Raw genomic sequence first — 57,671 nt, 5'->3', positions numbered from 1 at the left:
GGTCGTATTGCAGCTGGTAAACGGCGTATTTCTCGGCCTGTGCAATCTTGCCCGCACCGTTGTCCGTCGTATTGACGGGGTGAATGTCGTCGTTATCCGCGTCGATCTTCGAGGCCTTGTCGATCAGATTGATGGCCTCGTCACGGTCGCAGCCAAGGGCATCGGCAAGATCGTCGAGGCGCGCATAGAGGGCGTCCTTCTTGTCCTGAACCGTTGCGAGCGCGTCCTGCGCTGCAGTCAGGCTCTCGGCAGACGGAGCGCTGGTCGCAGCATTGGCCGCCGCCTGCGCGGCATCGACCGCGTCATCAAGCTCGTCATCCGCATCCTGGGCGGCAGCAAGCAGCGAACCGTCGACCGACTGCAGGCGCTCGAGCGCCGACCACTGCTCACGCTCCTCGGCGGTACCCTCAAGCTCCAACGGAGCCTTGAGCGTGTATTGATGCTCGGCGACCAAACTCGTCTCCAGGTTGTCCGCATAGTGCGTCATCGTTGGCAGGATCGCCAGACCAAAGAGCAGCAGCAGCGACGCAAACGCGATGCCCACAAAGAGCGTGGCGAAGTTGCCCAGGTTGCGCAGGAAGATGCGTAGGCGGAAGCGCGAGACAAAGCCCATGCGCTCCGGCAGCTGAAAACCGCGCTTGGTACCCGACTTGCCACCAGCCTCGTGACGGAGGAACTGCAGCGGGGTCTTTCCCATCTTGCGGAGCAGGCCCACCAAGGTAATGAGGATGAGTGCGAAGGCAGGAACCACGGCGCACTTTACAAAGATCTCCCAGCTCCAGTACACCTGGAAGGGCGGTAGGCTGTACGAGCCGTAATAGAGGCTGCGCATGGGCTCGGTAAAGAACGCAACGCCGAGCGCGGTGCCCAAAAGCGCCGCGAGCACGCCCACGATGGCGGGAAGCGCAAGGTAGTGCAGCACGATCTCGCGACGGCGATAGCCGCTGGCGAGCAGCGTCCCGATAATGGCGCTCTCCTCCTCGATGGTGGCGTCGGTGAGCACCACAAAGACAAACGCCATGATCACGATGATGATGTCGAGCAGCGTCGTCCACATCATGGAGTCGCCGTCCACATCGTCGCGCGCATAGCCAATGCCCTGGTTGGAATCGGCATCGGTCAGGTCATCCACGCGCGCATCGGCATCCACCAGCGCCTCGACCATATCCTGCTCGGCATCGATGCGATCCGCGGTGGAGAGGTCGCGGTCGTTAAAGGTAAAGGAGTAGGTGTAGGTGGGCGCGCCGCCGGCGTCCTCGAGCGCGGCAAATCCGGCGTCGGTGACCTCGGCCACGCCATAGGTGATGGTGTTCACCGTAAAGTCGGAGTTGTTGAGGAACAGCGCCTGGCTATCGGGCTGCGTCATGATGCCGCAGATGGTGTAGGTGCGGCCCTCGAGCTCGACCTTATCGCCCACGGCGAGATCGTTGTTGGTGGCGAAGACGCGGTCGATGGCCACCTCGTCGTCCGCGCGGGGCTGCTTGCCTTCGCAGTAGGACGCGATATCGACCTTGGTACGGTGAGCATAGGTGCGCAGGGTGCGCTTGGTGCCGTCGTCGCCGGACGCCTTTTTGATGATGGCGTCGATGGAGAAGTTCTTGTAGAGCGTGACGCCGCCGGTGTCGCTGGCCGCATTCTCGGCGGCTTTGAGCTGGTCGTCGGTGGCCTCGAACGCCGTGGTCAGGCGACCGTCCTCGATTGTGTACTCGTCGCGCATGCCGTCGATGAGGCAGCCGATGGAATGGGCCGCAAGCAAAAAGCCCGACGTGAGGGCGATACTTCCGCACATAAGCAGGAAGATTCCCAGGTACTTTCCGATATTGCGGCGCAGCTCGCGGGGGAGTCGTTTTGCGAGAGGTGACATGGCGCCGCCTACCAATCGAGCTCGGCGGCCGCGGCGGGCGACTCGTTGAGCTCGTCCTCGACGATGCGCCCATCGCGCAGGCGCAGCACGCGGTTGGCCATGCGGGCGATGGCGGCGTTGTGGGTGACGATGATGATGGTGCAGCCGTAGGTACGGTTGACGTCCTCCATGAGCTGCAGGATCTCCTTGGATGTCTTGTAATCGAGCGCGCCCGTGGGCTCGTCGCACAGCAGCAAGCCCGGATTTTTGACGAGCGCACGGCCGATGGCGCAGCGCTGCTGCTGACCGCCCGAGACCTGGCGCGGAAACTTGTTGCGGTGCTCGTAGAGGCCCAGCGAGCGCAGCAGGTCATCGACGTTGAGCGGGTTTTTGGACAGGTGCGCCGTGACCTCGATGTTTTCCTTGATGGTGAGGTCGGGCACCAAGTTGTAGAACTGGAAGACAAAGCCCAGCTCGCGGCGGCGGTACTCGCCCAGGTCGGCGGGCTTGAGCGTCGTCAGGTCGCAGCCGTCCACCATAATGGAGCCGCCGTCGGCGTCCTCCAGGCCACCGATGAGATTGAGGAACGTCGACTTGCCCGAACCCGAGGGCCCCAGCATGACGCAGATCTCGCCGCGGTTGATGGATGTGTCGATGCCGTCAAGCACCGTCAGGCGTGCATCGCCGTCGCCGTAGTGTTTCTTGAGGTCCTTAACCTGGACGTAGGCTTGCTTCGTCGCCATACTATCCCCCATTGTTAGCCTTCTGCTACTTTTCTAGGGTTATAGTAAACCCAGGCGAACTATTTTTGTGTGACATATGACATTTATTTCAAACTAGTCATTGGGGACGTTCTTAAACGACTAGTCACTAGGGACACTCTTTCGCTATCCGGCAGTTAGGGACGTTCCTTTCCTGCCGGCAGTTGGGGACAGTCCTTGCCAACCCAGCCGGCGAGGCGGCGAATCGGCAAAGACTGTCCCCGATAACTAGTCATTTAAGTCTGTCCCCAATGACCACTCTTGGTCGTTTAAGTCTGTCCCCAATGAGTACCCGATGGCTAGGCTCGGGCTTTGGTGTGGGTGAGGGCTAGGCCTACGGCGGCGATGGCGGCGGCGAAGAGCACGGTGACGCCCAGGTCGCAGGCGATGTCGCCCAGCACGGCAGACGTCAGGTCCGACGCGAGCGCCTTGCCGATCGCGTCGTTCACCCAATATGTCGGCACAAAGCGCGCCACGGTCTGCACGGCCGAGCCCATGAGCGACAGCGGCATCCAGGCGCCGCCCAAAAACGTCATGAGCATACCAAGCAGGTTGCCCACGCCGTTGAGCAGCTCCTCGCGCGCACCCAGGCTCGACAGCGTAAAGCCAACGGCCAGGGGCGTGCACGCTAGGGTAAACGTTGCCGCCAGCGCAAGGCACACGCGGCCCACGCCGACCTCGGCAACCGCGCCGGCAAAGCCCACGACGCCCATCATGCTCGACACAAACCAGATGCAGACGGTGAGCACCGCGGCGGCGGCAAACACAGCGAGCGAGCGCTGGCGCTCAGAGACCGGGCCGGCATCCATGCGGCGCACGCGCTCGGGCTCGTTCATGCCCGAGAACACCAGCCCCACCGACACGATGACCGACGAGATGATCGCGTACGCGCCAAAGTTGAAATACGACTCGAGCGTGGCGGCGGCAGTCGAATCGACCTTGACCTGCTCGATCTGGACCTCCGCGCGCTTTGCGGCCGCGTGCTCGGCGGCCCTTGCGACGTCACCGTTGGAGGCAGCGGGTTCAAGCGCCGCCGCAGCGCCCGCGAGCGAGATCCAGCGCGAGGCCTCGGCAGACGAAAGCGCCGCCGCCATGGTGCCGGAGCCGTACGTCACGTCGAGCATGGGCAGGGTCTCCCCCGCACGGGCGGCTGCAACAAGATCGTCCTCAAACCCCTCCGGGATAAAGAACACGCAATCGGCACTGCCCTTGGCGCTGTTGCTCTTGGCGAGCGCGTCCGCAAGGTCGTACGCGTCGTCGCCGATGCCCGTGACCAGGTCAAAGCGTGAGCCCAGGTGCTTGGTAAGCGCCCGCGAAAGGTCGCTATTGTCGCGGTCGACCACGATCACGTTGGTGTCGTAGGGCTTGTACTCGGTAAGCCGCGACGAGTTCCAGCTCACCGAAGCCGCGATGAATACGCCCATGAGCGAAATGAACACCGTATAGATGAGCAGGTAGAACGGGTGCGCCAGCGCCATGCGAAGCGCAGTCTTAAAGGTGCTCATAGCGGCTCCTTCCAAAGATCAGCGTGGCTGCGGCGACAAACACCAGGGCCATCAGGACAAGCGCGCCGGCGCGCACGGCAAAGGGACCCAGGTCCTCAAAGAAATACAGGCGGTTGAACATGTCACAGATGAGCTTGACGGGATTGAGCCAGCACTCGGCCGGGCAGGCGCGGGCGACGTCGTCGGCAAGCGCCATCGCCGGCTCGCCGTAAAGGCCGGCGAACAGGGCACACGTGGTGGCGAAGCCCGTGAGGATGCCCGACTTGGACGCCTTGCCGCCCTTAACGGGCAGCGTGCCCACAAAGAGCCCCAGGCCCGTCGCCGCAAGCGCGGATGCAGCCCCGCCCAGCAGGCACAACCCCTCGCGCCCGCCAAAGTCGACGCCCACGACCAGGCGCACGTAGCCGATCGCAACCGCCATCGATGCAAAGGAAACCAGCCACGAGCCGACAAAAATGCCGGCCAGCGACGCCGTCTTGGAGAGGCCGCCCACACAACGGCGGGCACCAAGGCCCGACAGATTGGGCTGCAAGTCGACGACGCTCAAGGCGGCAAACTCGGCAGACATCATCGCGACCAGGCCAAAGAGCGCGTAGTAGTAGATGACCGTGCCATCAGGCGTGGCACGAGTCAGGCTCACGCGGCGGGTTCCGCCCTCGAGCGACAGAGCGCGCGCAACTGCCTGCGGGTCGGCAAGCGCCGCCGGGTTGTCCTGGGCAATCTGTGCCATGAGCTCAGCATTTTGCGTATACGAGCTTGCCACCGTTTCAAGGATGCTGCGGTCGGTAAGCACCGACGAGGCGCGCGAGCTGTCGTAACTCGATAGCAGCGTGAGCCTGGGCGTGCCCGCGGCATCAACCGTATAGATGCCCGCGACCTCGCCGGCCTTGAGCGCTTTGCGCGCGGCAGCCAAGTCTTCGTACTCGCTCACATCGAGCAGCTGGTCGTCGCCTGCCTTGGCAAGCGAAGCTGCCACATCCTTAAAGGTCGAGGCATCCCAGGCCTCGTCCGCCACGACGGCAACCGGCACCGGGTCGACCGTGCCGTCGGAGCTGAGGTTCGCAAACATAAACATGAACATCGTGGAAAGCGCAATAGGAAAGAGAGCGCCCCAGACCCACGTGCTCGGCCGGCGCAGCAACGTCTTGACCGTGGTGATGATGGTGTTGAACATGGCCGCCCCCTAGTCGCGCAGCTCGCGGCCGGTGATCTCGAGGAACACGTCGTTGAGGGTCGGCGGCTCGGAGTAGATGCGGCCGAGCGGCACGTCGTACGAGCGCAGCGCGTCGAGGATGTCCGTCAGGTTGTGCGGGCTCGCTTCGCACGAAAACGTGAGCTGTCCCGCCGTTGCCGAAAGGTCCAGAACGTGCGGCAGGCTTGCGACGGCACCGAGCGCCGCACTCGGAACCTCGCCGGCCTCGATTACAATCTTCTCGCCCATCTGAATCATGCGCTTGAGCTCGTCGTTAGTGCCCTGCGCCAGCACGCGCCCACCGTCCATGATCATGATGCGGCTGCAGATCTGCTCGACTTCCTCCATGTAGTGGCTGGTATACACCACCGTGGCGCCTTCGTCGCGCAGGCGGCAGATGCCTTCCAGGATGGCATTGCGGCTTTGCGGGTCGACCGCCACCGTGGGCTCGTCAAAGAAGATGAGTTCGGGCTTGTGCGCGATGCCGCAGGCGATGTTAAGGCGACGCGCCAGGCCGCCCGAAAGCTTGCCGGGGCGGAACTTGGCAAAGTCGCCCAGGCCGACAAAGTCGATTGCCTCGTCCACCAGCGCGCGGCGGCGCTTACGGTCGTTGACGTAGAGGCTGCAGAAATAGTCGATGTTCTCGCGCACGGTGAGCTCGTCAAACACCGCCACCTGCTGCGGCACCACGCCAATACGGCGCTTGAGGTCGTAGCGGACGGGCGTCATGGGCTCGCCGAACAGCTCGATGGTGCCCTTGTCGTAGGCGAGCAGCTGCAGGATGCAGTTGATGGACGTGGTCTTGCCCGAGCCGTTGGGGCCGAGCAGGCCAAAGATCTCGCCAGGGGCGATGTTCAGGTTAAAGTGGTCGAGCGCGATAAGGTCGTCATAGCGCTTGACGAGGTTTTCGACGTGGACGATGTCTGTCATGAGGCGGCCTTTCCGTTGATTGCGGCCCGGTACGATTGCATCATCGCAGGAGCAGGCGGGCCGCACCAGTGAGCTTTGTCACGAGTGCGGCGCCAACAGAACCGGCATCGCCACAGGACAAAGCAATCAGATGTGTTTGTCCCAAATCTTAAGTAAGTGGGGCTTGCATTTCTGATCACTTTGACCCGCCCGCGCCGTAGCAATCACCAGCTAAAACAGCTCCACCTCATCCCGCAAGAACTGCTCAACCGAAACGTTACGATCGCCCACAATCATCGGCTTCGCCTGAGGGTTCTGCGCCAAAAACTCAGTCATACCACTCTTGGACACGCGGCCGCTTTTAACCTCGATCGCCGCAAGGGCGTCATCGCCGCGCTTCGCCACAAAGTCCACTTCGAGATTACCCTCACGCCACCAATACAGCTCAAAGCCTTCTGTTTGAGCACGCGCGATGAGCCGGGCGCCCACCGCAGTTTCGACCAAATGCCCTCGCAGGGCAGAATCAGCCAACAAGTCACCCGCCCCGCGCCACATCGAGAACATTAATGAGGGATCATGCACGAGCAGTCGCGGCGAGCTTGCCCTCGACCTCACCTGCTTGGCGTCGTATTTTTGCAACCCGCTCATCATGCCCGCCTTGGACAGCAGATCAAGATAATGGCGCACGGTATCAGTGTTTCCCTTATCGTCGAGCTGCCCCAGCAGTTTTCGATACGATATCTCCTGCGCCGAATACTGCGCACCCAGCTCAAAGAGGGCTCGCATGAGCGCAGGCTTGCGCACGTCTTCCATCTGCAATACGTCACGCGAAATCGTCGATTCCACGATTGAATCGCGCATATACTCGCGCCAGCGATCGACATCGTTCTTGAGAATAGCAGCACCCGGATACCCGCCAAACATCAGATAATCCTCGAAGCTATAGCCAAACGCCTCGGACATCTCAGATAGGCTCCAATGCGTCGAACGCAGTAGCTCAAATCGTCCCGCAAGCGATTCGGTCAGCCCACTGCCGAGAAGCAAGCTCGACGAACCGGACAGCACCACAAGAAGCTCGGTGTCGTTCCAAGAGTCTTCGTCCCACAGGGCCTTGACCGTCTCGGACCAACCCGTAACTTTTTGTATCTCGTCGAGCACAAGGATGGCACGCGAGCCATTACTTGTCAGCTGCCGAGCCTGGCGCCACTCAAGGTCGATCCAATCCCCCGCGAGTTCGCGCGACGAGTCAGCACTCGCCACGCGACACGGAAGCCCGCAAGCCTTGGCCGCCTGCTTGATAGCCGTGGTCTTGCCAGTTTGCCTGGGACCCATAACCACCTGAATAAAGGAACGCGGCCCCATGAGTCTTTGCTGTAACACGGTCGATATCTTGCGCCTATACACCTAGAGCCTCCTTTTGATAAATCTATCTAGCAAAAATAATAGCTATATCTAGCAAAAATGATAGATACAGCTATCAAAAATGTTCCGGTAAAATGATTGTCGGCGAGACATAGTCGCGGTCCCCCTTGCTGGGACAAATGTCACGGTTGCTCCAGGTGGCGTCTTCGCCGTGCGCGCCATCGCGTACAATACCCGTATGAACAGGCTATTCGACAAATCGATCGTGCTGGCGTGCTGTATCGCAGCCGCCTTAGGCCTTGCTGTGGACGCGCGCTTGGTCGCAGCGTTTTGCCTTGGCGTTATCATCACCGCCTTGGCCGAAGTCGCACAAGGCGAACGCGCCCGCCGCGCCAGTGAGGCCGGCAGCTACGTCTACGTCATCGTGGCCGTCTTTGTACCGTCGTTTATGCCGTTTGCGCCCCTCGCCTTCTATGACATCGCGCGACGCGTGCGCCGTGAGCACGCCTGGCCTGCGCTGGGCATTGGCATCATCTTTGCCTTCGCCCTCGTCGCGGACCTTCGCGCCGGCGCGCTCACCACCCGAACGCTCCTGCTGACCACCATCCTTTCGGCCGCCGCCACCTTGCTGTCACTGCGCACCGCACAGCTCGAGCGCGAGCAGGAGCGCATGCGCCGCATCCGCGACGGGCTGCAGGAACGAACTCTCGCGCTCGAGGCGCGCAACCGCGACCTCGCCGACCGTCAGGACTACGAGGTCGAGCTCGCGACACTTGCCGAGCGCGCCCGCATCGCGCGCGAGATCCACGACAATGTGGGCCACCAACTTACGCGCGCCTCGCTGCAAACCGAAGCCCTGCGCGTGGTCCACGCCAACGAACCCGGCGTCGCCGCCGACTTCGCCGACGTCAAGCGCACCGTTGACGAGGCGCTTCAGCTTGTGCGCGCCAGCGTCCACGCGCTCAACGACAACGCCGCCGACCTCTCCGTACAGCTTGAGCGCATTGTTGAGGACGTGCGCTCGGACGGCGGCCCGCAGATCGAGCTTGAGGTTTTGGCCGAGCATGCACCGGCCAACGTCGTCAACTGCTTTGCGGCGGTCCTGCGCGAAGCGCTCTCCAACACCATGCGCCACGCCCGCGCGCAGAACGTTACCGTGCGATGCATGGAGCATCCGTCGTTTTACCAGCTCATCGTTACCGACGATGGCGAGGGCGGAATCCGGGCGTGCAGTCGCGGCGTCGCGGAAGGCATGGGGCTCGGCTCCATGCGCGAGCGCGTCGAGGCGCTCGGCGGGACCTTCACCGCCGGCCCACGCGCCGGCGCCGCCGGCTGGCGCGTGTTTGCCACCGTTCCCAAACAGCAAGGAGATGAGGCCCGATGAGGCTCATTGTTGTCGACGACGACCGCTTGGTGGTCGATTCGCTCAAGATTATCCTGGGTGCCCAGCCGCAGATCGAAGTGGTTGGCACCGGCGCCAACGGCAACGACGCGGTCGCGCTCTATGCCGAGCACGCGCCCGACATCGCGCTGCTCGATATCCAGATGCCGAGGCGCGACGGGCTTTCGGCGGCACGCGAGATTCTTGAGCGCGACCCCGCAGCACGCGTGGTGTTCCTGACCACGTTTTCGGATGACGAGTACATCGTGTCGGCGCTCAAGCTGGGCGCCCGCGGTTACCTGATCAAGACCGATGTCGCCGCCATTCCGCCGGCATTGGCGCAGGTCATGGACGGCAAGCGCATGCTCGAGGGCAAGGCAATCGAGGATGTTGACTTTGACGGGATGGGCGACAAGACAGGCGCGTCCCGCCGGCCCGCAGCCTTTACCGGCCTGACCGACCGCGAATTCGAAGTTGCCGAGCTCATCGCCCGCGGCCTCGACAACAAGGAGATCGCCGCCACCGCCTATATGGGCGAAGGCACCGTACGCAACCACATCAGCTCGATCCTGGCCAAAATGGGTCTACGCAACCGCACCCAAATCGCCATCGCCTACCTGCGCGGATAACTCAAAGAATCGGCGACTCAGTTGCGGTGAAATACGGACTGCTGTGCCCCCTAGGGCCGCCAAACAGTCCGTATTTCACCGCAACTTATGAGCGGTCGCACAAAAGTGCCGCCACGGAGGAGGGAGATGCCTCCGTGGCGGCTGGGGGTGGGGTAGGGGCTATGTTTCTGGCTCCCCGCCGGCGGCCCGGGGCCTTTTGGCCCCAGGCTCCGTCGACGTGCCTAGCGCTTACGGATACCCCAGACCAGGGCTCCAACGCCAGCCATGGCGATGACAAATGCCACGAGCAGCGCGGCTGCCTGCTGGTCACCCGTGGTGGGCAGATAGCCCTTGACCGTCTTGACGATGTTCGTCACGGTCTTGGGCGTGCCGGGGTCGGGCGTCGGCACGGGCGTTTCGGGCTTCTTGTACGTGTTGTTGAACACGATGCCCTCGACGCTCTTGTCGCCCTTGGTATAGGCAACGCTCGCCTTGAGGTTGCCCTCGCCGTCATCAACCACGTTGACGGTCGCGGTAAAGACGGACTTGTCGTAGGTCATGCCGGCCTCGTCGCCCTTGATCTCGCTGATGGTGTAGACGTACGTTCCGGGCTCGCTGTACTCGAACTTGTCGAAGCCGATCTTGCCGTCGGCATCGTTGGTGACGGTGGACTCGACGTCCTCACCAGCGAGCTTAAAGCTAAACTCGTCCTTCTTGAGCTCGCGTCCCTCGAGCACCTTGATCGCGCCGATGGAGACCTGCGTGGGCATGGCGTGATACTTGTTGGTAAAGCCAGCGGACTCGGTGGTTCCCTCGAGCTTGTGCGTCGCGGTCAGTGTGCCGTCGCCGTTGTCGGAGACGGTGGTCACGACGGTGTAGGTCGCGCCGTCATAGGTGACGCCCTTGTACAGGCCGAGCGCGTTGGGGCAAGCCTCGCGCAGCATGTACGTGTGCGTGCCGGGCGCCTCGTAGCGGATCGGGCTCAGTGCGACGGTGCCGTTGGCGTCGTTGGTGCCGCTCGCGACAACCACGCCGTCCTCGAGCAGTTCAAACGTGAACTCGCCGGCTGCAAGGTCGCGTCCGATCAGACGCTTGACCGTCTTGACCTGATCGGTCACCACAGAATCGGTAGGCGCCACGCTGTAGGTGTTGGTGAACGTGAAGGCCGCGCCGTCGTCGCCCTCGCGCACGACGCTCAGATGTCCGGCGCCGTCGTCAGTCACGGTGTAGGAAACCTTGCGCGTGGCGTTGGCGTCGTTGGTCACGCCAGGGGCGCTACCGGACTCGGACACCGTATAGGTAAAGGTGTGCGAGCGCGGAGTAGCGGCGGCAGGCTCGTTCTCGTTCTCGGATTCATCAGCGATAACGTCAACGTCGGCCTCGTCGGTCTCTGCCTCGTCGGCATTTGCTTCATCGGCTTCGGCTTCATTGGCTTCGGTCTTGTCGGTCGCGTCGTCCGTCACGCCCAGGGCGCGGTTGAGGTCCTCGAGCGTAAAGTGGATCTTGCCAAAGTCCACGTTGCCGGCCGCGTCGTTGGTTGCGGTCGCGTGCTCGGGCATCGGGGCGCCCGCCTCGTCAGCGGCCACGGTAAAGGTGAACTTACCCGCGATGTCGGCCGGGGTCAGGCCTTCGGCGGCCTGGAGCTTCTTGGTGCCGGCGAGTGCGGCATCAACGGCATCGGTGCCGTAGACGTTCTCGAACAGGGGCTCAATGCCGTCGTAGACAGGCGTTGCCGTCAGGGTACCGTCGCCGTTATCGACGACAATAACCTTAAAGCTAAAGCTCGGCGTTGCGGCCGTGATGCCCTTGGCTGCGAGCTGCGGCGTGAACTCAAAGGCGGTGTAGCCGATGGTCCATGCAGGCTTGGCATCCTTATCGGTGCGGATAGCGCGCTTGGCGTTCACCAAGTCGGCGAGCATCTCGGTGGTGTAATGCAGGGAACCGAAGCTTACATGCCCATTAACGTTGGTAGTGCACGTGCCCTCGATGGCTTCCTTCTCACCTGCGTAGGCGATGCCAAAGTAGAACTCGCCGTCGGCCATCGGGCGACCGGTCAGGGTCTTGGCGGCAACGACCTGAGCAGCGGCGCCACCAGTCGTGTTGGTCGTAGCACTGTAGCTGTTGACGAACGGGACCACGGCGCTCTCGACCGCAGCGGCACCAGTCTTGTACTCGGTCACCAGCGTGCCCTCGGAACCGCCAGAAACAGTCGTCGTGGCGGTGAGCGTACCGGCGGTGTCGTCGGCGATAGCGATCGTCACGGTGCGGACAGCGTCGTCGTAGGTGTAGCCGGGCTGGTCGTCGTTCTTCTCGGCCACGGTGTATGTAAAGGTCTTACCGGCGTCAGCCTGCGTAAACTTGACCTCATGGCCAGCCAGGATGTCAATCAGGCCGACCGTTCCCTCTGCCGTCGCGGGGGACTTGAATTCGTTGGCGACGGGCAGTAGGCCAAGCGCGTTGGCCGAAGCCTCGTCGGCGGGCGTCACGGTAAAGGTGAACTGGCCCTCGGTCATGGGACGTCCGGAGAGGGTCTTGCTGAGCTTGAGGCCGCCGGCCGCGGTGTAGTTAAGCTCAGTGCGATACGTGTTGGTAAAGCGTCCGTTTTCCTTCTTGGTGACGTTGGCGGTCAGTTTGCCCTCGCCGTCCTCGGTCACGGTCACTTCGGCGGCCGCGACATGGGCGTCATACGTCATGCCGACCGTGCTGCCCGCGTTCTCGCGGATCTCGTACTTGTAGGTTCCGGCAGCCGTGTAGCGAATCTTGCCGAACTTGATGGCGGCGATGCCGTCCTTCGTGTCGCGCTTGCTCACGGTTACGGTTGCAGGATTGGGCAGCGGGGTGCCGTCGGGAGCGGTGATGGTAAAGCTGAACTCGTCCCCATCCGTCCACTCGCGACCGTCGATGGCCTTGCTCAGACCAAAGTCGAGGTCTGCATCGGTCGGGGTCACGCTGTAGGAGTTCTCGAAGGTCGCAGGTTTGTCGCCCTTCAGCTCGTGATTGGCGCTAAGCGTGCCATCGCCGTTGTCCGTGATGGTGGTCTCGATGGTGAACTTGGCGTCGCTGTAGGTGATGCCCTTGCTGATGGTTCCGCCGTTGACCTCGCGCAGCGTGTAGGTGTGCTTGCCGGGCTTGGTGTACTTCACGGCGCCCATCGTGATGTTGCCGGTAGCGTCATTGGTACCGGTGGCGACGACCTTGGCGTCCTCGCCCTCGCCCTCAACGAGCTCGAAGGAGAACTCGCCAGCCTTGAGGTCGCGCCCGGTCAGGACCTTGGTCGCCTTGACCATGTCGGTGACGCTGAACTCGTCGGGGTTCGGCTTATAGCTGTTGTTGAACTTCGCCTCGCCGGCTCCCTTCAGCTCATGCGTAGCGTTGAGCGTGCCGTCACCGTTGTCGGTGATGGTCGTCTCGATGGTGTAGGTCTTGCTGTCGTAAGTGATGCCATTGCCGGCGTCGCCCGGGACCTCGCGCAGCGTGTAGGCGTGCTTGCCGGCCTCGGTGTAGGTGATCTCGCCCATCGCAATGTTGCCGTCGGCGTCATTGGCACCGGTGGCGACCACGTCGTTGCCCTCGACGAGCTCGAAGGAGAACTCGCCGGCCTTGAGGTCGCGGCCGGCCAGGACCTTGGTCGCCGCGATCTTGTCGGTGACACTCGACTTGCCAGGATTCGGCTTGTAGGTGTTCTCGAAGATCGCCTTCTCGGCGTTCTGCAGCTTATGCTCGACGCTGAGGGTACCGTCGCCGTTGTCCGTAACCGTAGTCACGATGGTGTACTTGGCGGTGCTGTAGGTAACACCGTTCTCGATGGTACCGGCCTTGGACTCGCGCAGCGTGTAGGTGTGTTCGCCGACCTCGGTGTACGTGACGGGATCCATCATGATCTTGCCGTCGGCATTGTTGGTGCCGGTAGCGACAACAACGTTACCTTCGACGAGCTCAAAGCGGAACTCGCCGGCCGCGAGGCCAGACTCACGCCCGGTCAGGACCTTGGTCGCGGTAATCTTGTCGGTGACGCTGGAGTCCTTGGAACCAGGCTTGTAGGAGTTGGTGAACTTCGCCTCGTCGGCGCCCTTCAGTTCATGCTTCGCCTCGAGCGTACCGTCGCCCTTGTCGGCGATGGTGGTCACGATGGTGTACTCGGCGGTGCTGTAGGTAATGCCGCCGACGTTACCCTTGACCTCGCGCAGCGTGTAGGTGTGCGTTCCAGGCTTGTCGTAGGTGATCTTGCCCATCGCGATCTTGCCGTCGGCAGTGTTGGTGCCCTTGGCAACGACCTTGGCGTCCTTGCCCTCGCCCTCGACGAGCTCGAAGGAGAACTCGCCGTCCTTGAGGTCGCGCCCGTCCAGGACCTTCTTCGCGGTGATCTGGTAGGTGACGCTGGAGTCGACAGGCGTCACGCTATAGGTATTGGTGAACGTGAAGGCCGCGTTTCCGTCCGGCTTGCGGGACACGTTCAGATTGCCCTTGCCGTCATCGGTCACGGTGAAGGAAACCGTGCGCGAAGGCTTGGCGTCGTTAGTCACGCCAGCCACCTCGCCGGACTCGGTCACGGTGTAGGTAAAGGTGTGCTCGCGCTTCTCGGGCTTCTCGCCCAGAGCATTGTTAAGATCGTCGAGCGTAAAGTGGATCTCGCCAAAGTTGACCTTGCCCTTGGCGTCATTGGTCACGCTCGTGCTCGCAGGCATAGGCGCGCCCTCTTCACCGGTCACGATAAAGGTGAACTTGCCGGCGATGTCGGCCGGGATCAGGCCATCAGGAACCTGCAGATTCTTGATGCCCACAAGCGATGCCTCGGCATCATTCGTGGTGTAGACGTTCTTGAACTCGATGCTCTTGGCGTCCTTGGCGTCCTTGGCGTCCTTTAGCTCGTGCGTAGCCACAAGCTTGCCCTTGCCGTTGTCGGCAATGGTCGTCACGATGGTATATTCCGTTTCGTCGTAGGCAATACCGCCGGCGTCACCCTTGACCTCGCGCAGCTTGTAGGTGTGCTGGCCGACCTCTTTGTACTCGATGGCGCTGAACGTCACCTTACCGTCGGCGTCGTTTGTAACGGTCTCGACAGGCTTAACTTCCTTGTCCACGACTTCGCGCAGCTCAAAGCTGAACTCGCCGGCCGTAAGGTCACGCCCGGTCAGGGACTTGGTCACGTCAATCTTGTCGGTAACGCTGGACTCAACAGACTTCGCAGTGTAAACGTTCTTGAACTCGTCCTCGCCTGCTTCACTCCAAGTCACCTGCACGGCAGCGCTGAGCACGCCCTTCTTGTTGGGCGTCACCGTCACGGTGATCTCCGCGACGTTCTTGCTGTAGGCAATGCCGTCAACCGTGGTCCCGGCGTTCTTTTCGCTAACCTTGTAGACATACGTACCCGGCTCGGTGTATTCGATCATGCCGAAGTTAATGGCAGCCTTGCCCTTGTCATCCAGATCGCCCTTGGTCACGGGCACAGTCGCGAACTCGGGCATCGGGGCGTTGCCCTCGGACGTCAGACCAAACTCGAACCTGTCCGTATCCCTCCAGGCGCGGCCTTCGAGCACCTTGGTCAGGCCAAAGCCGGCCTTGGTGTTCACCGTCGTCGGCGTCATGTCGTACTTATAGCTGATCTTGCCGTTGTTGCCCAGGTAGGAGTTGACATGCGTCGCGGCCGCTTTGGCAGACACGTTGTTCCACTTGGGATTGAGCACATCGGAGGCGGTATGGGTGTTGTTGCCGCCCACGCTCTCCTTGGTGGTGTGAAGCTCATCGATAAAGGCCAGGCGTGCGGTTCCCACAGTAAACACCAAGTTACCGTTCTCATCGGGAACAATCGCGCCGTCGAACTTCGCGGCGTCGCCGCCGATAAATTCGATGACGGCGGTCGCGGGCTTAGCCTCGCCGTTCTCGCCCTGCTCCTCAAACTCATCCTTGTAGTAATAGGTGTCGTCATCAGCCAGCGAGCCCGTTGCCGGCTTCGTGCATTCCTTATCCGTGTAAATGTGCGTCTGCTTCTGGAAGTAGTAGTAGCGGTTGGTGTCGGCCGGCTCAAAGGTCGCAACCGTATCACCCAGCTCGCCGCCGTTCCACTTGTTCGCGCAGAAATTCACGGTCTCGGTGCCGTCGACGACGGTCGTATTATGCCCGATGTAGTCCTTGAGCCCCGTGACCTTCTCGGGCGTAAACAGATTGTCGAGTGCGACCTTCTTCACGCTCGAGGCATACTTCACCTGAATGGGCTTAACGTTGTCGACCGAAAGCTTGCCGTTTTCGTTCTTAAAGTGGCTCTGCGGAATCAACGACGCAGGAATCTTGACCGTTACGATATCGCCGGTCCGGGGCTCGCCCTCTTTGGCATGCTGAACGGTGATGACCAGGTTCGCGGCATCACCCGTAAATGTGTAGGTGTCGACGTTGTCCTCGGTCTTTGTCGGCTTGTCAAACGTCGTGCCGTTGTATATAAAACCGTCGACCTGCATAAAGTCGCCCAGCTCATCGGTAAACGTAATGTAGCCAGACTTGGTCGCGTCGTAGCCCTTGTCGATTTTGGTCGGGTGAGGTGCTTCCGACGTGATGGCCTTTGAGATGTCGTCGAAGACCTTCTTGAGCTCATCGGCATTGGTCGCCGACTTGTAGTAGTCGGAGTTTTTCGCACGTGTGCCGTGAGTATTCCATGCCGTAGCGTTGGGGTAGTTACTCGATACGGCCTGCATGAACTTGTTCTCTTGGCTTGTCATCGAATCTTGGACACTGGCATTGGGGTTCGCACCGTTAAAGATGCCAATGGTATAAACGGTGGCCTTGCCGTCCTTCATGTTTTTGGCAGCCGTCACGGCAGTGTTAGCGACGCCCGAATCAAACTCGCTGAAGCTTGTCGGCGTGCCGTCGGTAAAGAACACAACGATCTTCTTGGCGTCTGCGCGACCAGAAGTTTTGATGTTTTTCTCGGCTTGTTTCATACCATAATCGGCACGCGTAGCGCCAGCAGGCTTGATGGAATCGATCGTTCCCTTAAGACCCTTTGCGCCGCCAACCGTGCACGCCGTCAACTCTTGCATTGTCTGCGAATAGTTGTAGCTATGGCCGCCGGAGCGGTACGTGTCGTTTCCGACCTTATCGGTCTCATCACCCGCAAACTTAACAATGGCAACCTTATGCTGCCTATCGACGCCCTCGATACCCTCGTTTTGTTTGGCGATGGTGTCGATAAAGCTGTTCGCAGCGTTCTTCAGTGCATCGATACGCTTGGTGGAATCTCCACCGCCCATAGGATCATTCATCGAGCCAGAGGCATCCAGCACCATCACGATGTCAAGCGGCGTGGTAACCGTCACCTTTGAATTAGACGTCGAGGACATCGCCGAAAGCGTAGTCAAGAAATCCGACTCTTCGTTTTCTCCGGTTGCCACGACCGTCTTGTCGGTCCAGATTCGACCGACGTTTTGAGTCGTTACTTTATTGCCGCTGTGGCCGGCCGCCCAGATTTCCCAGCGTCCGGTGGTGTCGGGGTCGACGACCGTCGGCCCGCTCACTGTCGGCCCGTCCATTCCGGTGCTGGACCTGGCGTTGGCCTCGGGCAGCATGGCGAATGCTGCAGCCGGCAACACCAGCACTACGGCCAGTATCACCGCCAAGAGACCCCTCGTGTACTTACCCATCGTGTCTCCCTTCTCGCAGGACTAGACCTTGCATCAGCCTAAAGTTACGGAATGAGACACAATTAGGGCAGGTGACACACGTTCCAGATTCGGTTTTGAGCGTGAGACAAATGTCTCACCAAAGTTGAGACACAGCGTTTTCGCAGGAAAACAGGTGCGACTCGGAGCCGACGGGCCAAAATGATCCGTTTTCCTCCGTCCCCGGGGGATCAATTGATGGTGCTCGCCACGAAACCGGCCCATCTACTACGTTTGACCCGATACCTCCGACCATACCAGCGTTTTACGAAAAACCGCAGGCCATCTACCTGCGGTTTTCTTTTCTCGCTTTTCGCTGTGGTTGAGGGTGGCCGCCCAAACGTAGTAGATGGGCCCATTTCGTGGCGGACGGGTCGCGAGGACGCCCTCGCAAGGCCAAAATGATCCGTTTTCCTCCATCCCCGGGGGATTAGGGGCTGTTACCGATGCGGTGCCATTTCAAAACTATGCCGGTTTACTACGATAAATACGAAGTCCCCGACCACACTCGCTTTCTTTGCAAAATCGCAAGCCATCTACCTGCGGTTCTGTTTTTACCAAATGCGGTGTGGTTGGAGATTGGCGATTCATCGTAGTAAACCGGCATGGTTTTGCTCGCGGCGACCCAACCGCGCGCTCATGTGCGGGGCCGGCGGGGCATTTTTGCCCCGCCGGCCCCTATTCCAGCGCTATACCAGTCCCATTCCGACCCTATTCCGGCTTGGTTTCTACCGTGAGAGTTTTGTCCGCCGCGACTGGGGTGCGGGCGGTGTCCATACTCAGGCAGTGCTTGGGGCAACTTTCGATGCATTCGCCGCACACCACACAGGCATACGGATCGATCGACCAGGTACCGCCCTTGCGATCGACCACGAGCGCGCCCGCCGGGCAACGCCGTGCGCACATGCCGCAGCAGATGCACACGTCCATGTCGTTGACGATATGCCCGCGCAGGCGCTCGGGCGCCGCGAGCTTCTCCTGCGGGTAGCACACCGTGACTGGCTGCTTGACCATAGAACCCAAGGCCGTCTTGGCAAATGTCAGCAAACTCATGCCGCGCCTACCTTTCCGTGCAGCTAATGCAGGGGTCGATGGTCAGGATAATCATGGGGACGTTGGCAATGAGCACGCCCTGCAGCGCGTGCGTCAGACCCGCCAGGTTTTGCGACGTCGGCGTGCGCACGCGGAAGCGATCCAAGTTCTTGGTGCCGTTGCCGCGCACATAGTAATACGCCTCGCCGCGCGGCTGCTCAATCACGACCTCGCCGCGCGCACCGTCGGCCGGCGTGAGCTTTGTGCGTTCACCGATACCATCGTGCGGAATCTTGGCCACGAGCTCCTTGATAATGTCCATGGCCTGCGTGACCTCGGCGCAACGCACCTGGCAGCGGGCATAGCAGTCGCCGTCGGTGGCGACAATCGGCTCAAACGCCGCCAAGTCCGCATAGGCGCCGTCGCCGAACATGCGCACGTCGTAATCCACACCCGAGGCGCGACCGAACGGACCGACCATCGAAAGCTCCAGCGCGTCTTTCTTGCTGATCACGCCCACACCATGCAGGCGCTCGCCGCAGCTGGCATCATCCAAAAACGTATGCACCAGAGTCTCGTAGTCGGGACGCATAGCATCGAGCGTTTGGACAATACCCGCCAGTTCGGAGTCCTCGATGTCGTGCTTAAGGCCGCCGATCTCGTTGATTGACAGGATCACGCGGCCGCCGCAGGTGCTCTCGAAAATCTTGAGGATCTGCTCGCGCAGGGTCCACGAACGATAGAACAGCGCCTCAAAACCAAAGGCATCGGCGAGCAGGCCCAGCCACAGCAAATGCGAGTGGATACGCGACAGCTCGTGCAAAATGGTGCGGATATACTGCACGCGGCCGGGCACCTCGATGTCGAGCATGCGCTCGCAGGCGCTGGCATAGCCGCAGCTGTGGCCCACGGCGCAGATGCCGCAGATGCGCTCGGCGATGTAGCCAAACTGGTGCATGTCACGCTTTTCGGTGAGCTTCTCGAGTCCGCGGTGCACAAAGCCGATCTGCGGAATTGCCTCGAGAACGCGGTCGTCCTCGATCACCAGGTCCAGATGAAGCGGCTCGGGCAGCACCGGGTGCTGCGGGCCAAACGGAATAACGGAGCGATGTGCCATGGACCCTACGCCTCCTTTTTCTGCTTGTCGCGGGCGGCCTTGGCGGCAAGCGCCGCGCGGACCCTGGCCACTTTCTCGGGATCCATGGCGGCGAGCTTTGCCTCCATCTCGGCGGCTTTGAGCGCGGCCTTGGCGGCAGCCTCGTCATGCTGAGCATCGGAGCCGGCGGCCGCAGCGGGCTGGGCAGTGGCAGCGTCCGCGGTGCCACTGCCATCTGCGGCGCCCTCCCCCGCAGTAGCCGCGGCAGCGGCGGCCTTTTCGGCCGCGGCCTTGCGCGCCTTGGCCTCGGCAGCGGCGCGAACCTTCATGGCCTTCTCGCGCGCGGCCTTCACCTCGGGCGTGATCACGCTCATGGGCTCGGCAGTCGAGACCTGGTAGAAAAAACCCTTAAAGTCGATCTGCATATCGGTGATGGCAAGGCCAAACAGGTCATGAGCCTCGTTCTCAAACGGGAACACCGCTGGATAGTACGAGCTGATGGACGGGATCTCCTGGTACTGATCGATGCCCTCGATCACCAGATTCTCAATCGCATAGCTACCGTCCTGCGCAATGTGATCCAGGGCGGCGCGGACGTTGATAAACGTATAGACCAGGCGATACGAACCGTCGTCCACGCAGCGCTCGGCGTGCATCTGCACAAAGCGCGCGCCGGCACCCTTGAGCGCCTGCACATGCGGCAGCAACTCATCGATCCCGACGGTGGTATAGATTGCCTTTTGCATTACTCGGCCTCCTTTGCAGCGGCGGGCTCGTCGGACGTGCCACCAGCCGCGACCGCGCCGTCAGCCGCGGGCGCATCGCCAGCCCCGGCCTCCGCAGCGGCCACAAACCCGCTCTCGCCCAGTTCAACGCCACCGTCCCAGGTAGCGGCGCCGCCCACGGTGAGCGGATCGCCGCCGGCGCGCAGCACGGCCTCCTTCTGATCCAGAATGCCGCACGCCTCCACGATGGCATCGATCACGGTCTCGGGGCGAATGGCGCATCCGGGCGCGTACACGTCCACGGGAATCGCGCGATCCACGCCGCCGATTACGTTGTAGGCATCGCGGAACACGCCGCCCGAGCATGCGCAAATGCCGCATGCCACCACGCACTTGGGCTCGAGCATCTGGTTGTAGATCTGGCGCACGACGGGCAGGTTCTGCGCGTTGACCGAACCCGTCACCAAAAAGATATCCGCATGCTTGGGGTTACCGGTGTTGACCACGCCAAAGCGCTCTGCATCGAACAGCGGCGTGAGCGAGGCCAGCACCTCGATATCGCATCCGTTGCAGCTCGAACCGTCGTAATGAATAACCCACGGCGAGCGCGACATTTTATGATCCATGGATGCCGCCTCCTAAATAAACACGTCGACGAGGATGGGCATAAGGTTGAGCAGGCCAAACACCAGCGCCACGCCCCAGCCGAGCTTAAAACAGCTGCGCCAGGTGCTGCGGGCGAAGGTGTTGTCGATCAGCACCTCGACAAAATACGTCGCGGCCATGACGACCAGGGCAACCACCCAGCTCACCGGGTTGTCCCAAACAAAGAACATGCCCACCCACATCAAAAACAGCACGGTCTCGCACCAGTGCATGAGCGTCATCTTTGCCAGCGTGCCGCCGCTCATCTCGGTGGCGATGCCCTGGACGATTTCCTGATGCGCGTGATGCGAATACGAAAGATCGAACGGCGACTTGCGCAGTTTGATGGTGAGCACCGCAAGCAGCGCGAGGAAAATGGGCGCACTGTACACGACGATGGGCGCGGATTGTCCGGTTACGGCGATGGAGTCAAAGCTGTCGGTGGCGAGATACAGACCCACGCTCATCAGCAAAACGGCGGGCTCGTAGCTCATAACCTGCAGCAGCTCGCGGTCGGCGCCGACCTGCGCAAACGGGCTTTGCGTCGAGGCGGACGCCAGTACCACAAAGATCGCGGCGAGCGTAACCATAAAGGCACACAGCAGCGTGTTGGAACCCGACACGAAGATGCCGCCGCCCACCACGGTAAAGATAAGCGCGCATGCCATATAGGTATCGTCCATGGTGTTTACGCTGGCAGGGGCCTTGCGCAGCAGCTTGGCAACGTCGTAGAACGGCTGCAGCAGGCGCGGGCCCACACGGCCCTGCATGCGGGCCGAAAGCTTGCGGTCAAGACCGTCGATCAGGCCGCCCACAAGCGGCGCGATCAGGGCAAACGCCACGGTGCCAATAAAAATGCCCACGACGCCCGAGCCTTCGAAATACTTGCCGCGCAGCACCGAGGGCGCGCTCATGGCAAGCCGCTCGGGCCCAATCCACGCGCAGCACAGCAGCGCAAACAGGATAATCGCGCAGCACACGACGCTGCCGGCGGGGCCAAGGCGCTTCTCGCCAAGGGCATCCTCCAGGTACAAATTGCGCTTTTCGGCCTTTACCTCGTGGCCCATCGAGCCGCGGAAATGACGGTAGCTCTCGGTCCCAACGCCCGAAAGGTACACGTTGACGTGCGGCTTGTTGCTCACGCGGAACGAGGTCAGCAGCACCACGGCGATAAACGCCACGATGACCACCATCAGATACATGGCGTCCTTGCCAATAACGTGCGGCACGCGGCCAAACACCATGGCCAGGTAAGGCGAAACCAGGCCACTCGAGATGAGCGGGAACGCCACGCAGCACAGCACCAGCAGTGCGGCGATGGTGTTGAGCGCCGTCCACTCGGTCTTGTGGACATTGACCTCCACGTTTTGAGCTGTGGGGTCGACGCCCGAAAGCTTGGCGAGCCACTTGCCCCAGAAGAAGAACGTCGCGGCCGAGCCAAAGGCCAGCACCATGATCATGAGTACGTTGCCGGTCTGCGCGAACGCCACCAGGGCGCCCCACTTGGACACGAGCATGCCAAACGGGGCCACGAACATGCCCATGATGCCCAGCATCATCAGGCGCGTCAGGTGCGGCATGCGGCTGAACATGCCGTCCATGTCCTCGATGTTGCGGCTGCCGATATGATGCTCGGCGGTGCCCACGCACAGGAACAGCAGCGACTTGGCCACCGTGTGGAACAGGATTAGGAAGATGGCGGCCCACACGGCCTCGGGCGCGCCGACGCCCAGGCAGGCACTGATGAGGCCCAGGTTAGAGATGGTGGAGTACGCAAGCACGCGCTTGGCGTTGCTCTGCGAGATGGCCATGAGGGCAGCAAGCAAAAACGTGATGGCGCCCACGCTGGTGACCATAAAGCCCGTCACGGGATAGGTGGCGTAGAGCGGGCTGAGCTTGACCATCAGGAACACGCCGGCCTTGACCATGGTGGACGAGTGCAGCAGCGCACTCGTGGGCGTGGGGGCGACCATGGCGCCGAGCAGCCAGGTGTGGAACGGCATCTGGGCGGCTTTGGTAAGGGCGGCGAGCGACAGTAGGACGACCGGCATCACCAGCAGCGCGGACTGCGCGGTGCCAGCGCCGGAAAGCTCAATCATGCCCGAGATGGTCAGCGGCATGCCGTTGAAGTGCAGGAACATAAGGCCCGCCAAAAACGCGATGCCGCCCAGCATGTTGAGGATGATCTGGGTAAAGGCGTTTTTGATGGCCTCGGGCGTGCGCGTGTAGCCAATCATAAGAAACGAGCACACGGTGGTGATTTCCCAGCCGCAGAACAGCCACTCCAGGTTGTCGCTCGTCACAATGACGAACATGGCCGAGAGGAACAGGAACATAAGCGCCAGGAACTGCGGGCGACGGTCGGGCGCGGTCTGCCCGCGCAGCGCGGCCTCGTGCTCGTCGTGGGCCTGGAAGTCCTTCATGTAGCCCAGGGCGTACACGCAGATAAGGCTGCCGACGATGCCGACGGCAAGCACCATGATCGCGCTCATGTAGTCAAGGTAGAGTGGCGTTGCCGTGACGGCTTCGGTCGCGGGCAGCGTCATAGCTGCAAAGGCGAGCGAGCCCACCAGCTGCACCACGCCGAGCACACCGGTAAGCGCGTTCCTATATTTGTACGCGTTGTACAGGATGACGGCGCACAGAATTACGTCGATGACGGAGCTGAAGATCGAGAGCACATGCGAGGTGCCGGGGGCGACCTCAAAGCTCTGCGGACCCGTGCCAAAAAACATGACGGCGACTACAACTGTCACCGCCATAATAATGCCGGAGCCTACAAGCCCTACCGCATCGCGGGCGCGGTCACCGCGCGCGAGCAGCATGCCCAGCGCCGGTACCAGCGGAAACAGGGTAAGGAAATACAGTAGCGTCATACCATCACTCCCCCATGCAAAAACGCTGCAATTGTTTAACGTTATAGCTCAGTTGAGGAGTAGCGGCGGCGGGTTTTCGGTCAACTGGGGAGTTTTAGGCGTACGGGGTAAGGAGTCTGTCCGCTTTGGAGCAGAGAGGCGACGCTCCCCCTATCGCGGCGGCGGGCGCACGGGCCACTGCGCGCGGTTTATTAACCACTTTGGAGGATGTTCCAGTAGGCTCACGACGGTCCAAAAAGTTGGCGCGGCAAGAAAAATGCGCCCCTGTGGGCGCACCATCCCGTTCGCTATTCCGCCTTTTTAACGCGCGGCTTGCGACCGCGCGGCTTATCGACCAGCGCGGACTCACCGCTCTCGCGATACTGGCGGCACCAAGCCTTGACCGAAGACTCGCTGGGAATCTTGTGCTTGATCATGGCCTCGCGAACCGTTAAGCCATTTTCCAAGCGGTCCTTGACCACGGCGAGCTTAACTTCGTACGAATAGGTGTGATGATGCGAACCGGCGTTGAGAACGGCGTCGGCACCGCCCACGGCATACGCGCGGGCCCACTGACGAGCCGTGGCCTGGGGAATGCCAAGCTCCGCGGCGAGGGCGCGATGACCGACCCCCTCTTGGAGGATCTCGACGGCGCGCTGCCTAACCTCGGGCGCATGCGTGCGAGTCCTAGTTGCTTCCGACATACCTGCCACTTCTTAGCCTTAACCGTTAATCTGCTTTCTTACGTGCAAGTTAGATAGTAGCATTTTACTGTTTGCTCAAAGCAGTTAATTAAAATAGACGCGGCGTTATCTGGGCATTTGGCACCAATTTACGACATTTCTTTATCGATTATTTACGCTGGTAGCTGACTCGCAGCCAATCGTCATTCGCCTGTCAACAAAATTGACACCTCTTTATGTCCTTTGCTATAGCGGATATGATTATTAACCCCTCCCCCAATAATTTTGAGTAATCGGCAAGGCAGTAGACGTCCTTACTCCTCATGATTACCGCGCATTACCATCCACCGGAGCAAAACAAAAAGGGCGGGGCCTGCTGCGCTTGCAGGCCCCGCACCGGTTGACACCCGACGGGACACAGCCGGGCGAGGCGGATCCGTGCTACCGCCCCGCCTGGCCGCGATGTTCAACTACAGCTCGTTGGCCGCGTGATACGCCGTGCGAATGGCGCTCGCAATATCGGCGGTACGCTCGCCCGAGCAGTCGCCCACGCAGGTCACGGGCACCGTCACGCCATCCAGGTCAAACGCGTTGGCCTTGGAGCCCACGGCCATCACCACGTAATCGCAGGCGATCTTCACCGGCTCCTCGGCGCCATCCTCGGTGGTGCGCACGGCCTCCACGCCCTCGTCGGTAATGGCGGTCAGGCGGGTCTTAACGTGCTGCTCCACGTTGTGCTCTGCAAAGTCGCTCATAATCAGCGGCAGAATGGTCTCGGACTCGCCCGCGGCAATCTTGTCGAGCATCTCCACGATCGCCACCTCGCAGCCGTGCTGCAGCAGGTACTCGGCAGTCTCGGTGCCCACCAGGCCGCCGCCGATAACGGCGACGCGGCCCGTAAGCTCCGCCTTGCCGGCCAGCACATCCCAGCTCGAGACGACCTTCTCCGAGTCAGCGCCCGGAACGGGGATGACCACGTCGTGCGCACCCACGGCCACAATCGCGGCGTCGGCGGCGTTGAGGCCCTCAGTGGTAGCGGCATGGTTGAGCTCGACCTTCACGCCCAGGCCGGGCAGAATCTTCTCGTAGTACTCGACCGAGCGCATGATCTCGTCCTTGCGCGGGGGCGCGGCCGCCAGCACAATCTGACCGCCCAGATGATCGCTCGCCTCGTAGACGGTCACGTCGTAGCCGCGCTTGGCCGCCACGCGCGCGGCCTCCAGGCCGGCAATACCGCCGCCCACCACGGCAATCTTCTTGTCGCCCTCGCCCGGCTTAATGGCGATGGTCGCCTCGTCTCCGTTCTCGGCATTGAGCACGCACGAGATGTACTTGCGGTTTTGAATCGCGTCGACGCAGCCCTTGTTGCAGTTGAGGCACTCGCGGATGGGCTCGCCCGTGGCGGCCTTCAGCGCAATGTCGGGGTCGCACATGAGCGAGCGGCCGTACGCGATGATATCGGCCGAACCGTCTTCCAGGATCTTCTCGCCGGCCTCGACCGAGACAACGCGGCCGACGGTTGCCACCGGCACGGAGACCAGGGCCTTGACGCGCTCGGCCACGGGCAGCGTCCAGTTGTAGGGCATGGCGCCCATGGGCGGAATGGTGTCGCCCATGTTGCCGGTATGGTTGGCCTGTGCAACCTGGATCATGTCGATGCCGGCGCCCTCGAGCAGCTTGGCAAACTCGCAGGCCTCATCGGGCTGCAGGCCGCCCTTGCCGCGCGGCGTGCCGTCGGGGTTCTCCATGATCACGGGGAGCTTGTACTCCACCATCAGCTGCGGCGCGGCTTCCCTAATGGCGGCGACAACCTCGAGCGCATAGCGAACGCGGTTCTCGAACGAGCCACCGTACTCGTCGGTGCGCTGGTTGAGGATGGCCGAGCACAGCGAACCCACCAGACGGTCGCCGTGAACCTCGATGGCGTCGATGCCGGCCTGCTGCGCGCGGGCGGCCGAGGCAGCGATGGCCTCCTTGATCTGGGTGAGCTGCTCTACGCTCGCCTCGTTCACAAAGTGCTGCATGTCGTGGTGCAGCTTGGCGTAGGCCTGCTTGCGGATCTCGTTGGACTCGGCCATCTTGGCGGCAAAGGTCTCCTCGTCGCCGGCGGCCTTGGCCTCCTGCGCAGCCTTGGCGGCGGCCATGGAACCCATGACCATGCGGCCGACGCCGGGCACGTCGTACTCGGGGTGGAACAGCTGCAGCGCGACCTTGGCGCCGTGCTTGTGAACGGCGTCGGCCAGCGCCTTAAACGTGGGGATCTGGGCGTCGGTCGCTAACTTGGGCGTGGGGCTTGCGGTCATAACAGGAGCAACGTCGCCGATGACGATGTAGCTCACGCCGCCACGGGCCAGGCGCTCGTAAAAAGCCAGGCTGCGCTCGCCAATGGAACCGTCGCGCTCCTCGTAGCCGGTGGTCAGCGGCGGGAACATAATGCGGTTTTTAAGCTCAAGGGGGCCAACCGTAATGGGCTGGAGCAGTTTGGATGCGGGTGCGGTCATGGACATTCCTCTCTTGTAGGCGCGGCGGCGATGTTGCCGCGTAGTTGTTTAGAGGATATGGCATGGGAGCACAGTGGCGCAACGGAAATCGGCAGACAGCAGGTAGCGGCAGGTGGATGGGGCGGGGCGGCCCGTCGGTTTGTCTCAATCCGTAACAGTTACTCAGCAAAACCGGGGTCTACCTGTTACAGATCAAGACAAACGGAAGCGTTCCGTCGGAAAATCTCGATCTGTAACACCTACAGACCAAAAATGACCCTAGATGTTACAGATTGAGACATTTCTCTCAACCCATCCTCAACAATCTAGATCTGTAACATCTAGACCGACTTTTGGTTCCTACCTGTTACAGATTGAGACAACAGAAACCGTCCCAACAAAACATCTCAATCTGTAACATCTATCGGCCAAAAACGACCCCAGGTGTTACAGATCGAGACAAACCGAACCGTGCTGCCGGAAGATCTAAATCTGTAACAGCTACTCGGCAAAATCCGTCCCTCGTGTTACAGATTTAGATAAACGGAAACCGGCGCGCTGGCCTGTCTCGATCTGTAACATCTAGCCACCCAAATCGGGCCCACCTGTTACAGATCGAGATTTTGTTTGAGAGGCTAGAGACCAGAAGCCCGAGTGGAAAAGCGGACAGGCCGACGGCATCGCCCCGCCGTCATACCGAGGACCGCGCCACGGCAGCCCGGGCGTGGGCCAACCCCGCAATTCCGGACATTTCATCCCTTTTCCGGACATTTTTAGCCCGTTTCCGGACATTGTCCGCGAATGTCCGGAAACGGGACCGTCATGTCCGGGATGGGATTTGGCCAACGGCAGCCCCCAGTAAAGGTTCCCAACCCCACAGCAGAGTTCCCTAATTCACGCCGCGCCGGTGCACGCCGGCATTAGTTAGCCATGGGGAGCGACAAAGGGGTAACCCCTTGGGTCATCGATGCCACCGCGGCCAAGGTGCGACATTACTGCGACAGAGGTGCGACATTACTGCGACAAAGGTGCGAAATAGACCGACCATTCTATTCGACCGACGAGCGCTTCGACCGGATATTCCGCCCGCTCGAAGGCGAGGCGGATGCAGGTTCAGGGCCTCTCCCAGACCCCGGACACCCCGGTGTGCTCGGACAGCGACTTCGGCTTCCACGACCCCGGCAACTTCTCGACGTGGCAGAAGGGCTACTTCATCGAGCACGGCCTCGGCAGGATGGAGGAGGGCGGCCGCAAGCGGAGGCGCTACGTCGGCTACGATTTCCACGAGCTGAGGCATACGCAGGCCACCTTCCTGATCGGCAACGGCATCGACCCGAAGAGCGTGCAGGGGAGGCTCGGCCACGAGGTGTCGAGCATGACGATGGACGTGTACGCGCGCATGATGGGAGGGAACGACCGCGAAGCCGCCGATCTCCTGGAGATCCAGCGCGGGGCGGGCGCGCCCATCACCATCGACGGGAGCCGGATCACCGTCATGGCGAGGGAGGCTTAGGGCAGACGTCGCCACGACGAAGCACACTCCCTCCCTAACGTCAGGGGTCATCGCCGCTGGACCGGCAGGCGACAAAGCCCAGGATGATAAAATGCTTTCGACGCAGGAGCGTCCCCATCTTTGAATCGAGGAACCATGAGCGATTTTGATGCCGAGGACGAATCGGTCGAAACGAGCGCGTCGATAGCCCTGCCCGATTCCGCAAACATAGAGCCCCTAATCCATACCGTCCGTGGGCAGCAAATCATGCTCGACACCGATCTCGCTCGGTTATACGAGGTAGAGACAAAGAATCTCAACCGCGCCGCCGCACGCAACGCCGACAGATTCCCCGAGGACTTCCGTTTTCAACTGACCAAGGAGGAGGACGAGTCTTTGAGGTGCCAAATTGGAACCTCAAAGACCATGGAGGGCCGCGGCGGGCGACGTTATCTCCCCTATGCCTATACCGAGCAGGGCATAGCCATGCTGTCCGGCGTGCTACGCAGCGAAGTGGCGGTGCAGACCAGTATCAGTATCATGAGGGCGTTTGTCGCCATGCGCCACCTCCTCGCCGAAAATGCCACCCTGTTTGAGCGGCTGCGCGGCGTCGAGTTGAGTCAGGCGGCGTTTCAGCAATCGACCAACGAGCGTTTCAACCAGGTGTTCCGCCTGCTCGAAGGCGAGGTCGAGAAACCCCAGCGGATCTTCTTCGCCGGGCAGATGTTCGACGCCTTCAGCCTGCTGACAGATCTCGTGGGCCGCGCCGAGCGCGAAATCTCCCTCGTGGATGGCTACGTAGATGTCCACACCCTGAACATCCTCGCAAAGAAGCGCAAGGGCGTCGCGGTGACCGTCTACACGTCCGGCAACCGGCTCACGCAAGGCGATGTCGACGTGTTCAACGCACAGTACCCGCAGCTCACCGTCCGCCGCACCAGAACGTTCCACGACCGCTTCCTTATCCTCGACGGTGCGACCGCGTATCACATCGGCGCATCCCTCAAGGACGCGGGAAAGAAGTGCTTCGGCATAGACCTCATCCAAGACGAGGAGCTGACGAAGATGCTCATCGAGAAGCTAAAGCTCCTCGATGAGCATCAAACGGCTTGAGCGTTATCCGACCTCTTGCCACAAGCCCTAAAGTTTGAGCATGATCGCTGAAAGCCTCGTTAGTCAACATGTCAAAGTAGGCCCTGGTCCGCAAGCCTTCGATAATGCTTGCCGAGGAGCGTCAACCGGCAGAACTTGCTCTCCATCGCCGCGTTCCACATATGGTCGGCGCCAACTGGAACCAGAAGACCATGCCGGTTGTATTTCTGGAGCAGAGAGAACACCCGGTTGTTCCTGGGCTCTGCTGGAGGCATAGCGTCTGTTCCTCCTTCGTCCTTTGGCTCATACGACGGATCCAGCCTGTATTCATAGTCCTCTGTTGGGAAGAGCTTTTTCGGCTCCTCCTCCTTTCCTCCAGGATGCACGGATGGCAAGAGTCGGAACGTCTCCTCAATATCCAAACTTCACGCAAGCCTAATGCGAATAGAGACGGACCTGGCAAATCAAGACACGACCAGCCGCTCGCACCCAAAGCCGTTTGCCTAAAAATAAATACCGCTGGCCGAAGTGGAAAGATGGTAACAACGAAAAAGACTATCAAGCTCGTTTTTAAGCACCGTTTGTTCCGCCCCGCATGTTTTGCGAACACGCTAACTATCATGAAGCCAGTAAACAGAGGCGGACATCAACATCCAACGCCGGCAAGCATGTGAGCGCCTCCTCTGCCCAAGGGGCAAGTCCCCGAGATTAGTTAAGAGAGGGGAAGAGATGGATAAAGTCAAAACGGCCTTCCAGAACTTTGGCCGCGTTATCGTCGACCCTATTTTGTACCTTTCGGTAACGGGCATCATTTTGGCCATCGCCACGGTATGCTCGCTCGGCAGCGGAGTTGTCGCAGATCTGGGCACGCTGCTCTCCGCGGCAACCAACTCCGCGGTGATCGGCAACCTGCCGGTGATTTTCGCAGTCGGCCTTACGGCAGGCTTCGCAAAGAAGCAAAAATCCAACGCGGCAGTGTTTGGACTTATTAGTTACCTCATGTTCCTGTATGTCAACAACGCCTACCTGACGCTCACCGATCAGCTGGCAAAAGCCGGCGCGATGGGTCTGTATGGCACTGGCCAGGCAACGGTACTGGGTCTTCAAGTTACCGATGTCAACGTCTTCGGCGGCGTACTCATCGGATGCTTCTGCGGTTGGCTCTATAACAAACTGATCGACATAAAGGTATCGGAGTATATCCGGATTTACGGCGGACCTCGCCTGGCCCTTCTGGCGATGGTTCCGCTGAGCATTGTCTTCGGCATCGGAGCGACTATCGTGTGGCCCCCTATCGCCAACGCCATCAGCAACGCTTCTTCATTCATCGCAGCCTCGGGTGGTCTGGGCGTTTTCATTTACGGCTTCCTGAACCGCGTCCTCGTACCTCTCGGCATGCACCACTTTATGTGGATGCCGTTTGACTACTCCGCGATTGGCGGCACGGCGGTCGTCGCCGGCCAGAGTGTTTCCGGCGCAGCAAACATCTTCTATGCCGAGCTTCCCCATATCGCTGACGGATCCCTCACCACAGTCGACCCCTCTGTCCGCTTTGCCATGTTCGGCTTTGGCAAGGAATTCGTAACCCTCGGCACCGTGCTCGCAATGATTGCGACTTCCCGTCCGGAGAATCGAAAAGCTGTCGCAGCCATGCTGGTGCCCATTTACATCACCGCCATGCTCTCCGGCATCACTGAGCCGCTCGACTTCATGATCCTGTTCGCGTCTCCGATTCTCTGGGTTGCCTACAGCCTGTTCTACGGACTGGGCGAGATGCTCCTGTTTGTCCTGGGAGTCCGCTTGCTTAACATGTACGGTGGCATCGAGCTGCTCACGCTCGGCCTGCCTTTGCCAATGGGCGTCACCAAGTTCCCGATTTACATCGTCTTGGGCATCGTGTTTGCCGCCGTTTCGTTCATCGTTCTGGCGATGGTGATCAAGAAACTCAACCTCATGACGCCCGGCCGTTCCGCAGAGTGGTCTGCAGAAGTCTCCGGAGACAACAATGCCCTCGAGTCCTCCGGAACTCCGGAAGTCGACGCAAAACAGCAGGAGATGGTGCAGAACATCATCAACGGCCTTGGCGGCAAGGACAATATCAACACCATGGGCTGCTGCATGACTCGTCTCCGTGTCGAAGTCAAAGATCCCAACAAGGTCAACGAAGAGACCATCAAGAAGGCTATCGACAAGGGCTTGTTTAAGAACGGTACCAATGTCCAGATTGTTGTGGGAACCAACGTGCACTCCGTCTACGACCTGCTACGTCCCATCCTTAATCTGGAAGATTAACGATCGCCTAATCGACAGGCGATAAGCGAGGAGACCTCATGTTGACCAAAACGTTTCATTCAATCCGAGGCATGTTCGAACGCCTGCTCAACATGTACAAAGAAAAGTCGACAAGGGGTCTTCTCGTACTTATGGCTGCATTCGCATGTGGTTTTATCTGGCCGCTCCTGGGTCTACTCGCTGCGGTTTGGACCCGGCGTTCAGGAAGGCACGCGGACGCAGGCAGCATTGCAGGAATGGCGGCGGTCATCAACATCGCTACCTACTTCGTGCAGATAGTGACCAAGATTGTCTGCAGCTCAATTTGATTTGAAAGGCATGAACAACATGAACGGATACAAGATTGTCATCTGCGGCGGCGGCAGCACCTATACCGCTGGCATCGTCAAAGATCTGATCGACCAAAAGGATGAATTAGGAATACGCGAGCTTTGGCTCTATGACATCGACGAGGAGCGCCAAGACACAGTCGCCGTGGTGGTTAAAGCGGTTATCGATGACCTTGCTCCCGAGATCCCCTTGCATGTAACCGTCGACCCCAAAGAGGCGTTTACAGATGCGAACTTTGTTATGGCGCAGATGCGCGTGGGCGGGCTCAAGATGCGTATCCAGGATGAGCAAATCAGCCTGCGCCATGGCGTAGTCGGTCAAGAGACCTGCGGGGCAGGTGGCATGGCATATGGCATGAGAACCATCTTCCCCATGTGCGAGCTTGTCGATTTCTGCGAGGAGTATGCCTGCAAGGACTACTGGATCGTCAACTACTCCAACCCCGCTGCCATCGTAGCCAAGGCAATGCACAAGCTGCGTCCTAACGCTCGCATTCTTGACATCTGTGATATGCCAGTGGAGATTGAAGCCCGCATGGCAGAGATTTTAGGGTGCGAACTCAACGACATTGAGGTCGACTACTTTGGCCTCAATCACTTTGGGTGGTTTACCAACGTACGTTGCAAGGGCGTCGATGTTACGGATAAGCTCAAAGAGCACGTGCGTAAATACGGTTATATTTCCGAAGCAAGCCTCAATGACGCCTTGGTGAAGGACCCAGATTGGGCCCACACCTTCGAGAATGCGGCAACGATTTCTACGCTATTCCAGGATTACCTCCCCAACACCTATTACCAGTATTATCTGTTGCCCGATGCCTGCGTGGAGTACATGGACATCAATAACACGCGTGGCATGCAGGTCGTAAACGGCCGCGAAAAGCGCATCTTCGACGCATCTGCGGCGCTTAAGCGTGGTGAAAAGGTAGATCTCACGCAGTTCTATGTAGGCGTCCACGGCAGGTTCATTGTCGATGTCGTCAAGTCTCTGGCAAAAGACCTGCGCCATCGCCAGCTGGTGATTGTACCCAACAATGGTGCAATCGAGAATCTCTCGGACGACGCGACAGTCGAGGTTCCGGCGTACATCACTGATCGAGGAGCCGAACCGATTCGCGTCGGGAAGATTCCCCGCTTCTATAAGGGCCTTATCGAACAGCAGGATGCCTGTGAAGGCCTTGTGGTCGAAGCCGTTATCGAAGGTTCCTACCAGAAGGCACTCGAAGCCTTCACCCTCAATCGCACGATTCCCTCAGCACGCGTGGCTAAGGAAGTCTTGGACGACATGATCGAGGCGAACAAGGGCTATTGGCCTGAGCTGAAGTAAAGGAACCGCCCAAATACCAAAAGCGCAAAAGATGGCCCCAAGGCAAAATTGCCTTGGGGCCATCTTTTATATGCCTAGATCTCAGCAAAACTCGTGAAGATGAACGAATCGGCCTCGCGTTTTACACGATAGTTCTCTTGATAGTCCTGATTGAATATAAGCGAATAAATAACCTGAAGCGTATACGTGAGCGAAATCAAAGAAGAGTAATTGGCCACCTTTCCAATCACGCGTTCTGATTTTGGAATGGGCAAGACAGTGTCGCATTGCTTGGCGAGCACCGAATCAGAAAACGCCGTAATTAAACACGGCTTGACTCCGCGTTCGGAAAGAGTGGCAGCGTATTTGGAATAGTCATAGTGAATGCCGCTGTAGCTTAGGAATAAAAACAGGTCGCCGGGCTTGCCGTTTTTAACATGCAGCGTCTGCAGGCCTCCGTCGTCTGCCATGGTGACATGACGATCGAGCTTAAGAAGATTGTTGCGAAAGATGCATCCCGCCAGGTAGCTTTCCCCTTTAGCAAAGATGTAAATTCGTGGGGCGCTAAGAACCGCCTTGGCGATTATGCTTAATTTGGCGCTATCGAGCTCGATTTTCGTTTGATCTATGATGCCCTTCAAGAGATTCGCAAGGTTACCCTCGATGGCCTCAATTGAATCGGTGCTGTCAAAAGGGCGATTGCGATCAACGGTGGCAGCCAGAAGATAGTCTCCGCTTATCTCCTGGATGAGCTGCATGATCAACTCTCGATAGCCGCTTAGGCCCAGTTTCTTGCAAAAGCGGATGATAGTCGCGTTCGAAGTGTAAGTCTCCTGTGCGAGCTTTGCCATAGTGAGGGTCTTAAGGTCGCTGGTATGATTGAGCAGATAGGTAGCAATAGCTCGGTCGGTTTCATTAAAAGACGCGCTGTTACGCAGGCTATCAAGAATCATGGTCGCTCCGATCGCTTTAGTTTGCCACTTAATTATGTCATTATCAAAACGACGGGCAGCCCTTCATGCACTGACTTACGCCCTGCGATCTCTCTTCTGATATTCCGCATATAACGGCAACATAAATTGCGAGGAGCGTGTCGCTCAGTTCCTAGAGAACAAATGCGAAGAGGTTCGATTACCTGAGTTCACCGCCTGCTTTGAGGCAAAGAGACGGCCCCGGCCAAGCTCAATGCAGATTTGAGGCAGCATAGTGCTTGTCTGTCGGCATCCTACAGCCTGTAATCCCTACTCCCCAGTTTCTGTGCTAGCTGGTTCAGGCAGGCGCCCTGTCTAAAATAAGCTGTTTAAAATTGATTTCGACCAAAATTCGACCAAGATTGAAAGGCAAAAAAGAAAACAGCCCAGAGGAACAATGCCTCTGAGCTGCTAAAAGTCTTGGTCGCGGGGGCAGGATTTGAACCTACGACCTCCGGGTTATGAGCCCGGCGAGCTACCAGACTGCTCCACCCCGCAATGTCTGGGCGCCTCATGTGCGCAAGAAAGAATATTACGCGGGAGTTCGGTAAACGGCAAGGAAAATCTCGTAGAGCATAATTCCTTCATATTTAAACCCCTCAGCCCCTATCACCGTAAACGAATTGCAGCCGAGCGCCGTCGACGGCACGTATACAATGGTGCGCGTCCTTTTATGCCAACACCGGGAGTAGACATGCTGCTCGCTATCGATATGGGAAATACGCAGACGGCCATGGGCCTGTTTGACGGAGACGAGCTGGTGCAGTCGTGGCGTATGCCCACCGACCGCTCCTATACCGCCGACGAGATCCACGTGCGCCTGATGGGTTTCTTTAAGATGTACGGCCTCTCGCTCGATACGGTTGACGCGATCGCCTTTGCGGGCGTGGTGCCGCAGCTCTCGCGCGAGTGGCACGCCGTGGCCGACCGCATTGCCGCAGACGCCATCGTCATCGGGCCGCAGACGGCCGCCGTGACCAAGCTGCGCGCGGCGCGCCCCCAGGCCGTGGGCGCCGACCGCGTCGCCAACGCCGTTGCGGCCGAGACTTTCTACGGCGCGCCGGCGATCGTGGTGGACTTTGGCACCGCGACCAATATCGACGTCATCGATGAGGACGGTTATTACATTGGCGGGGCGATTGCGCCGGGCATCCGCATCTCCATGGACGCGCTTGCCGCCCGTGCCGCCAAGCTCGCCAGCGTGCCGCTCGAGGCGCCCGAGCACGCCATCGGTCGCGACACCGAAGAGTGCATCAAGGTCGGCGCCGTGGTGGGCGCTGCCGCCATGGCCGAGGGCCTGGTCGCGCGCATGAAGCGCGAGCTGGGCCGCGAGGACGCCACCGTTATCGCCACGGGCGGCCTCGCCAGCATCGTCGCCGATTCGACCGACGCCTTCGACATAGTCGACGGGCAGCTCACCATCAAGGGCATCTGCGAAATCTACCGCCGCATGCAGAAGCTGGGGGTAAAACAGGGACATAAGTCGAGCACGCCCGATGTCACAGCCCCGCAAACGTTCGCCAAGCCTATTCCTCAAAACTGAAAAATTTTCAATTTTGAGGAATAGGGCGCTGGCAACCCATTCACCAGATAGGCGAAACCCTCCCCGGCACAGGCCGAAGAGGGCTTCGTTGTCATCGTTATCTTTGAGCGCGGGCGCCTCGCGTTACAGTCCGCGAATCCGTACGGCCTCGGGTGGAAACTCCTGCTCGCCGGCATCGGTCTTGATGGTCGCGCGGCCCCAGATGTCCAGACCCGCGAACACACCGACCGCGAGCGGCAGGCCGTTGGGCGACACCGCCGCAACTTGGCGGCCCAGCAGCGGCACCATATCGAAATACTCGCCCAGCACGGGAGCCAGCGGACCGGCAGCGCCCTGCGGCGTGTTGGCAACAACCGCCCAGGCGTCCACGCGGGTCAGCACGGCGGCGGACAGCGCCTCGACCAGCGCTTCGTCGGCCACATCCACACCGAGCTCGCTCAGCGCCGAGCGCTCAATATCCACCGTCACGGCACCGAACATGCCCGCGGCACCGGCACCGCCGTTGACGGCGACGCGCGCGAGCGACGTCTCAAACGCAGGCGCACCGCACACGATATCGCTCGGCCACTGGATACCCACTTTACCGGCAAGGCCCAACCCCGGCGTCGAAGCCGTGCCCACGAGCGCGTCCATCATGCCCATCGCGGCCACAAACGGCAGGCCGTGGAAGGCGTGCATATTCACATCGGGGCGCACGACCAGCGAAAACGTCAGCGACGCCTCGCCCACGCTCCACGCGCACCAGCCCGCGGACGCACCCTCGCGACCCGCGTCGCGCGCGGCGTCAAGCTCGGTGCCAACGGCCACAGCATTCATCTCAATCATCTACATACGCCCCAATTCGCCCACGATATGGCCCACGCGGTCCCCGGGCTCCTTGACCTCGACGCCGTTGTAGCGGAAGAACCGCGCCGGGTCGTGCATCAGGTCCTCGAGCGGCACCAGCACAAAGTCGCGCTCGCCAATGAGCGGATGCGGCAGGCGCAGCTTTTTGCCGCCGTGGGTCTCGCCGTCCATCCACAGCAGGTCCAGGTCGATGGTGCGCGGGCCGTTGACCTTGGCCTTCTTGGAGCGGTCGCGCCCCAGCTCGGCCTCGATCTTCATAAGCTCGTCGAGCAGCACCAACGGCGCCAGCTCGGTCTTAATCTCAATGACGGCGTTGGCAAACGCATCCTGGCGCGTCTCGTAGGCCGGCTCGCTCTCGTAGATGCGCGAGCAGTTGGACACGCAGGTAAGCGGAATCTCGGCAATCATGTCGCGTGCGGCGCGGATGTTGTCGCAACGATGCCCCAGGTTGGAGCCCACGGCCACAAACGCACGGCGCGGCTGCGGCTTTGCGACAGCCCAGTAGCCGTTCAGGAACTGCGCAAAGCCAGTGACGTCGTGCACGCGCACGATGTTGGCACCGGCCTGGATAGCGCCCAGGCACACGCCAAACGTGGCGGCATCGCGCGCGGCGGACTCGGTCACGCCCGAGACAGCGCCCACAAAGCGCTTGCGCGATACGGCGCACATGAGCGGATAACCCAGTGACGCCATCTTGGCAGTCTCGCGCTGGATGACGATGTCCTCGTTGGCCGTCTTGCCAAAGCCCGGACCGGGATCAATGCAGATGCGGTCGCGCGACACGCCGGCGTGGATGAGCGCGCGGGCCTGGTCGGACAGAAAGCCCATGACGCGGCGCATGATGGGCGCCGAATCGGGCAGGGTGAAGCGGCGGAGCTGCGAGGTGGGCACGTAGGCTTCCTCGCGGCGGGCGCTGCGGCGCATCATGGCGGCCAGGCGGTCATTGGGCTCCGATGCGGCCTCGGTGGCCTCGGGCGCGGGCGCGACGGTCTCGGCGGCAGCAGCCTGCTCGGCGGCCGGCGTCTCCTGCTCGCTTGCAGGCTCGGTCGCGGGCTCCGGATCGCCAAACGGCAACGAGGGCTGCACCACGCCGCCCGGAAGCTTGGCCTCCGGCTTAGGCTCGCCCAGCAACTTGCCGCGACGGCGACGAGCCGGCTTCTCGGCCTCACGCGCGGCCTCGGCAGCCGCCTCGCGCGCCTTCTCGGCAACAAACGCCGCTGCCGAGGTATCGAGCTGCACCGTTGCGTGCGTGCGGGTGGGCACGGCGACCTCGCCGGCATGCATCACAATGACTCCGCAGGTGCTCGTCTTAACAAACTCGACCATCTTGGGGTCGGTGAAGCCGGTCACGTCGTTGACGATCGAGGCGCCGCAGCGCACGGCCGCCTTAGCAACCGCCACGTGGCGCGTGTCGATCGAGACGATGGCGCCCTCTTTGGCCAGCGCGCGCACCACGGGCAGCACGCGGCGAGCCTCCTCATCGGGATTGACCGGGGTAAATCCGGGGCGCGTGGACTCGCCGCCCACGTCGATGATGTCGGCGCCGGCGTCGAGCATCGCCAGGCCGTACTCGATGGCGGCATCCGGGTCGAAGTGCTCCCCGCCGTCGCTAAACGAATCGGGCGTCACGTTGAGGACGCCCATGATGCGCGGACGGTCAAAGCTGAGCTCGTACTTTCCGCACCGCCATGTCTTGCTGTCGTTCGCCATGAACATCCTCCTAAAATGCCCACGCCGCCGCGCTCGGGCGCTGGCGGCGTGGTCGCTTTGCAATCAGTCTTTCTATTGTATCCGCGCACGCGGGCTAGAACGCAAACGCGGCCGCGATGTCGCAAGAAATCAGCAGGTCGGCATTTGCATCCTGATCGGTAGGCGCCAAATTGCAAATGGCCAGCGTATCGCCGGTAAAGTAACGCGTAAGGCCCGCCGCCGGATACACCACGAGCGAGGTCCCACCCACAATGAGGGCATCGGCCGCGGCGATGGCGGCAACGGCACCGGTCAACACATGCTCGTCGAGCGGCTCTTCGTAGAGCACCACATCGGGCTTGATGCGACCACCGCACGCAGGGCACACGGGCACGCCCGCGGCGTCCTCATGCTCGCGCGAGCAAATCCACTCGGCGCTATAGACCGCGCCGCACGACTGGCAAATGTTGCGATGGACCGATCCGTGCAGCTCGAACACGCGCTGCGAGCCCGCCATCTGATGCAAGCCGTCGATGTTTTGCGTCACCACGGCATCAAGCTTGCCGGCGCGCTCCAGCTCGGCCAGCTTGGTGTGACAGCGGTTGGGCTTAGCGTTAAGCGCGATCATCTTGGTGCGGTAGAAGTCGAAGAACTCGGCCGGATGCGCCTCGTAAAAGCTATGCGACAGCATGGTCTCGGGCGGATAGGCAAACTGCTGGTGATACAGGCCGTCCACGCTGCGGAAATCGGGGATGCCGCTCGCCGTGGAAACACCAGCGCCGCCAAAGAAGACCACGCGCTTGTGGGTGTCAAACAGATCCGCCAGCGCGGCGGACGCCTGCCTGGGGTCCGATATTGCCTGCGTCATATGAGTCCTCCGTCCTTGTTGATCGGGCGGCGTCGGGCGATATCCCAGCATGCGACCTTTAAGTCAGCATGCGCGGAGCCCACCCCGCCCCTGTTGCGCTAATCTTAAGCCTGCCAACCCCGTCGAAAGGACACCATGCCTCAGACTTACACTTTCGCCTCGTGGAACGTCAACGGCCTGCGCGCCGTGCTCAAAAAGGACCCGAGCTTTATCCAGATCGCGCAAGAACTCGACGTCGATATCCTGGCGCTGCAAGAGACCAAGTTGCAAGAAGGCCAGGTCGATATTGACCTGCCCGGCTATCACCAAACCTGGAGCTACGCCGAGCGTAAAGGCTATTCGGGCACTGCGGTCTTTAGCCGCCAGAAACCGCTGCGCGTGCTGCACGCCGACGCGCTGTTACCCTACGCCGGCGAGGGCGAGGCGGCCGCACTCGTCACCCAAGCCGTAACCGAGGGCCGCGTCTGCGCGCTGGAGTTCGACAAGTTCTGGTTTGTGGATGTCTACACTCCCAACGCGCAAAACGAACTCGCCCGCATCGACGTGCGCATGGCTTGGGACGATGCCTATCGCGGCTTTTTGAGCGCGCTTGAACGCGAGACCGGCAAGCCCGTCGTAACTTGCGGCGACTTTAACGTGGCGCATGAGGAGATCGACCTTAAGAACCCCAAGTCCAACCGCGGCAACGCCGGCTTTTCGGACGAGGAGCGCGGCAAGTTCACCGAGCTGCTCAACGCCGGGTTTACCGATACCTGGCGCGCGGCAAATCCGGACGTCGAGGGCGTCTACAGCTGGTGGAGCTACCGCTTTAATGCCCGCAAGAACAACGCCGGTTGGCGCATCGACTACTTCCTGGTAAGCGACGCAATCGCCGGCAACGTGCGCGACACGGGCATCCGCGGCGACATCTTTGGCAGCGACCACTGCCCCGTCACCCTCACGCTAGAGCTCTAGCCCCAACTGATCTCCTGGGGACGGAGGAAAAGGAATCATTTTCACTTCGCGAGATCATCCACGCAGCTCGCTTGCCACGAAACTGGCCCATCTACTACGTTTAAGCCACTACCCTCAACCACAGTGAACAACGCAAAAAGAAAACCGCAGGTAGAAAGCCTACGGTTTTTCATAAAACACGGTTGTAGTTGGGGGTGTCGGGCCAAACGTAGTAGATAGACCGATTTCGTGGCGGGCGGGTTCAGCTGATTCCCTGGGAACGTCTGGAGGCGAAAGAAAACGGATCAATTTGGCTCTCCGAGGGCCACGATGCCCGTCGTATCAGCCGGCTATTTTAAAACTATGCCGGTTTACGGGGCTGAATCGCGAACCCCCAACCATACGCAATTCCGAAATAATAAAACCGCAGGTAAACGGCTTGCTCTATTTCAAAAATAGCCGGCATGGTCTGCTTGTGCCAATCTGGCCCCGTAAACCGGCATAGTTTTAAAATGGCACTTCGGCAGTATTGATTCCCGCCCCGGCGCAACCAGCCCTACAGTCCGTACTTCACGACGACTCGGTTGATGCGGTGACACCAAGGCTTGTACAGGGCGACCAAAAACACGCAGGTCGCAAGGCCGTGCGTGATATCGAACGGTACGGCGGTGGCAAGACGCGCCATGGCACCCGCCCACGTGAGCGGTTGAACAAAACCGATAATGTCGTAGGCGTTGATCACAACGCCGTACAGCAAACCCGAAGCAAAGCCGTAGGTCAGCAGCGCCGGCATACGCACGGTGCCATCGGCGCGATCAAAAGCGCCGGCATACGCCAGCGCACCGCCAACGTATCCCACGAGCCCCCAGGCATACATCTGCCACGGCGTCCACATGCCCTGTCCAAAAAAGAAATTGCTGGTCAGCGCCGCCAGCGCGCCAACCATAAAACCATTGCGGCGGCCAAGCGTCGCCCCCGCGATAATGGCGATGGCACTCACGGGTTTAAAGTCGGGAATGGGACCGAACAAGATGCGCCCCGCCGCGGCCAACGCCGCCAACACCAGCGTGGGCATAATCTGGCGCAGGCCCGGGCGCGAAGCCTCGTAACCCGCAAAGAACAGCGCAAGCACCAGCGCCACCACAACCAGCATGGCCAACGCTGCCTGCTCAACGCCCGCCAGCAACGCCGCAGCCATCACCGCAGGAACCGCCAGCAGCAGCGGGATTTCCATATGTTGCAAGACGCGTGACAACGGCAGCCCCCATCAAACGAATGTCCGTTTATGGTAGCACGGGCAAAATGAGGCCGACCAATCCCCCGGCCGACCTTGGCTGCCAGTCGATCAGGCTTTCGCCACGCGACCGGTCTTGGCGCTATTCGCCCGTAACTTTAGCGGCAATGGCCGCGACAAAAGGATCAAACAGCAAGCCGCCCACAACGACAAAGGCCCATCCGCCCACCACGAGGCGAACCCAGCGCGAGAAAAACGGCACACCGTCGATAACGCCAACGCCTGACTGAAACGCGACTTCAAATAGCCCGATAATGCAGAAGAGCAGAGTAGCGCCCACAACGGTTCCGCAAATCCGTGCGCCCGGAGTGTTCCGATCAAAACCAAAAAACTCAACGCACGTCTCAATTGCTTTGCCAAAGAGCGGCAAAAAACCCACGAACTGTGCAATACCGATGGCCAGAATAAGCTGCCCCCAGAAACCAGTAAGTCCCTGAAAATCTAAGCCAGGCTTTCCCTCAACAATCGGCAGAAATGAACACATGAATAGAGGATTAACGATGCCGTTGAGAATGGTCACAGCGGTACTCTTTTTTAGTGTCAAGTAGACCAACTCCTTTTGCCCTTGTCGGCCAGGCCCAAAGGGCGGAAGCGAATATTACATAAGTGAATCGGGAGACGGCAGGAATGGCGACACCAGCGCCGTCGCGCCAAACAGAACAGCGCACCCAAAAAGCAGCGTTTCGTAGCTCTCGCCAATGCAGAAGGAGAGGGCCACGGGAATCAAAAACGTAAGTCCCAGTGAAACGGTGCTCACCACGCCGCCGGCGCTTCCCGCAAGTCCCTCGCGCACCTCGGGCAGCATGTAGGGCAGCGACTGAACGACCGGACCAGCGACGGAGCTCGAAACGCCGATCGCAAACATCAGCCCCACAGAAGGATGGGAGACAAAAGCCTCTCCTGCCCACATAAGGGCACTTCCCGCCATTGCGGAGATGGCCATAAACACGCGATAATCGCCAAATTGCGCCCGCACATAGGGTCCAGCCACGCTGCCGACAATCGATCCAAGCGTCACGAAAGAGGCGAGAAGTCCAGCAGCCTTGGGTTCAGTTGAAGCCTCAAGCGCTGAAACAAGATAACCCGAGTACGCCGTAGCCGATGCAAGGGCAACTCCAAGCAGTATCGCCACGAGCCAAACTATCGGCATCTTGATTACCGCCGCAAACGCACTTGCCGACGATGCAGCAGGCTCCGCGCCCTGAACGCCAAAGCCATCTGCAGCCTGCAGAACATCTGCCGACGGCGCAACCAGCAGCCACAGCAATCCAAACACGGCAAACAAAACCGCGGCAAGGGCATATGCTCGTCCGGGCGTTGCAAAGAGAGGAGAGGTTGCAAGCGAGCAGGCGATTCCGCCCGACCCCGCAGCGTAGAACCATCCCATGGCCCTATCGGTTTCTCCGCCAAAAGCGGAACCAAGCACTTTTAGAACGATGGCATTCACGACGCATGGTGCCGCACCCAGAAGCATGGTCGCCGTGAACAGCGTCGCAAACGATGCGCACTCCGCGCGAGCAGCCGCTGCAATTGCAGAAATCGCCGACGCGATGAATACGAGCGCCTTCACGCCATATCGATCGGCGCAAACGCCGACAGGCATGCCGAATACAACGGCAGGAACAAACGGGGCAAACAGGACGGCTGAAAACTCGGCCGAGGTCAGATGCAGGTCCGACACAACCAGATGTGTCAATCCCGACACCTGATACTGCGCGTAGTTCGCAGCAAACACGATGCCGCACACCACAAACAGCAGGGCATATTTTTCGACCGTCCCTTTGCTCACGTTCATCACCCTATCTATGCTTCATCCTTGCGATAGACGACGCGTCCGTTAAAGATCGTCGTCTCGACTTCGAGATCGCGAAGCGCCATCGGGTTCATTTCAAACGGATTGCCCGACAGGATGACGATATCGGCAAGCTTGCCGGCGGCAAGGCTGCCCAAACGGCGCTCAAAGCCCTCGACATATGCTGAGCCGAGCGTGTGCGCTTGCAGCGTCTCGCCGAGCGTCAGGGCATTCTCGCGGAAGTATCCCTCCGCCGGGTGCCCGTCAAACTCGCTACGCGTCACCGCAGCATACACGGTATCGATAGGATCGATTGACATCACCGCAGGCCAGTCAGTACCAAGCCCTAAGTGGATTCCGCCATCGGCCTCTTCCCTATAGCGCCACATGTGGCTCATGCGCTCTTCGCCGAGCGAGCCCTCGTACACGCCCTGCCCAAGGCCTCCAATGGGATGCTGCGGCTGAATCGCGGCGTTGATGCCCAGGCGCTTCATACGCGCAATGTCCTCAAACTGCAGGTTGTCGGTGTGCTCGATGGCAAAACGCGTCCCCTTGTCGCCGCACGCCTCCTCGGCGCGCTCGACGGCATCGATGATCATCGTGGCCGAGGCATCGCCAATGGCATGGATGCGAACGTCAAAGCCGCTCTTATCGGCCTCGAGCACCATGCGGTCGAGCGTCTCTTGGTTGCACGCCGGCTCGCCGCGGAAGCCCTTGCCCATGGGGGCGTTGAGATACGGCTCGTGCATGTATGCCGTATAGGCCTCGGGGCAGCCGTCCAGGATGTACTTAAGGCCCGCCATGCGCACGCGCTCGCCATGATGGCGCGCCCTCAGAGCCTGCGACTCCGCCATGGGAGCATCGAGCGCAGAGTAATAGCTAATGCGCAGCGTGCTGAGGTCCTCGTTTGCCAGTCGGTCGTAAATGTCGTACACGCCGGGCGTAGTCACGCCCAGGGGATGCATGTCGCCGATCGAAGTGATGCCGAGCCTGTTAAACTTGCGCATCGACTTGAGCAGCGAAGCATCGAGGTCCGGCTTGTTGAGCACCACATCGAGCAGAATGTTCGTCGCCTGGGGCTCGGACAGAAAACCGTTGGGCTCGCCGTTGTCAAAGTGGCGGATGAGGCCGCCCTCGGGCGTCGGGGTGTTACGGTCGATGCCGACCGCTTTGAGCGCGGCGGTATTGCACCAAACCACGTGCATCGAAAAGTCCGAAAGCACAATCGGGCGATCGATGTCGAGTGCATCGAGGCTACGGCAGTCGGGATCAGTCGGATCCTCCCATGCGGGCGAATACCAGCCCTGGCCGTAGATCCACGGGTTGTCGGGGTGCTCGGCGGCAAACTTCGCCACGGCATCGACGCAGGCCTGCTCGCTCGGCAAGAACATCAAATCGCAGCAGAAGTCCTCGTCTTTCTGGATGGAGCCGAGCGCAAAGTGCATGTGCGAATCGTTGAATCCGGGCATGACCAGCTTGTTGCCCGCATCGATCACCTCGGTATCGGGACCGACAAACGGCTGCACCTTGTCGGGTGCGCCCACGGCGACGATCTCGTTGCCGCGAACCGCGACGCATCCCGCATGGGGCTCAAGCTCCTCGGCCGTAAACAGCGCCGTCGTCTTAATGACGATGTCGGCAGGAACCACCGCCTCCATGATTACTCGCCGTCCTTAGCGGCGGCAGCCTGCATAGCCTTGCGGCCGAGCTCGGGCAGGAAGAAGACCGGCACCACGGAAAGCAGGAAGCAGAGGCTCTCGAGGCCCATGTTCATGGTGTAGTCGGCGCCGGCGACAGCGGAGATGCCGATGGGCAGGAAGTAGCTCATGAGCAGGGAGATGGTGCCAACGATGCCGCCAGCGGAACCGGCGTACGTGTCGCCGATCTCGGGGAGCAGAACCGGCATGGACTGCATGATCGGACCGTTGATGGCGGTGAAGAAGCCGTTGGTGACCAGGATCGCCCACAGCAGGAAGCCGACGGGGGTGTACCACGTCACGAACATCGAGACAGCGCCGATGAGCGTGGTGACGATGAGGAAGCCCTTGAACTTGCCAAGCTTGTCGCAGAAAGCAGGTCCCACGATGCAGCCGAAGAAGCTGCCGACGGTGACGATGGCGGCCATGAAGCCGGCGGTAGCGGCATCGATGCCCTTGCCGAGCTGGAGCGCCTGGGGCAGGAAGCCGGCATAGGCAGTGGTGGAGGCGAGGCCAAAGCCAACGCCGATGGAGATCAGCCACACGCCGTGGCTCTTGATGGCGACCTTGAGGTAGTCGAGCACTGGCTCGGGCTCGGGAAGCGGCTGACCCTCGGGCACGTCACGGTCGAGTACGATCCAAAGGACCCAGGAGATGGTCATGGCGACAGCGGCAACCATGTAGGAGTTGAAAACGCTGCCGAACATGCCGGCACAGATCTGGGCGACGACGATGGCGACGCACGAAGCGGCGTAGAACAAGCCCATGGCAAAGCCGGTCTGCTCGCGGAACCACGTGCCGAGCACCTTGATGAGGTTGGCGTTGAGCGCCGAGATGCCCATGCCGATCAGGAACATCGACACCATCTGCATCGTGAACGAGTCGAGCGTAAAGCAGCGGAGGAAGCCGCCGGCAACCGAAATTGCGGTGCAGACCGCAACGACCTTCTTGGAACCGATGCGGTCACCGAGGGCGCCCAGCGGAATCGAGAAGAAGACAGCAGTAAGCATGGGGACGAGGAACAGCATCGAGAAGCCGACGGTATCGATGTTGAGCATCGGCATGACCTCGACGGCGAGCGCCGAGACCTGGTACTGCATGTAGTTAGCCATAAAGCACAGCAAGCAAACGACCGAAACGATCGCCCAGCGCCATGAAGGAAGCTTCTCTTCCATGATGACTCCTTTGGTTAGTCGAGTATTCAGACAGCTTGGAGAGCCGGGCCCTGGCTCTTCGGTGCCCACATTTTGCGATTGACCCTTCACCGAAACCATTCGGCATCCGGCTTATCATCATGCGAAAAAAGGAGTAGTATCACTACGCTAAATAGCTAAAACGCCAGCTTAAACCCTACGCAATTTCATCGGAGGTCATCTTGAGCTTTCTGTCCGATTCCGAGTGGCTCTGCTTAAACGATCTTGTGCTTTCGATTAATTCCATCGACAACGACCGAGAATTCCGGTCGACCATCCTCAAGAAGTTGCGTTTTCTTATCCCCTACGAGTCGGCAGCGTTTTTCCTGAGCGATCTTTCCAAAGACCTCGTTTCCACCCCGCAGGAATGGAAGACGCGCGTCTTTCTCGACCCGCTCGGCATCGACGTCCCCGCCGGGATGCTCGAGCGCTACACCGAAGAGTACTGGCAACAGGATATGATCGTCGCGCATCGCAACCTCACGCGCTCGACGGTGCTGCGCGAATCCGACCAGCTCAGCCCCGGCGATATCGAGAGTAGCTATATGAAGGACTACCTTGGCGGCCGTCATGTCGTCAACGTGAGTTTCTTTAACGATGAGGGCTTTTTGGGATCGCTCAATCTCAATCGCAAAAAAGAGGAAGGCGACTTCACCGACCGCGAAGTCCAGATTCTGGAGCTGGTCGAGCCCCACCTTACCAATCGCCTATCCAAATGGCGTGTACGCGCCGACCGCAGTTCGTCTGAAATCGTATTTGCTCACGACTACGATGTCTCAGCGCGCGAAATCGATGTGTGTCGTTGCGTGTTATCGGGCATGGACAACGCGGCCATCGCCGAAGAGCTCTCCATCAGCACTGGCACCGTTAAAAAGCATCTGGAGAACATCTTTCGAAAAACGCGGGTCAATAGCCGTGTTGGGCTTATGGCGCTCCTTCAGCAGTACACGGCGCTCAAACAGTAAGCCCGATCTCGCCCCACGAACCCCATCACGCCCTATAAAACACGTTGTCGGCAAAAAAGTCGGCGGGCGGCTCCATACAGGCAATCTCGCCGTCAAACATCATGGCGATGTCGTCGGCTACCTGCTCGGCAAAATCCAGGTCGTGCGTTGCCATGATGACGGTGCCGCCAGCCCGCGCATGGTCGCGCAGGGCGCGGGCGATGATGCGGCGGCTGGCCAGGTCCAGACCCTTGGTGGGCTCATCGAGCAATAGCAGTTCGGGGCCGATTAGCAGTAGCTTTGCTAACGCAAGCAGTTGGCGCTGTCCGCCCGAAAGGTCATAGGGGTGGCGTTCCCCTAAGCCTGCGAGCCCCAGACTCACCGCGCGCTCCCGCGCTATATCCTCGCCGTACCCGCAGGTCGAAGCCCATTCCATCAGCTCGTCGCGCACCGTCTCGGCAACCAGCAATGCTTTGGGATTCTGAGGCAGCAGCGCCGCCGAGGCCGCTCCGCGCATCATGCGGCCGCGCTGCAGCTTGGCGGTCTTCGCCAGCACCGAAAGCATTGTCGACTTGCCGCAGCCGTTACCGCCAACAACCGCATGCACCGCGCCAGCCGAGAACTCCGCATCGAGTCCGCGCAGCACCCAACCGGACACGCGGTCGTAGCGAAACCAGCCCCCTGCCAGGGTGGTAGCTGACCCGGCGTGCATTTTTGGGAATATTCGGCATCCGCCGGCGCGCGATGGCGCCCCCGAGTCGTTTTGCGGCAGGATTTGCACCTCAAATTCAACCGATTTGCCCGATTTCAGTCCTTTATTCGCACTCGGAGCGGCCGCGCGCGGTCCCAAAGAGCTCTGCTGGCCACCGGCGTTGCTGAAAATTCCGTTTTTTGCACGCCGCGAGCCACCCCACCCTGGCACCTCACCAGAAAACAGCTCTTCGCGATGCCCCAAGGAGGCAATGTCGGCCACCTCGCGCACGCGGCCGCCCTCAATCCGGTACGCACACGTCGCATACTCGAGCATCGGCCGCGGCTGATGCGTCGCCACAACAACCGTGCAGCCCAGCTCGCGATTCACGCGAAACAGCGCGTGCAGAAAATTCTTCTCGGCAACGGGATCGAGCTGAGACGTGGGCTCGTCGAGTAGCAGCACACGCGGACGCAGTGCCAGGACGGCGGCAAGCGACAGCAGCTGCTTGCGGCCACCCGAAAGCGTATCGGTATCACGATGAAGCCAGTCCTCCAGACCAAAGAAATAGCTGGTCTCGGCAACACGGCGGCGCATCTCGTCGCGCGACACGCCCAGATTCTCTAGGCCAAACGCCATCTCGTGCCACACGGTTTCGCACACGATCTGGTTCTCGGGATCCTGGAACACATAACCCACGCGCTCCGCCGATGCCCGCACATCCATGTCGGCGACGGGCTCGCCCAGCACGCGCAGCTCGCCGGAGCGCGTACCCGCCGGCGCGATCTCGGGCTTGAGCAGCGACAGCAGCGTCGACTTGCCCGAACCGGTACCGCCAACAAGCAGTGCAAACGCACCTTGGGAAACACGCCAATCAAGCCCGTCGAGTACCGGTGCCTCGGCCCCGGGATAGGCAAAACTAAGGCCTCGCACCTCAATCGCCGGCGCGGCCGAGCCATATGCCACACCCGCCGACGAGCTCCTATCAAACCGAGCCATCAGCCAAACCTCTTCTCGTCAATCGCGTGCAACGCACAAGGCAGCACCATCCAGGCAGCGTACACGACATAGCCCGGCCACGGCGCCGGCACCGAGAGCTGCGGATAAAACGAATACTGCGTCGTTGCGGTCCACGCCACTGCCACCGTGGCCACGCCAAACAGCGCAAGCCCAACCAGCGCGGCAACGTCGCTGCGCCCCAGTCGATACCGCGCATACGTCGTACGACGCGTCGCGGCGCCCCACCCGCGCGAGCGCATCGCGTCCGCGCGCTCCAGCGAATCTTCCATGCCCCAGCCCATCAATACGCTCGACGCCCGCAGGTGCGAGCGCACGGGGTCGGCCGGCGCGCGGCCCGGCACATCAATCGCATCCTGCACCGCCAGCACCGTACGACCGCGGCGCAAAAACTGCGGGATAAGCCTCATGCACATCGAGATCATGAGCGCAATCACCGGTGCGGCATTACCCAGCAGCGCGAGCACCTTGTCGTATTCGAGCATCGACGCCGCGGCCTCAAACCACAGCACGCTCGCCACAAACAGCCCGCCCATGCACAGGCCGTAAACCATGCTCTCTAGATACACCGCGCGCATGCCAATACGGAACAGCTCCGTCGAGCCCGAGGCGCTAAACAGCGGATTGAGCACCGCAACGATCAAAATCACCGGCAGCTGCCAGCGGAGTGCGCCCAGCGTGCGGGCAGCCCCACGCGTCGCAAATCCATACGCCAGCCCGCCCGCAAGTGACAGCGCAATCAGCGCCGGCTGCATCGAGAACATAGTGAGCCCCAGCGTCAGCACTATATAGAGTGCCGGCACAGCCGGATGCGACATCGAGAATGCCGCGACGGGCTCGCCGCCAAACTCCTCTCGTATGTTGTCCACGGGCACCCCCGTCCCCTCGCTCAAACAACAGCTCCGCAGCACCGCCAACGCCGCACACAAGCAGTGCAAACGCCACGCCGGCGGCGCAAGCCTCAACCGCCGCAAACCAATCGTTACGCGCTCGTCATATGCCTGCGGTATCATATTGCGCCGTGTATCGTTTCCAAACACACGTCTCTATAACGTAACAGGAGATCACATGGACGCAACCGCAATTATCCTCGCTGCCGGCGAGGGCACCCGCATGAAGTCGAACCACTGCAAGGTTTCGCACAAGATCCTGGGTAAGCCCATGGTCCAGTGGATCGTCGACGCTACCATCAAGGCCGGCTGCAGCCGCGTCGTGGTTGTCATCGGCAGCCACGCCGACGAGATGCGCGCCCTCATCGACGGCGCCTACGCCAACAGCGCCACCAAGGTCGAGTGCGTCGAGCAGACCGAGCGTCTGGGCACCGGTCACGCCGTGAAGGTCGCGCTCGAGGCCTGTGGCATCACCGAGGGTCCGGTCGTCGTGCTCAACGGCGATCTGCCGCTCATCACCGCCGACACCGTCGCCAAGTTCGCGCAAACCGTCGCCACCGGCGAGCTCGCCTGCACCGTCATGACCATGACCCCGCCCGATCCTTTCGGCTACGGCCGCATCAAGCTGGGCGCCGACGGTCAGATCGAGCGCATCATCGAGCAGAAGGACTGCACGCCCGAGCAGGCCGCCACGCTGCTGGAGTGCAACGCCGGCTGCTACGCCTTTGACGGCGCGCAGCTCGCCGCCCACATTAACGAGATCGGCAACGACAACGCGCAATCCGAGTACTACCTGCCCGACATGCTCGAGATCCTCAAAGGCCACGGCCAGGCTGTCTCCATCTTCCACTGCGACGACTACCGCGACGGCCTGGGCGTCAACAGCCGCATCCAGCTCGCACAGCTCACCGCCATCGCGCGCGACCGTATCAACGAGCACTGGATGGCCGAGGGCGTTACCTTCATCGACCCCACGCAGGCCTGGATCGGCCCCGATGCCGTTATCGGCCGCGATACCGTCGTGTGGCCGCAGACGCACCTGATCGGCCACGTCACCGTGGGCGAGGAGTGCCAGCTCGGTCCCAACAGCCGCCTCACCGACACCACCGTCGGCAGCGGCTGCACCATCGATGAGACCATCGCCATCGAGGCCGTCATCGAGAACGGCGTCGACTGCGGCCCGCGCGCCTACCTGCGCCCGGGCACCCACATGCTCGACGGCTCCAAGGCCGGCACGCACGTGGAGATCAAGAAGTCCACGATCGGCGAGGGCTCCAAGGTGCCGCACCTGTCCTACATCGGCGACACCACCATGGGCTCCGGCGTCAACGTGGGCGCGGGCTCCATCACCTGCAACTACGATGGCGTGCACAAGCACAAGACCGTCATCGGCAAGGACGCCTTCATTGGCTCCGACACCATGATGGTCGCGCCCGCTCAGATCGGCGACGGTGCACTCGTGGCCGCCGGCTCCGTCATCACCGAGCCGGTCCCGGCAGACGCGCTCGGACTGGGCCGCGCCCGTCAGGTAAATATTGAGGGCTGGGCCGCCGATTATCGCCGCCGTCTGCACGAGGACGACGAGGTATAACGTTTTACCAAGCATCTAAGGAGCTGTTCCCATGGGGACGGCTCCTTTTTCTATGCTGACCTGCGCGGCCGGATGAGTGGTCGGTTCGTGTCCGTTGACGGTAAAGACGTTATCAAGACTCGATAAACCCCACCGCGCGGTTACAATGCAACAAGGCATCTATATGGCATTCGATTTAAAGGAGAAGGGTAATGCCGATTAATGATCCCGAGAAGTCGGAGAATATGCGCAAGTCCATCCGCGTGTATTCCGGTTCCTCCAACCGTCCCCTCGCTCAGAAGATTGCTGAGTACCTTGGGGTCGAGCTTTCGGGCCTTACGCTAAAGCAGTTCGCCAATGGTGAGATTTACGCCCGCTACGACGAGACCGTCCGCGGCGCCGACGTCTTCCTGATTCAGTCCGTGGCCGGCGGCAACGTCAACGACATGCTCATGGAGCTGCTCATCGCCACCGACGCTGCCAAGCGTGCATCCGCCCGCTCCATCACCGCCGTCATCACCCACTACGGCTATGCCCGCCAGGACCGCAAGGCCGGCCCGCGCGAGCCCATCACCGCCCGCCTCGTCGCCAACCTGCTCGAGCGTGCCGGCGTCAACCGCATCATCACCCTCGACCTGCACCAGGGCCAGATCCAGGGCTTCTTCGATATCCCGGTTAACCACCTGTCCGCACTGCCGCTGTTTGGCCAGTACTACAACGACATGCACTTCGACACCGACAACCTGGTTGTCGTCTCCCCCGATGTGGGCCGCGCCAAGGCTGCCAAGAAGCTGTCCGACATGCTCGGCTGCGATCTGGCCATCGCCCACAAGGGCCGCCCGCGCCACAACGCCGCCGAGGTCATGGGCATCATCGGTGACATCAAGGGCAAGACCTGCATCATCAACGACGACATGATCGATACCGCTGGCACCCTGTGCGCCAACGTCAAGGAGCTCAAGGCCATGGGCGCCGGCGACATCTACGTGTGCGCCACCCACGGCATCTTCTCCGGCCCGGCCATCGAGCGCCTGAACGACGCCCCCATCGTCGAGTGCGTCGTCACCGACGCCATCCCCGTCGAGGTCGGCGGCAAGATCAAGACCATCTCGGTCGCCGAGGAGTTCGCTCAGGCCATCTCCGCCGTTTACCACGAGGAGCCCGTCTCCACGCTCGTCGGCGGCGACTTCGCGCTGTAGTCCAACGCGTATCGCATCATCTTTGATGTTTTTAAAGGGTCGGAAGCTCGCTTCCGACCCTTTTTCTATTCCTCGCCAATCCGCCCTGGACAGTTAGTTCAGATACGTATTTTTTAAGGCTCCAAAGGTCCGTTCGGAGCCTTCTGAGCTCCCCGGCGGATGCCATGCCGCCCGAAGCTCATCGTTTTCGAGTACAACCGCCGCATATATTATCTTCAAATCGCCCTCGAAGGCCCTTAGAAACACCTCGAACGCCCGCCGCCTTATACGTATCTGAACTAACTGTCCAGTAGCCATCGTCAACCTTCTCGGCAGAGCTCAATTTCCTGCAATCCCCTCAACCGATTCCACCGATTTCCTAACACCCGGCCGTTCATGGCGCCCAGCACCCCGCTGAGCGAAAAGAACGGTATGGCGGTCGCATTCTGCCGCCAACTTAGTACGTTATAGCTATGACGACCGTGATTTCACATTTCTCCGCCCTCCGCGCAATTCGTCGCGCACGACGGGCGTACTCTGCCCTACCCTGGAGCTCCATTGATAGTGAACAGCAAGCACAGGCCTTGGCTAGCTGCATTCCCAATAATGACGCGATAGACTTTGGCGCACTTTCGATACTCGACGCCTGGAATGAAGATGATTCCGAGCTGCTCGATCTTCTCGTTTCAAACGAAGGCAACCGACGCCCCGACAAGCGACTTCTTCAGCATATTCTCTCCGCTCCGCTTCCTGAAGGTGCAATTATGCACGTCGAGGCCGACATCTACGCAACGTCTCCTGCCATGACAGCCATGCTTTGTTCTAAAAATGAATCAGTCGCCAAAACCTTGATGCTTCTCATGGAACTGGTCGGAACTTACTCCCTTCCTCCCGGGGCAACATACCCCATTGCCCATGACGACATCTGGCCCAAGGGCGATGGCTACGAAGCGACGGGCGATCTTGATTGCCTGGGCAACCAGTCAGCGGCCGAACAACAGAACGAAACCCGCTATGAACAGGCGCACTACAAATGCGAGCCCGCCACGACCATCGAAGAGCTCGAGGCGGTCGCACGGTTCGCCAAAAGTAGCTCATACGCCTCGTTTCGCACGGCAGTCAAACTCGCCCGGGCTGGATCCGCATCCCCAGCCGAATCCCTAATGTTTGCCGTTCTCGGAGCGCCCATGCGCTTTGGCGGATTCGGATGTTGCAGCCTGCCCATGGGAGGCCTGCTACTCAACCATCGAATCGACTTCGATACTCTTGCGGTCAACATGTCCTCGGGCATCCCCTATGCCATCTGCGACCTATATTGCCCGGCAGCCGGAGTCGACAACGAATACAACGGAATTGGGCATGAGCTTCAAAACGCTCGCATCCACGATGGCAATCGAAATAATGGCCTCAAGGCCATGGGCATCCACGTCCTGGTTATCAATCGCGACCAAATGAAAGACCTTGTTGCACTCGAAGCCTTCGCCCAAACGATGCATCGACTCGCAGGAGTCCGATTCCGGTACCGTATCAAGGGCTATCGCAAGCGTCAGGCCGCTTGGCTCAACGCTCTGCGGGCCGGAACCGGCCTCGCGCCGGCCTAAACGGCGAATCACCCGTGCGCCGTCGAGCAGGGCTGGGCAGTTAGTTCAAATACGTATAAATGGACGCATTGAATTAGACTGTTTTGCAACTATCTCTATACCATTCGCCCTATTTGAAGGCAGGGTAGACTTCAAAACAGCGCCATATGGACTAACTAAAGCTCCAAAACAACGTATCGGCATTGAATTGAGTAATTCGAGTCCTCAGAACTTATACGTATCTGAACTAACTGTCCACCTCGGATTTCGACGTCCGTCCAAACGCCCCCAAACGCCCTCAATTACCCTCCATTTGACAGCGGCAACAGGGTCGCTCACCATAGCAGGCGACAAATCAACGAAAGGATGAACATGGCAGCTGCACAGCCGCTTAAGATTCGCATGGTTGCCGGACTCGGCAACCCGGGTGAGGAATATGCCGAGACCCGCCACAACGCCGGCTTTAAGGCGATCGATGAGCTGGCCCGTCAGGCCGGTGTCACGTACTGGAAAAACCAGGCCGGCGCCGAGGTCGCACTCATCAACATCAACGATCCCGAGGAAGAGGGTGGCAAGCGCCAGATCGTGCTGGTCAAGCCGCAGTCGTATATGAATACCTCGGGTGGCCCCATCTCCAAGCTCTGCCGCGAGTACAAGATCAAGGCCGAGGAGCTACTCGTGATTCACGACGAGCTCGACATCCCCGCCGGTGACGTGCGCGTCAAGGTGGGCGGTGGCCACGCCGGGCACAACGGCCTGCGCTCCATCATCGACAAGATGGGCAGCCGCGGCTTTAGCCGTATCCGCACCGGCATCGGCAACCCTCCCGGCAAGATGGCCGTGGCAGACTATGTGCTCAAACAGCTGCGCGCCCGCGAGGCCGATGACTTCCAGGACACCTGCGCCCGCGCCGCCGACGCCGCGGGTCTCGCCATCGTGCACGGCGTGATCTATGCCCGCGACCACGTCAACGGCGCCGCCTCCGCCAACGGCAAGCACTAAAACCTACCGTTTAGGGACAGGTTTATTTTGGCAGGTTCTATCTACAGAAACGCCCCGGTGGCCGCATCGCAATAAACCCCGCGCCGCCATACACGCATAACACCCCAAAGGGGGCCGGCCTCATCACAACCCGAGGCCGGCCCCCTTTGCCGTTTTGCCTGATAAAACCGACCAAAATAAACCTATCCCTATTTGGTAGGTCGAAGTGGATAAACCCTTTTCCCAACCGCCGAAGACACACGTAAACAGCATGTCCATGAGGGTATAATTTGTACCGTATGTCTGCACAACGCCTGTGCGCGTACGGTTTTATTCGGGCTACCGTCCATTTCCGTGGAGGCACGGTTCGGCGGCCCTAACAAGAGAGGGGTTCTATGTATAAGATCCTGGAGAAGACGCAGTTCTCGGAGAAGGTGTTCAAGTTCCGCATCGAGGCGCCCGCAATCGCCAAGCATGCGCACGCTGGACAGTTCCTCATGGTTCGCGCCAACGAGACGGGCGAGCGCGTCCCGTTTACCCTGGCCGGCTGGAACGGTGACGAGGGCTGGGTCGAGTTCATCTTCATGGTGATCGGCAAGACCACCGAGATGCTGTCCACCTACGAGGCCGGCGAGTCGCTGCGCGACGTCGTGGGCCCGCTGGGCGTTCCCACCGAGATGGCCGAGGGCCCCTGCGCCGTCATTGGCGGCGGCGTCGGCCTGGCAATTGCCTTCCCGGTCGCCAAGCACCTGGTCGAGACCGGTCACGAAGTTCACGCCATCATGGGCGCCCGCACCAAAGACCTCCTGCTCATGGAGGACCAGTTCCGCGAGCTCCTCGACGAGGACCACATCCATATCACCACTGACGACGGCTCCTACGGCGAGCAGGGCGTTGTCACCGCTCCGCTGGAGCGCCTGCTGCAGGACAAGGCCGTGAGCCAGGTCTTCTGCGTCGGCCCCGTTCCGATGATGAAGTTCTCGACCCTCACCGCCCAGAAGTACGACACCCCCATCACCGCGTCGCTCAACCCCATCATGGTTGACGGCACCGGTATGTGCGGCTGCTGCCGCGTCGAGGTGGGCGGCGTGACCAAGTTCGCTTGCGTCGACGGCCCCGACTTCGATGCCACCCTGGTCGACTGGGATGACCTTCGTGCCCGCCAGGCCGCTTACCGTTCCGAAGAGGGCGCGTCCCTCAAGGCCTATGAGGAAAAGAGCTGCGCATGCCACTAGTTAACGGTCGTTTCGTTGCCGATATGAAGTCGCCCCGCACCCCCGATAACGAGGAGCCGGCTGCCGAGCGCGCCTGCGACTTCCGCCCCGTCGACAAGGGCTTCACCGAGGAGATGGCGCTGGCCGAGGCCGAGCGCTGCCTCAACTGCAAGAAGCCGTTCTGTGTTGAGGGTTGCCCCGTCAACATCAACATTCCCCGCTTTATCGAGCAGATCCGCGCGAAGGACTTCGGCGGCGCCCTCGATACCATCCGCGAGGACTCCATGCTTCCCGCCATCTGCGGTCGCGTCTGCCCGCAGGAGAACCAGTGCGAGGGCAAGTGCATCCGTGGTAAGAAGTCCGAGCCCGTGGCCATCGGCCAGCTCGAGCGCTTCCTGGGTGACCGCCCCGAGCTCGCCTCCACGCCCAAGATGGCCCCCAAGAACGGCAAGAAGGTCGCCGTCGTGGGCTCTGGCCCGTCCGGCATCACCTGCGCCGGCGAGCTCGCCCGTAACGGCTTTGACGTCACCGTCTTCGAGGCATTCTTCACCGGCGGCGGCGTGCTGGTCTACGGCATCCCCGAGTTCCGTCTGCCCAAGGCAGTCGTCAAGCGTGAGATTGACGGCCTGGAGGACATGGGCGTCAAGTTTGAGTACAACTCCGTCGTGGGCAACATGGCTACGGCCGAGGAGCTGTTCGAGCAGGGCTTCGACGCCATCTACGTGGCGACCGGCGCTGGCCTGCCCAAGTTCCTCAACGTCCCCGGCGAGAACCTGCCCAACGTCTTCTTCGCGAACGAGTACCTCACCCGCGTGAACCTGATGAAGGCCAACAAGTTCCCCGAGTACGACACCCCCACCAAGCACGGCAAGAACGTCGTCGTCTTTGGTGGCGGCAACGTGGCTATGGACGCCGTCCGTACCGCCAAGCGCCTGGGCGCCGAGCACGCCATCATCGCCTACCGTCGTACCGAGGACGAGATGCCCTGCCGTCGCGCCGAGCTGCACCATGCTAAGGCCGAGGGCGTCGAGGTTCTGCCGCTCGTCTCCCCGCTCGAGTTTGTCGCTGGCGAGGACGGCTCCGTGTGCGCCGTCAAGGTCCAGAAGATGGAGCTCGGCGAGCCCGACGAGTCCGGCCGCCGTCGCCCGGTGCCCATCGAGGGCGCCATCGAGGAGATTCCCTGCGACGTCGCGATCTCGGCTATCGGCACCAACGCCAACCCCTTCGCTGCCAAGATCGGCGGCAAGATGGAGCTCAACAAGTGGGGCTACATCGTCGCCGACGAGGAGACCGGCCAGACCACCGATCCCCGCATCTGGGCCGGCGGCGACATCGTCACCGGTGCCGCTACGGTCATTCTGGCGATGGGCGCCGGCAAGAAGGCCGCCGCTTCCATCACCAAGAGCCTGCTGGGCGAGTAATCACCCTCAGCGCTAGCCATTAAACGGCAAAGTCCCCGCCGAGCACACGCCCGGCGGGGACTTTTTTCTATGCCGGTCGACCGACCACCACAAAGGGGACAGGCACCTTTGTGGTGGTTTTG

43 protein-coding genes and 1 tRNA gene (1 of these 44 running past the window's edge) are annotated in these 57,671 nt (G+C 60.7%); 16 read left to right on the top strand and 28 right to left on the bottom strand.

Translation table 11 applies throughout. The features are described from left to right. The 6 genes from I2G43_RS10170 to I2G43_RS10145 all read right to left on the bottom strand — a co-directional run. On the bottom strand, positions 1-1,864 hold the 5' portion of the coding sequence (locus I2G43_RS10170) for an ABC transporter permease (RefSeq protein WP_195536054.1). 803 nt of this gene lie to the left of the window's left edge; only the first 1,864 of its 2,667 coding nucleotides appear in the window; the start codon lies at positions 1,862-1,864; its stop codon lies off the left edge, out of view. Positions 1,865-1,872: 8 nt separating this feature from the next. Further along, positions 1,873-2,598, bottom strand: a complete 726-nt coding sequence (locus I2G43_RS10165) for an ABC transporter ATP-binding protein (RefSeq protein WP_195536053.1) — start codon at positions 2,596-2,598, stop codon at positions 1,873-1,875. A 305-nt stretch (positions 2,599-2,903) separates the two neighbouring features. Next, positions 2,904-4,109 (bottom strand): ABC transporter permease, encoded by a 1,206-nt coding sequence (locus I2G43_RS10160; RefSeq protein WP_195536052.1) that lies wholly within the window; start codon positions 4,107-4,109, stop codon positions 2,904-2,906. Further along, positions 4,096-5,283: an ABC transporter permease gene (locus tag I2G43_RS10155; protein WP_195536051.1), complete on the bottom strand. Its 1,188-nt coding sequence runs from the start codon at positions 5,281-5,283 to the stop codon at positions 4,096-4,098. The genes I2G43_RS10160 and I2G43_RS10155 overlap by 14 nt, the downstream gene beginning before the upstream one ends. 9 nt (positions 5,284-5,292) lie before the next feature. Beyond that, a complete protein-coding gene (locus I2G43_RS10150) occupies positions 5,293-6,231 on the bottom strand; it encodes an ABC transporter ATP-binding protein (protein ID WP_195536050.1) in 939 nt (312 codons plus the stop codon). Positions 6,232-6,441: 210 nt separating this feature from the next. Continuing rightward, positions 6,442-7,614 (bottom strand): ATP-binding protein, encoded by a 1,173-nt coding sequence (locus I2G43_RS10145; RefSeq protein ID WP_324249543.1) that lies wholly within the window; start codon positions 7,612-7,614, stop codon positions 6,442-6,444. Between the two features lie 169 nt (positions 7,615-7,783). On the opposite strand from I2G43_RS10145, the gene I2G43_RS10665 reads away from it, so the two are divergent. Next, positions 7,784-8,956 (top strand): sensor histidine kinase, encoded by a 1,173-nt coding sequence (locus tag I2G43_RS10665; RefSeq protein ID WP_195536049.1) that lies wholly within the window; start codon positions 7,784-7,786, stop codon positions 8,954-8,956. After that, positions 8,953-9,582: a response regulator gene (locus I2G43_RS10135; RefSeq protein ID WP_195536048.1), complete on the top strand. Its 630-nt coding sequence runs from the start codon at positions 8,953-8,955 to the stop codon at positions 9,580-9,582. Before I2G43_RS10665 ends, I2G43_RS10135 begins: the two co-directional genes overlap by 4 nt. A gap of 221 nt (positions 9,583-9,803) precedes the next feature. Here the strand turns inward: I2G43_RS10135 and I2G43_RS10130 are convergent, their stop codons facing one another. The 8 genes from I2G43_RS10130 to bilR form a co-directional block, all read right to left on the bottom strand. Then, positions 9,804-17,192, bottom strand: coding sequence for a Spy0128 family protein (locus I2G43_RS10130; protein WP_195536047.1), 7,389 nt, complete (start codon positions 17,190-17,192; stop codon positions 9,804-9,806). Between the two features lie 729 nt (positions 17,193-17,921). Further along, complete coding sequence (locus I2G43_RS10125; RefSeq protein WP_195536046.1) at positions 17,922-18,263, bottom strand: 4Fe-4S dicluster domain-containing protein; 342 nt, start codon at positions 18,261-18,263, stop codon at positions 17,922-17,924. A 7-nt stretch (positions 18,264-18,270) separates the two neighbouring features. After that, the gene (locus tag I2G43_RS10120; RefSeq protein ID WP_195536045.1) at positions 18,271-19,359 is read right to left on the bottom strand and encodes a nickel-dependent hydrogenase large subunit; all 1,089 of its coding nucleotides are present in this window, start codon (positions 19,357-19,359) and stop codon (positions 18,271-18,273) included. A gap of 5 nt (positions 19,360-19,364) precedes the next feature. Beyond that, complete coding sequence (locus I2G43_RS10115) at positions 19,365-20,084, bottom strand: NADH-quinone oxidoreductase subunit C (RefSeq protein WP_195536044.1); 720 nt, start codon at positions 20,082-20,084, stop codon at positions 19,365-19,367. Next, positions 20,084-20,689: an NADH-quinone oxidoreductase subunit B family protein gene (locus I2G43_RS10110; RefSeq protein WP_195536043.1), complete on the bottom strand. Its 606-nt coding sequence runs from the start codon at positions 20,687-20,689 to the stop codon at positions 20,084-20,086. The genes I2G43_RS10115 and I2G43_RS10110 overlap by 1 nt, the downstream gene beginning before the upstream one ends. Positions 20,690-20,701: 12 nt before the next feature. Then, the gene (locus I2G43_RS10105; RefSeq protein WP_195536042.1) at positions 20,702-23,584 is read right to left on the bottom strand and encodes a proton-conducting transporter membrane subunit; all 2,883 of its coding nucleotides are present in this window, start codon (positions 23,582-23,584) and stop codon (positions 20,702-20,704) included. A 287-nt stretch (positions 23,585-23,871) separates the two neighbouring features. After that, the gene (locus tag I2G43_RS10100; protein WP_089573462.1) at positions 23,872-24,267 is read right to left on the bottom strand and encodes a helix-turn-helix domain-containing protein; all 396 of its coding nucleotides are present in this window, start codon (positions 24,265-24,267) and stop codon (positions 23,872-23,874) included. 449 nt (positions 24,268-24,716) lie between these two features. Further along, positions 24,717-26,747: a bilirubin reductase, long form gene (gene bilR / locus I2G43_RS10095; protein WP_229071804.1), complete on the bottom strand. Its 2,031-nt coding sequence runs from the start codon at positions 26,745-26,747 to the stop codon at positions 24,717-24,719. A 1,084-nt stretch (positions 26,748-27,831) separates the two neighbouring features. Between bilR and I2G43_RS10090 the strand changes: the two genes are divergently transcribed. Together I2G43_RS10090 and I2G43_RS10085 are read left to right on the top strand one after the other, a co-directional pair. Continuing rightward, on the top strand, positions 27,832-28,239 hold the full coding sequence (locus I2G43_RS10090; RefSeq protein WP_118080091.1) for a tyrosine-type recombinase/integrase: 408 nt from the start codon (positions 27,832-27,834) through the stop codon (positions 28,237-28,239). Between the two features lie 135 nt (positions 28,240-28,374). Continuing rightward, entirely contained in the window at positions 28,375-29,331 is a 957-nt protein-coding gene (locus I2G43_RS10085; protein WP_118080089.1) for an ORF6N domain-containing protein, read from the top strand. A 71-nt stretch (positions 29,332-29,402) separates the two neighbouring features. Here the strand turns inward: I2G43_RS10085 and I2G43_RS10080 are convergent, their stop codons facing one another. After that, entirely contained in the window at positions 29,403-29,732 is a 330-nt protein-coding gene (locus I2G43_RS10080; RefSeq protein ID WP_195536040.1) for a hypothetical protein, read from the bottom strand. Positions 29,733-30,039: 307 nt separating this feature from the next. Between I2G43_RS10080 and I2G43_RS10075 the strand changes: the two genes are divergently transcribed. From I2G43_RS10075 to I2G43_RS10065, 3 genes are read left to right on the top strand one after another with little or no spacing between them, the layout of a single operon-like run. Next, positions 30,040-31,602, top strand: coding sequence for a PTS transporter subunit EIIC (locus I2G43_RS10075; protein WP_195536039.1), 1,563 nt, complete (start codon positions 30,040-30,042; stop codon positions 31,600-31,602). Positions 31,603-31,640: 38 nt separating this feature from the next. Beyond that, on the top strand, positions 31,641-31,910 hold the full coding sequence (locus tag I2G43_RS10070) for a hypothetical protein (RefSeq protein WP_055285366.1): 270 nt from the start codon (positions 31,641-31,643) through the stop codon (positions 31,908-31,910). Between the two features lie 19 nt (positions 31,911-31,929). Beyond that, positions 31,930-33,258, top strand: coding sequence for a 6-phospho-alpha-glucosidase (locus tag I2G43_RS10065; protein WP_118080083.1), 1,329 nt, complete (start codon positions 31,930-31,932; stop codon positions 33,256-33,258). Between the two features lie 74 nt (positions 33,259-33,332). On the opposite strand, the gene I2G43_RS10060 is transcribed toward I2G43_RS10065, so the two are convergent. Beyond that, positions 33,333-34,190: a MurR/RpiR family transcriptional regulator gene (locus I2G43_RS10060; protein WP_118080081.1), complete on the bottom strand. Its 858-nt coding sequence runs from the start codon at positions 34,188-34,190 to the stop codon at positions 33,333-33,335. Between the two features lie 439 nt (positions 34,191-34,629). Further along, positions 34,630-34,706: transfer RNA gene (locus I2G43_RS10055), tRNA-Met, on the bottom strand. A gap of 196 nt (positions 34,707-34,902) precedes the next feature. Between I2G43_RS10055 and I2G43_RS10050 the strand changes: the two genes are divergently transcribed. Next, complete coding sequence (locus I2G43_RS10050) at positions 34,903-35,751, top strand: type III pantothenate kinase (protein WP_195536038.1); 849 nt, start codon at positions 34,903-34,905, stop codon at positions 35,749-35,751. Between the two features lie 123 nt (positions 35,752-35,874). Here I2G43_RS10050 and I2G43_RS10045 read toward each other — a convergent pair whose 3' ends face one another. The 3 genes from I2G43_RS10045 to I2G43_RS10035 all read right to left on the bottom strand — a co-directional run bounded on the left by I2G43_RS10045 (position 35,875) and on the right by I2G43_RS10035 (position 39,154). Further along, the gene (locus I2G43_RS10045; RefSeq protein WP_195536037.1) at positions 35,875-36,576 is read right to left on the bottom strand and encodes a hypothetical protein; all 702 of its coding nucleotides are present in this window, start codon (positions 36,574-36,576) and stop codon (positions 35,875-35,877) included. Beyond that, entirely contained in the window at positions 36,577-38,307 is a 1,731-nt protein-coding gene (folP, locus tag I2G43_RS10040) for a dihydropteroate synthase (protein ID WP_195536036.1), read from the bottom strand. A 94-nt stretch (positions 38,308-38,401) separates the two neighbouring features. Continuing rightward, entirely contained in the window at positions 38,402-39,154 is a 753-nt protein-coding gene (locus I2G43_RS10035) for an NAD-dependent protein deacylase (protein ID WP_195536035.1), read from the bottom strand. A 135-nt stretch (positions 39,155-39,289) separates the two neighbouring features. Here I2G43_RS10035 and I2G43_RS10030 point away from each other — a divergent pair, with 135 nt between their 5' ends. Beyond that, positions 39,290-40,108, top strand: coding sequence for an exodeoxyribonuclease III (locus I2G43_RS10030; protein WP_195536034.1), 819 nt, complete (start codon positions 39,290-39,292; stop codon positions 40,106-40,108). Positions 40,109-40,643: 535 nt separating this feature from the next. On the opposite strand, the gene I2G43_RS10025 is transcribed toward I2G43_RS10030, so the two are convergent. The 5 genes from I2G43_RS10025 to I2G43_RS10005 all read right to left on the bottom strand — a co-directional run bounded on the left by I2G43_RS10025 (position 40,644) and on the right by I2G43_RS10005 (position 46,045). After that, positions 40,644-41,342: a DUF6580 family putative transport protein gene (locus tag I2G43_RS10025; RefSeq protein ID WP_229071802.1), complete on the bottom strand. Its 699-nt coding sequence runs from the start codon at positions 41,340-41,342 to the stop codon at positions 40,644-40,646. 121 nt (positions 41,343-41,463) lie between these two features. Further along, positions 41,464-41,901, bottom strand: a complete 438-nt coding sequence (locus I2G43_RS10020; protein WP_117778675.1) for a hypothetical protein — start codon at positions 41,899-41,901, stop codon at positions 41,464-41,466. A 78-nt stretch (positions 41,902-41,979) separates the two neighbouring features. Beyond that, positions 41,980-43,170, bottom strand: coding sequence for an MFS transporter (locus tag I2G43_RS10015; protein ID WP_158558638.1), 1,191 nt, complete (start codon positions 43,168-43,170; stop codon positions 41,980-41,982). Between the two features lie 14 nt (positions 43,171-43,184). After that, entirely contained in the window at positions 43,185-44,831 is a 1,647-nt protein-coding gene (locus I2G43_RS10010; RefSeq protein WP_195536033.1) for an amidohydrolase, read from the bottom strand. A gap of 2 nt (positions 44,832-44,833) precedes the next feature. Next, positions 44,834-46,045, bottom strand: coding sequence for an MFS transporter (locus I2G43_RS10005; RefSeq protein ID WP_195536032.1), 1,212 nt, complete (start codon positions 46,043-46,045; stop codon positions 44,834-44,836). 200 nt (positions 46,046-46,245) lie between these two features. Here I2G43_RS10005 and I2G43_RS10000 point away from each other — a divergent pair, with 200 nt between their 5' ends. Continuing rightward, positions 46,246-47,028 (top strand): helix-turn-helix transcriptional regulator, encoded by a 783-nt coding sequence (locus I2G43_RS10000; RefSeq protein ID WP_195536031.1) that lies wholly within the window; start codon positions 46,246-46,248, stop codon positions 47,026-47,028. A gap of 25 nt (positions 47,029-47,053) precedes the next feature. On the opposite strand, the gene I2G43_RS09995 is transcribed toward I2G43_RS10000, so the two are convergent. Both I2G43_RS09995 and I2G43_RS09990 read right to left on the bottom strand, forming a co-directional pair. Next, positions 47,054-48,697 (bottom strand): ABC transporter ATP-binding protein, encoded by a 1,644-nt coding sequence (locus tag I2G43_RS09995; protein WP_195536030.1) that lies wholly within the window; start codon positions 48,695-48,697, stop codon positions 47,054-47,056. Continuing rightward, on the bottom strand, positions 48,697-49,584 hold the full coding sequence (locus I2G43_RS09990) for an energy-coupling factor transporter transmembrane component T (protein WP_324249542.1): 888 nt from the start codon (positions 49,582-49,584) through the stop codon (positions 48,697-48,699). Before I2G43_RS09990 ends, I2G43_RS09995 begins: the two co-directional genes overlap by 1 nt. A gap of 199 nt (positions 49,585-49,783) precedes the next feature. Between I2G43_RS09990 and glmU the strand changes: the two genes are divergently transcribed. Both glmU and I2G43_RS09980 read left to right on the top strand, forming a co-directional pair. Next, a complete protein-coding gene (glmU, locus tag I2G43_RS09985; RefSeq protein WP_195536028.1) occupies positions 49,784-51,196 on the top strand; it encodes a bifunctional UDP-N-acetylglucosamine diphosphorylase/glucosamine-1-phosphate N-acetyltransferase GlmU in 1,413 nt (470 codons plus the stop codon). A 191-nt stretch (positions 51,197-51,387) separates the two neighbouring features. Continuing rightward, positions 51,388-52,374, top strand: a complete 987-nt coding sequence (locus I2G43_RS09980) for a ribose-phosphate diphosphokinase (RefSeq protein WP_089573682.1) — start codon at positions 51,388-51,390, stop codon at positions 52,372-52,374. A gap of 93 nt (positions 52,375-52,467) precedes the next feature. On the opposite strand, the gene I2G43_RS09975 is transcribed toward I2G43_RS09980, so the two are convergent. After that, positions 52,468-52,671 (bottom strand): hypothetical protein, encoded by a 204-nt coding sequence (locus tag I2G43_RS09975; RefSeq protein ID WP_117655732.1) that lies wholly within the window; start codon positions 52,669-52,671, stop codon positions 52,468-52,470. Positions 52,672-52,937: 266 nt separating this feature from the next. Between I2G43_RS09975 and I2G43_RS09970 the strand changes: the two genes are divergently transcribed. The 4 genes from I2G43_RS09970 to gltA all read left to right on the top strand — a co-directional run bounded on the left by I2G43_RS09970 (position 52,938) and on the right by gltA (position 57,549). After that, positions 52,938-53,954 carry an endonuclease domain-containing protein gene (locus tag I2G43_RS09970; RefSeq protein ID WP_229071800.1) on the top strand — a complete coding sequence of 339 codons (1,017 nt, stop codon included), beginning with the start codon at positions 52,938-52,940 and terminating at the stop codon, positions 53,952-53,954. Positions 53,955-54,305: 351 nt separating this feature from the next. Further along, entirely contained in the window at positions 54,306-54,935 is a 630-nt protein-coding gene (gene pth / locus I2G43_RS09965) for an aminoacyl-tRNA hydrolase (protein WP_195536026.1), read from the top strand. Between the two features lie 374 nt (positions 54,936-55,309). After that, complete coding sequence (locus I2G43_RS09960; RefSeq protein ID WP_117647773.1) at positions 55,310-56,149, top strand: sulfide/dihydroorotate dehydrogenase-like FAD/NAD-binding protein; 840 nt, start codon at positions 55,310-55,312, stop codon at positions 56,147-56,149. Further along, positions 56,140-57,549 (top strand): NADPH-dependent glutamate synthase, encoded by a 1,410-nt coding sequence (gltA, locus tag I2G43_RS09955; RefSeq protein WP_089572633.1) that lies wholly within the window; start codon positions 56,140-56,142, stop codon positions 57,547-57,549. The genes I2G43_RS09960 and gltA overlap by 10 nt, the downstream gene beginning before the upstream one ends. The last annotated feature ends 122 nt before the right edge of the window (positions 57,550-57,671 follow it).

It is taken from the genome of Collinsella aerofaciens, assembly GCF_015557435.1.
Classification (GTDB): domain Bacteria; phylum Actinomycetota; class Coriobacteriia; order Coriobacteriales; family Coriobacteriaceae; genus Collinsella; species Collinsella aerofaciens_Z.
The sequence above is the reverse complement of the archived record's forward strand: the minus strand, read 5'-3'. Positions and strand labels throughout refer to the sequence as shown.

What these genes read in the sequence shown, in the direction of transcription:
- I2G43_RS10165 (WP_195536053.1), bottom strand. Translation starts at nt 2,598, where the DNA reads ATGGGGGATAGTATGGCGACGAAGCAAGCCTACGTCCAGGTTAAGGAC.
- I2G43_RS10160 (WP_195536052.1), bottom strand. Translation starts at nt 4,109, where the DNA reads ATGAGCACCTTTAAGACTGCGCTTCGCATGGCGCTGGCGCACCCGTTC.
- I2G43_RS10155 (WP_195536051.1), bottom strand. Translation starts at nt 5,283, where the DNA reads ATGTTCAACACCATCATCACCACGGTCAAGACGTTGCTGCGCCGGCCG.
- I2G43_RS10150 (WP_195536050.1), bottom strand. Translation starts at nt 6,231, where the DNA reads ATGACAGACATCGTCCACGTCGAAAACCTCGTCAAGCGCTATGACGAC.
- I2G43_RS10135 (WP_195536048.1), top strand. Translation starts at nt 8,953, where the DNA reads ATGAGGCTCATTGTTGTCGACGACGACCGCTTGGTGGTCGATTCGCTC.
- I2G43_RS10130 (WP_195536047.1), bottom strand. Translation starts at nt 17,192, where the DNA reads ATGGGTAAGTACACGAGGGGTCTCTTGGCGGTGATACTGGCCGTAGTG.
- I2G43_RS10125 (WP_195536046.1), bottom strand. Translation starts at nt 18,263, where the DNA reads ATGAGTTTGCTGACATTTGCCAAGACGGCCTTGGGTTCTATGGTCAAG.
- I2G43_RS10120 (WP_195536045.1), bottom strand. Translation starts at nt 19,359, where the DNA reads ATGGCACATCGCTCCGTTATTCCGTTTGGCCCGCAGCACCCGGTGCTG.
- I2G43_RS10115 (WP_195536044.1), bottom strand. Translation starts at nt 20,084, where the DNA reads ATGCAAAAGGCAATCTATACCACCGTCGGGATCGATGAGTTGCTGCCG.
- I2G43_RS10110 (WP_195536043.1), bottom strand. Translation starts at nt 20,689, where the DNA reads ATGGATCATAAAATGTCGCGCTCGCCGTGGGTTATTCATTACGACGGT.
- I2G43_RS10105 (WP_195536042.1), bottom strand. Translation starts at nt 23,584, where the DNA reads ATGACGCTACTGTATTTCCTTACCCTGTTTCCGCTGGTACCGGCGCTG.
- I2G43_RS10100 (WP_089573462.1), bottom strand. Translation starts at nt 24,267, where the DNA reads ATGTCGGAAGCAACTAGGACTCGCACGCATGCGCCCGAGGTTAGGCAG.
- bilR (WP_229071804.1), bottom strand. Translation starts at nt 26,747, where the DNA reads ATGACCGCACCCGCATCCAAACTGCTCCAGCCCATTACGGTTGGCCCC.
- I2G43_RS10090 (WP_118080091.1), top strand. Translation starts at nt 27,832, where the DNA reads ATGCAGGTTCAGGGCCTCTCCCAGACCCCGGACACCCCGGTGTGCTCG.
- I2G43_RS10085 (WP_118080089.1), top strand. Translation starts at nt 28,375, where the DNA reads ATGAGCGATTTTGATGCCGAGGACGAATCGGTCGAAACGAGCGCGTCG.
- I2G43_RS10075 (WP_195536039.1), top strand. Translation starts at nt 30,040, where the DNA reads ATGGATAAAGTCAAAACGGCCTTCCAGAACTTTGGCCGCGTTATCGTC.
- I2G43_RS10070 (WP_055285366.1), top strand. Translation starts at nt 31,641, where the DNA reads ATGTTGACCAAAACGTTTCATTCAATCCGAGGCATGTTCGAACGCCTG.
- I2G43_RS10065 (WP_118080083.1), top strand. Translation starts at nt 31,930, where the DNA reads ATGAACGGATACAAGATTGTCATCTGCGGCGGCGGCAGCACCTATACC.
- I2G43_RS10060 (WP_118080081.1), bottom strand. Translation starts at nt 34,190, where the DNA reads ATGATTCTTGATAGCCTGCGTAACAGCGCGTCTTTTAATGAAACCGAC.
- I2G43_RS10050 (WP_195536038.1), top strand. Translation starts at nt 34,903, where the DNA reads ATGCTGCTCGCTATCGATATGGGAAATACGCAGACGGCCATGGGCCTG.
- I2G43_RS10045 (WP_195536037.1), bottom strand. Translation starts at nt 36,576, where the DNA reads ATGATTGAGATGAATGCTGTGGCCGTTGGCACCGAGCTTGACGCCGCG.
- folP (WP_195536036.1), bottom strand. Translation starts at nt 38,307, where the DNA reads ATGGCGAACGACAGCAAGACATGGCGGTGCGGAAAGTACGAGCTCAGC.
- I2G43_RS10035 (WP_195536035.1), bottom strand. Translation starts at nt 39,154, where the DNA reads ATGACGCAGGCAATATCGGACCCCAGGCAGGCGTCCGCCGCGCTGGCG.
- I2G43_RS10030 (WP_195536034.1), top strand. Translation starts at nt 39,290, where the DNA reads ATGCCTCAGACTTACACTTTCGCCTCGTGGAACGTCAACGGCCTGCGC.
- I2G43_RS10010 (WP_195536033.1), bottom strand. Translation starts at nt 44,831, where the DNA reads ATGGAGGCGGTGGTTCCTGCCGACATCGTCATTAAGACGACGGCGCTG.
- I2G43_RS10005 (WP_195536032.1), bottom strand. Translation starts at nt 46,045, where the DNA reads ATGGAAGAGAAGCTTCCTTCATGGCGCTGGGCGATCGTTTCGGTCGTT.
- I2G43_RS09995 (WP_195536030.1), bottom strand. Translation starts at nt 48,697, where the DNA reads ATGGCTCGGTTTGATAGGAGCTCGTCGGCGGGTGTGGCATATGGCTCG.
- glmU (WP_195536028.1), top strand. Translation starts at nt 49,784, where the DNA reads ATGGACGCAACCGCAATTATCCTCGCTGCCGGCGAGGGCACCCGCATG.
- I2G43_RS09980 (WP_089573682.1), top strand. Translation starts at nt 51,388, where the DNA reads ATGCCGATTAATGATCCCGAGAAGTCGGAGAATATGCGCAAGTCCATC.
- I2G43_RS09975 (WP_117655732.1), bottom strand. Translation starts at nt 52,671, where the DNA reads ATGGCTACTGGACAGTTAGTTCAGATACGTATAAGGCGGCGGGCGTTC.
- pth (WP_195536026.1), top strand. Translation starts at nt 54,306, where the DNA reads ATGGCAGCTGCACAGCCGCTTAAGATTCGCATGGTTGCCGGACTCGGC.
- I2G43_RS09960 (WP_117647773.1), top strand. Translation starts at nt 55,310, where the DNA reads ATGTATAAGATCCTGGAGAAGACGCAGTTCTCGGAGAAGGTGTTCAAG.
- gltA (WP_089572633.1), top strand. Translation starts at nt 56,140, where the DNA reads ATGCCACTAGTTAACGGTCGTTTCGTTGCCGATATGAAGTCGCCCCGC.